Source organism: Vreelandella aquamarina (genome assembly GCF_044805175.1).
Classification (GTDB): domain Bacteria; phylum Pseudomonadota; class Gammaproteobacteria; order Pseudomonadales; family Halomonadaceae; genus Vreelandella; species Vreelandella aquamarina_B.
Genome location: NZ_CP085232.1, coordinates 2,462,573 through 2,520,243, shown reverse-complemented (window position 1 = coordinate 2,520,243; position 57,671 = coordinate 2,462,573). Strand labels below are relative to the sequence as shown.

Genomic DNA, 57,671 nt, shown 5'->3' with positions numbered 1-57,671 from the left:
GGCGGAGCAATCTGTTCACGACGCAGAGACCGTTGAATATGAAGCTGACACAGAGGCCTACGTTCTTCAGAAACTCTCCGATAAGGAACTTTTTCAGGCGGGGGTTCCGGAAGCGTTGATTCCGGCAGTTCGTGCGGTGCGTAACGATGACGATTTTGAGCGTCTCTCGGATTACTTGCCCCCTGAGGCTGGGCAGATTCTATTCGGCATTGCCGCCGGAATGACCTTGGACGATGCTCTCAATGAGATGCTCGGCGGCCTGGACGAAATCGAGAAGCCAACTACTCCAGGTGACTTTAGCCATCTGGCTGATATGACTAATATGGATCTGGTGTTGGTCCAGGGCGAGGAGCACCTTCAAGAGATCCTCAGTGAAGACATCGAGGAATGGCGCATATTTCTGCACCCGTATCAGCGCAAATTGGTGGAGTGGAATACCAAAGGGCCCATGAAGATTTTTGGTGCCGCTGGGACAGGCAAGACAGTTGCTTTGATGCATCGGGCAGCGTGGTTGGCAAATCAATGTGTTGATGATGAGAAGGTTCTGATTACCACTTACACCACGAACCTGTCGGTCACCATCAAGGGGCTGATGGAAAAGCTGGCTCCAAGCGTGGTTGAAAAGGTTGAGGTAACAAACCTTCACCAACTGGCTCGGACCATTTGTTTCCGTGCCCAGGGTCAAGCAAAGATTGCAGAACCAGATGAGTTGAAATCTGTGTGGAAGCAGGTGATGACATCTCCGGTCGCTTCGGGCCTGGAGTTTACTCCTGATTTTGTACGAGAAGAGTTCGAACAAGTAATTGACCCGATGGGGATCACCTCTGAAGACGATTACCTCACGATGGTTCGTTCTGGTCGGCCGGTTCTCAAGCGGAAACAGCGCCGCCAGATCTGGAAGCTGTTTGTTGAGGCCAGACGGCAACTGGAGTACCGCCGACTTGTGACGTTTGACGGTTTGATCCATCAGGCGAGATTGGTAGCCGAGAAAGGCGAATTTCCGGGTTATCGCTATGTGCTCGTAGATGAGACCCAGGACTTTGGGCTTGAGGCACTTCGTCTCATCGCCGCTATCAGCCCGTTAAAGGAAGGCTTGAACAACCCCTTATGTGTTGTGGGCGATGGTCACCAGAGAATTTACAACACGGTTCCAGTGCCCATGAGCAGAGCCGGGATTGATGTTCGTGGCCGTTCACGGAGATTAAAGATCAATTACCGTACCAGCGAGGAGATCAGGAACTGGGCACACGGTGTTTTACAGGGCATGTCGATCGATGACCTGGATGGTGACGATGTGGCCACCCAAGGTGATCGCTCCGTTTTCCATGGTCCGAAACCCCAGCTGGTCAAATGCTCAAGCGACGATGAAATGGTCGACGCTGTAGTGACATGGGTTAGGGGCTTGACTGAGTCCGGTGATATCGCGACCCATGAAATCTGCCTGACCCCACCGAACTCCAAGGTGATTAATGCTCTGGAGAGTAATGGCTTAGGCACCGTTGAATTGAAAGCCCGTCAGGCTGATCCTGGCCAGGAAGAGGGTGGTATCCGTTTCGGTACCAAGAAACGGATCAAGGGACTGGAATTTAAGGCTGTGGCCATTCTCGACTTTGGTGATACTGATAGTCTTTTGGAGCGGTTCGAGAATTATGTTGCTGCCACCCGGGCTCGGCAGCAGTTGTTAGTAAGCACTATCAAATCTGCGTCAGAAACGGCTCAGGAGAAAAGAAAAGGAGTTTAAGACCCAAGCGGTCAGTGCAAAGGTTTTGCGGGCTGAGGGCAATTGGTGCGCGTTGGCGCATGCTGTTCACAGTGGTGAAGTGCTTGACGTCTGAAAACCGCTGAGGGTGGAGCAGAGTGCGGGCCATTAGGGCGACGACGGGGCAGTGCCTGGGGCGCTGCGCACCCACCCGTATCTACCCCTCGCCGACAAGAGATGAGGGTAGGGCAGGCCGGTGGTAAACCTGGCAACCGCCACTGACCCGTATCAACAGCTCCGTAGGCGACGCAGTCGAATACAGATGGATGTCACCATGAAGGTGGCTGAAAGCAACCCAAAAAGTAGCGTGCCCAGCTTAGCGCTTGCACTGCCAGCGAAAAGCAGGTCGGCCATCAGGAAAGTGGCGATGGAAAATACCAAGGTCAGTATCAGGCAGATCACTTCACAGTGAGCTCCAGACTCAGTTAGGGCTTTCTGATCCATCACCAGCGTACCCGTATCTTCACACCAGCGCAGGGGAGTCAGCTTAGAGAGGACTGCTTCTGCAAGGGAATAGTGTCTCATTTGGACTTCTCCGGTGACCACGTCTCGGTAACCTTTTCCGCATCAAGCTCAGGCTCCTTTCGACTCAGATCCCTGAGGTGTCGACAGGGATCACGATTAAATTCCGGCTCCGTTATTCCTGAGGCAGTAAACCCTAAGGTTCTATAGGCCTTGCTCAGCAAGGCCTGGAGATTAAGGTCGGAGGATTTCGGATTACTCATAGTCACCTGAGAGATGGGTCTCACAACTGACTAGAGGGTAACTCAATTTCAGGGAGTTCCAAGCGCAACAAGATTAGACGTTTCGGTTTGCACGGATGATCTTTTCAAATCCCTGGATTGAGTTCGCGACCGTCTTCAGGTGTTCACAGCAGCGCCGGATCTTCTCAAACTCATCTTCCGCAGCTGAGATGGCCGCAAGCTCCCAGTTCTTGGCTTTAGTGAATTCCCCCTTCGACAACCGATACTGGTTTGGCCCAGGGCTTTTGATCAAAATGCGCGTCAAACCTCGGCCTTTTAGGCCGAGGCAGGATAGCGCGAGGCGCGCAGCGCCTCTTAGTTGACATGCTACATTTACCACGTTAACTTTTAACCATGACGACCGTACACCGTGCCTACCGTTATCGGTTCTATCCCACGCCCGAGCAAGCTGACCAGCTTGCCCGGACGTTTGGCTGTGTGCGCTATGTCTACAACCACTTCCTGCGCCAGCGCACCGATGCCTGGTTCGAGCGTCAAGAGCGCATGGGCTACAACGCCACCGCCAAAGCGCTCACCACCCTCAAGAAACAGCCGGACACGGCGTTTCTGGCCGAGGTGTCCAATGTCTGCTTGCAACAGTCGCTCCGGCATCTCGACCGCGCCTTCTCAAACTTCTTCAAAGGTCAGGCGCGGTATCCCACCTTCAAAAAGAAGCAGCGCAAGCAGTCGGCCACCTACATGGCCAATGGTTTTCGCTGGCGCGACGGCAAGCTGTGGCTGGCTAAGCACAAAGACCCACTCGATATCCGTTGGAGTCGGTATTTTTCCGGCACACCGAGCAGTATCACGGTGAGCTGCGATACCGCTGGCCGTTACCATGTCAGTTTTTTGGTGGAAGAAGCGGCCACACCGCTGCCCGTGACACCGAAGATGGTCGGTATCGACCTGGGGCTGACGCATCGCGTCATCACCAGTGACGGCGACAAAATCCCCAACCCGCGTTTTCTACGTCGTACCGAGCGCAAGCTGGCGCGGGCACAGCGCCAGCTATCACGCAAACAGAAAGGCTCGAATAACCGCGCCAAGGCGCGGCATCGGGTCGCCAAGGTGCATGCCAAGCTGGCCGATCAGCGTCGTGACGCCACCCATAAACTCTCCACGCAGCTTATTTACGAGAACCAAGTCATTGCTGCCGAGAGTTTGCAGGTCAAGAACCTGCTGAAAAACCGCTCACTGGCCAAGGCCATTAGCGACGTGGGCTGGCACCAGCTTACCCAACAACTGGCGTACAAAGCCGAACGGTACGGGCGCGATTTCGTTCAGATCGACAAGGGGTATCCCAGCTCGAAGCGCTGTTTTCACTGTGGCCATATCACTGAGAAGATGCCGCTCAACGTCCGTACCTGGGATTGCCCACGCTGTGGCACCCAAGGCATCGACCGCGATGTGAACGCTGCCCGCAACATTCTGCAATCGGGCAAAGCCATTCTGGCTGGTGCTGACAAGCTCCGGCAGCATGAAAAGACGACTACCGTGGGGCTCACGGGAGGTTAAGCCTGTGGAGCTTGTGTAAGACCCGAGGTGTTACCACCAAGGGCAACGGGCTACGAAGCAGGAACCTGGAAGGCGACAACCAGGGAATCCCCTTCCTTTCCGCCGCAGGCGGCAGCTTCCTAAGAAGCTGAGGAAGGGGAGGAGGTCAACGTTAGGATGGTGCAGCACCTCATCTAGGCGCGCGATAGGCACCAGGCTCACCGCCTGGCTTTCCCAGCCCATGGCGGCCGGGCTACCGCCGATCCGCCGGGCCAGGAAATACCGGCATACGCTGCTCGAACGCGGCACGTCGATCAGCCAGCGGGTTAGCGCGATGACCAGCCCGGCTTCCTCGAAGGTCTCTTTGATGGCGGTTTGTTCCAGGCTCAGCCCCGGCTCCTGCTTGCCCTTGGGAAAGGTCGCCCGGTAGCCACCAAAAGCGTTGCTGGGGTGGATCACCCACACCCGGCCGTCGGGTTCGAGTACCACGGCGCCAGCCGCTGCGCGCTTACCTGGCGATAGGGTCAGCGGTGGGGCTTCCAGGCCGCGCGACAGGGAACCGCCGCCATGGTGAGGCGCTTGCGCTTGCGTGGCGTTAGCGGCCTCCCAGGGCGCGGCCTCACCTGAATGGAAAGGCACTAGCGCCAACCCGTTCAAGCGCTCGGGCATTGGCCCATCTGGCACCACCCGAGCGATCGCCTCGGAGTCATCCCAGCAGGCCAGAGGCGTCGGGGTTGAGGGCTTCGTCAAGATAACCGACTGGCCGGCATCGTCACGGTGAGGATGAAAGACAGGCATGGTGTGGTCTCGGTAATGTTAAGCCACCAGACTAGCTTGAGGTGGCTTTCTTCGCCATTAAATCAGTAGGTTAGCGTTTTTAAGTTTTATGGGTAAACCGCGCTGTGGTTCCGCTATGGTAAAGTGCCTGGATTGCATGAGGAGTGGCCCATGAGCGAATTACTCGACCCTACTAACGACTACGTTTTCAAGCGGGCTGTTTGCCGAAGCGCCGGATCTGCTGGTCGATCTGATCAACGATCTGCGCCCGGATTTGCCTGATATTACATCCGTTGAAATCATCAATCCCAACATTGAGCCAACTGAACTCACCGGCAAGTACATCATCCTCGACGTACTCGCCCGTGATGGCAAAGGGAACTGCTATAATGTGGAGGTGCAGGTACGCCGGTATGGCGCGTGGCATAAGCGGGGGTTGTTCTACCTGACCCGCACGCTGGGAAGCCAGTTGAGCGCCGGGGAAGACTACGAGGAGCTGCGTGCCTCGGTGGGCCTCCACCTGCTGGACTTCGACCTGTTTACAGAAACAGCCGCCGAGCGCGAGCAAGCGATCTGGCGGTTCGAGATGCGTGATGAACGCCAGCCGAATATTTCGCTGGGGAACGTTTTGCAGATGAACCTGATCGAATTGAACAAGGCGGATCGCCTGGGCTTGCCAGAGGGCCCGTTGCGCGCCTGGATCACCTTCTTCAAGCACTGGCAGGAGGAACTCACGATGGCGAATGTTGCCCACGAACCGGTTAAACGTGCGATGAGCCGCATCCGCGAGCTCAGTGCCGACGAGGAAACTCGCCGCTTGGCTTTTGTGCGTGAACGGGCTCTGCGGGATGAGGTATCGTTGCTGAACGATGCAAAGCGAGAAGGTGAAATGACAGGAGAGCGTCGCGTTTTGCAGCGTCTGCTGAGAAAACGCTTTGGTGAGTTACCCGCGTGGGTAGGTGAAAAGTTGGAGCGGGCTGATACTGGGCAGCTAGAAACCTGGACGGATGAAATACTGACTGTCGATAGCCTTGATGAACTTTTCAAACACTAAGTCTTCACAAAAAACGACGAGCCGCATTCGCAGCGCCGATGAAGAAACCCGGCGCTTGGCCTTTGTGCGTGAGCGGGCGCTTAGGGATGAAGTTTCATTGCTGAATGATGCTCGGCGTGAAGGTCGAGAAGAAGTGGCACGCGGCATGATTCTCAAAACAGAAATGGACGATTCGTCTATTGCTGATATTGCTCAGCTCTCTGTGGATGAAGTAGCCCACCTTCGTGCTGAAACTCAACGCTGGGATTCGTGATTATGCACGAACCGGTTAAACGTGCGATGAGCCGCATTCGCGAACTCAGCGCCGATGAAGAGACGCGCCGCTTGGCCTTCGTGCGAGAGCGGGCACTGCGGGATGAGGTATCGCTTCTGAATGATGCTAGAAGGGAAGGTCGTGAAGAAGGCCGCCTGGCGGAAGCGCGTGAGGTCTTGCGAACCCAACTCACCTTCAAATTCGGTGATATGCCCGACTGGGTAGAGGCACGGCTCGCCCAGGCTGACCATGATCAGTTGAAAGGCTGGATGCGCGATGTGCTGTTCGTCGATAGCCTGGAAGCGATGTTCAAGCACTGACTCCCCGGCGGATCACGGCTCGATCCGCCATGCTCCACCCTTGGCGATCAGCTCACCCTCCAGCAAGCGCTCTGCCGCCAGGAGCGCGAGCGTCACCACCTCTTGTCGCGTCTTACCATGAGCCTCGCCCAGCCGTCGAAGCCTTGCTTGGCTGCTCGTATCCAAACTCACGGTCACTTCCTTGAATCCCTGCGCCTGGCGGCGCTGGCGATAGCGTTGCTGGTGGCGGGCGGCCATGGTGATCCCCTCACGACGTGATGAATAAGGGCTTTAGTGTGTCGTCACGACGTGATAGCGGAGCGCTCATAAACGAGCGGTGGGGAGGCTCATTTATGAGCGAGCTAAGGCGGGGTATCGCTTATTTGTGAGCGATGGTGATAAAGCACAAAACGGCGGCAACGCCAGACGACAAAAAGCCGCCCCAAGGAGCGGCCCGTGTGTCGGTCAGTAGGCTAAATACGCCAGCCCTCAGCCCGTCAGGGGCTGGGTGGCGGTAATGGGCACGGCGATGGGCGTCTGATGCAGGGTCATCGCCGCCGGCGTCATCTGCTGGCTGAGCAGGGCGCCCACCTCGTTGCTGGCGTGCAGCAGCGTGGCATTAGATAAGTGAGCATAGCGCTGCGTGGTCTTGACCTGAGTGTGGCCCAGCAGCTTTTGTGATCCTGCCCAGTAACAGTGGACACCTTAAGAACGTCATACGTTACGATGAGGTGAACCATGGCAAGATCGACAACATCAATGAAGAAAAAATCCTATACCCGTTACTCAGATGGCTACCGGCAAGAAGCATTAGCGCTTGCTGATCGTATTGGCGTTGCAGCAGCGGCGCGTGAACTGGGAATACACGCGAGTCAGCTCTATCAGTGGCGATCTAAAGCACAGCTGCAGCAAGACACATCCGAGCGAGAGCGGTCGTTGGCAGAAGAAAACGCCCGCTTGAAGCGCCAACTAGCCGAGGCAAATGAAGAGCTGGCCATCACAAAAAAGGCCGCGGTGTACTTTGCGAAAAGCCTGAAGTGAAGTACGCCTTTATCCACCGTCATCGTCAGGCGTTCAGTATTCAGCGTATGTGCCATGTTGTCGGGGTCGCTCGGAGTGGCTACTACGCTTGGCGGCAACGCGAAGGCGCATCGTCCCCAAAACGCAGCCAGCAAGCCATTATCGATCAGCATGTGGCCAAGGCTTATCACCAACGCAAGGGCCGCTCAGGCGCCCCGAGACTAACGCTAGACCTGCGAGATGATGGGATGCCGATCAACCGTAAGACGGTGGCTGCCAGCTTACAGCGTCAGGGCCTGCGCGCTAAAGCAGCCCGTAAGTTCAAGGCCACCACGAACTCACGGCATTCGTTGCCAGTCGCACCGAATCTACTAGAGCAAAACTTCACGGCCTCAGCTTCTAATCAAAAGTGGGTGGGTGACATTACCTACTTGGCGACGGGCGAAGGCTGGCTTTACCGGGCAGTGCTCATTGATCTTTACTCTCGTAAAGTGGTCGGTTGGGCAATGAGTGAGCGTATGACGGCCGTCTTGTCTGTGACGCGCTACAGATGGCGCTATGGAAACGCAAAATGCCCAAAGGCGTGATAGTCCATTCGGATCCGAGGTAGTCAGTACTGTTCCACGCGTTACCAGTCGCTGCTTACCCGGCATAAGCTTACGTGCAGCATGAGCGCCAAAGGCAACTGCTATGATAATGCCTGTGCAGAAAGCTTCTTCCACAGTCTCAAGGTTGAAGCGATCCATGGGGAGCAATTTACAACACGAAACGATATGAGGCGCCAGGTGTTTCAGTATGCTTATGTAGCTGATGATTTGTGGGTAATTGCAAGTTCATAAACTCCATCTACTCAAGCTAATTTCGTCTATTAACACTAGTGATCTCTCGTTGGCTTTGGAGATCATCATGACCTGTGAACTCAATTCCACCCGCGTCTTTTGGCTTGGGCATCTCGGCCGCTAGGTCACATGTTGTTGTGGTTATAGTGACGACAAAAGTGAGCGATCAACAGGTAGCGATTTGTTAAAAAATGAATTCAAGCAGCAAAACCATGACGGAGTCGCTCAAGAAGCGTAACAACGGCGTTGTAACCTGGTGTGGTAGCTGTAGCCTGCAAGGCATTTTGCCCACCGAGTGCTTTTCGCGGTTTGAGAAGCCAAATATATGATTTATGTGGGTTGCCGAATATTGTTTCTGCAAATAGTGTTGCCAAGATAGCTCGGTAAAGCTTGTCACCCTCGCATAGGGTAAGAGTTTTTCCCTGGCTCAATCTACGCTTGAGAGCAGCTTTACTGATGATACCGAGCTCTACAGCGTTTACGCCGTAGGCAGCGACTCTGTCGATAGCCGACAGATGAATACCCTGACGAATGAGTGCATCTAAGCTTGCGCTTTCACTCGCACCGAGAAGCGCAGCTGCTTGTGCCTTAATGTCACGTTCGAAGCCGACCTGGATCGCTGGTTCCATGTGCATTTCCTTGTGGATGTATAGTCATGCCCCCATGATCGGGGATTAGGGAGGCTAGCAAGATTTAGCATGAGTTAAAGGAGTTCAAGGCTTGTCAGACTCAAGTTCTAAGTTGAGCTGATTGCTTTCTACAGGTCCATCTTTTTGAAATTCGTCATAGACCTTCGTGTTGAAAAGGTGAGCAGACTGTACATCTAAGAATCCGAAAACTAGTTCAAAGTTGGCTTCATCCAAGTTCATTAAAATAGATGACTTCTGATCTTGCGACTTCCGAGAGCACTTCCGCCATTTCCGCCTGTTTTCCGCCATGCCCAGCGCCAGCTGCTACATGCGTCCCGCCACTTCCGCCAAATCCCCGCCTTGTTGCGCTATATGCTGAACTCATGGCACGACGGTTGATGTAAAAGAGGAGATTCGATCGCGCCCCTTATGGTTTCTTCTGGCTGGGCAGGATCAAACATATCGTAAGTCTGAGAAGCTGCAAGCAGCCGCTAAGGACTGATTCGCGTGGGCAGCCGGTCGTCACCAGTCCTTCTGTGCTGAGCTCCTATGTGCATAGGGGGCTCGTACTCAGTGGGCAAGGACAGGCAGAAGACATGAGGGAAAGGAAGAAAAGATGGGGGCACGTATGGGGGCATATTTATTATTCAAATTGAATATTATTATTTATTTTCAGCATCTTGAATTATATTTTTCGAGTGATACTGGGCCCACCATTTCTAAGTCTCTCCCCCTAGATTGCCTTCTTCTTAAGCCGCTGACCAACGTCAGTAAACGGCTCCTTTGCCATATTCACAGTTTCTCAAAACCTCGTCTGTCTCTATTGGTTCTTCCACCGATGTCCGCTTCGAACACCCCGTTCCTCCCCAAACCCCTTACCCCACCAGAGTTATTGTGGTTGTGAATAAAAATCCGTATCATTCGTCTTACTATAACGAACTCCTCATACCCGTTGAGACTCACTCATGCTCCGTAAAACCATGCCGTTTTCCGTCGCGCCGTTGCCTGCCGCTATTCGCCGTTCACTGGTGGTGTCGCTCGGTGGAATGCTGAGCGTTGCGCCGTTGGCCGCGCTTGCCCAAGAAGAAACCATTAACACTGGTACCACCGTGGTCACTGCTACTGCGTTGAAGGTTGACACCCCCGAGGTAGAAACGCCCCGCGCGATCTCTACCGTGAGCGCGGAAGAGCTGGAAACCCGTGGTGTTAATAAGTACGACGAAACGTTCCAGTATCGTTCTGGCGTTGTTTCCCAGCCTTACGGCGATGACAACAACACGGATTGGTTCTTTTTACGTGGCTTCAGCGCGGAAAGCGCGACCTACCAAGACGGCCTGCGTTTATTCCGCACCGGCGGCTACTTTTGGTGGATGAACGAAACGTTTGGCCTGGAGCGGGTAGATTTACTGAAAGGCCCGGCCTCTATTTTGTACGGTGAAGCGCCTCCCGGCGGTGTGATTAACGCTATCAGCAAGCGCCCGACCAGCGAACCTCAGGGCACGCTGGAAATTGAGGCGGGCAACCAGCAGCATCGCCAGGTGGGCATTGATGTCTCTGGCCCGGTGGCCGAGCGCGACGATATGCGTTACCGCATGGTCGGGCTTTATCGCGATGGGGAAGGAGAACTTAACGGTAGCGAGAAAGAGCGCTACTACTTCGCGCCTAGCCTGGCGGTTGATTTTTCCGATGATACTACTGTGACGTTTCTCGCAAGCGTACAAAGAGAAGAGGGCGTGCCGACGGCAGGCTTTTTCCCAGCCTATGGAACTCTTTATGATACGCCGTTTGGGAAGATCGACCGCAATACCAATTTTGGTGAGCCGGGTTATGACAAGATCGATCAGCAACAAGCTTCACTGGGTTATGAACTCGAACACCGTATCAACGATACTTGGGAGATCCAGCAGAACTTACGTTACAGCTATCTAGATCTATATCTTCGCAGTGTTTATGCGTTTCCCTCGAATGACTCCCGCTCCTTAGGTAGAGGTATTGTCTTACAAGATGGAGAGTACGATGCCTACACTGTCGATAATCGCTTGGTGGCCCGCCAATACGGTGAGAACTTTGAAAACACCTTCTTAATGGGTGTCGACTACCAAAAATTGGATCTAGAGTATGCTAATGGTGACAGCTTCAGTTTTGGGGGCATTGACGCATTCGAGCCTAGTTATGGCAACTACACGCCCGTCAGCAGTACCTCATTAACCGACCACAATGTCGATAAGAGACAAATTGGGATTTATGTTCAGGACCAATTCCGCCTGAATGACCGATGGATATTCCTGACTGGCGCGCGGCATGATTCTGTAGAGAGTAGTGATGAAACCGCGACTACGCAGCAAAGCGTAGACGATGAACAGCTTTCTCTTTCGGCGGGGGTAATGTATCTCGGAGACAACGGGCTTTCACCTTATGTCAGCTATAGTGAGTCGTTTACACCGCTGGCGAGTTCCGATGCCAGTGGCGACGCTTACGAGCCATTGGAAGGTGAGCAACTCGAAGTCGGTGTAAAATATACTCCTGTCGGATTTGATGGGTATTTGACAGTAGCCGCCTTCGATTTGAAGGAGAGTAACTCTCTGATTACCACGGATTCTGGTCCACAGCGACAGATTGGTGAACGTACATCGTCCGGACTTGAAGTTGAAGGGGTGGGGTATCTGACTGATAATCTCCAACTGACCGCCTCTTATACATATACCGATACCCGCATTGATGTCAGCGAGAGTCAGCAGGATGAGCGTGTACCGCTGGTGCCTTTCCATATGGCCTCAGCGTGGCTGGATTACGATATGAGCAGCAGCTTGCCTGGGCTTTCCGTTGGGGCGGGCGTGCGTTATATCGGTGAAACGTCTCCGAGCCCTGGTAGCGGTATTAACCGCGATGTGCCTTCCACCACGCTTTACGATGCCATGGCCAGCTACGATATTAACGACAACTGGACCGCGCAGGTGAACGTGAACAACATCACCGATGAAGAGTACGTGAGCGGCTGCGATTACTACTGCTACTACGGTGCTTCTCGCAGCGTGATCGGCAGCGTGAAGTACCGCTGGTAAGTGATCAGTAAGCGTCAACCAACAACGCCCGGCTTAAAGCCGGGCGTTGTCGTTTTGGTAACGTTGTTTTAAAGGCTGTTGAGCAGAGCTGATCGATACTGCCGTTAGGGCGTGGCCATGGCGTTGGCGTACAGGGTGCAATCTTGGGCATAACATTGGCAGGCGGCAGCAATTAAACCGCTACGGTTTAGGATGATAATTTCACCACGGTGATAGCGAATCAATCCGCGTTGTTGCAGGGCTATGGTGGCCAGGGTAATGCCCGCCCGCCGTACGCCTAGCATCATGGCGAGAAATTCATGGGTGAGCTGTAAATAGTCGCTTTGGGCGCGGTCGTGCGTCATCAGTAGCCAGCGGGCGAGCCGCTCTTCAATGCGGTGAAAATGGATGCAGGCCGCTGAGTTGGCTAATTGGTTCATCAGAATATAGAGGTAGCGCATTAGCCGTTGATGTAACACGGGGCTGTGCAGCAACAGCGTTTGAAAATGCGCCGCATTGATGCGCAGGGCATCGCCTGCGCCTTGCACTACCGACAGCATTGGCGCTGCATTAAAGCCAAGCATCAATGAAATGCCGAGCATACCCTCACTGCCAGCCATGGAGACTTCGAGGCGGCTGTCGGCGTTAAGAATCACAATATTGGAGACGAAACTATCGATGGGAAAATAGGCGTAGGTCACTGTGTCGGTAGGCTGGTAGAGCACCTCGCCAAAGGCCAGCGGTACCACTTCACAGCAGGCTACCAGAGCGGCCTGTTCTGCACTGGGCAGATCGGCCAGCAGTCGATTGGTATTTATCGCCTGGGAAATAGAGATCATGTGCCTCTCCGGTTAAATGAACCTGGCAAACGGCACAATGATGGTGGGTCTCATTTTGATGTCGGCTGCAGATGAGCATCCGGTTATGGATAACCCATCGGCATATTACCATTCGGTCAATCATCCGTCGGCACGGTAGCGTACACAACTCGCCCTATCTAGGAAAATATCGAGCGTTGGCTTAGCACGCGATCATGACATCCGGGTGTTTGAGCAGTCGGTCGTACTCGTTTTTGACCATGGCATAACATTCACACACCCGCGCTTCTAACCCTAGCCTATCCAAGACAGTGATATGACCACGGTTGTAGGAGATCAAGCCTGCTCTTTGCAGTTTTCCTGCAGATTCTGTCACTCCTTCGCGGCGGACGCCCAGCATATTGGCAATTAGCTCTTGCGTCATAATCAGCTTATTGCCGGGCAGCCGGTCTAGGCTGAGCAGCAGCCAGCGGCACAGTTGCTGGTCAACGCTATGGTGGCGGTTACACACTGCCGTTTGAGCCATCTGTGTGAGTAACGCTTGGGTGTAGCGCAACAACAAGCGCTGCATGGTGCCCGCCCGGTCAAACTCACGCTTTAGCAGGTGGCTCTTTAGGCGATAAGCTTGCCCAGCGCTTTGCACAATGGCTCTGCTTAGCGTGGTTTCTCCCCCCATAAACAGAGAAACACCCACCAAGCCTTCGTGGCCTACCACGGCAATTTCTGTCGAGTCGCCATTCTCCATGACACAAAGTAACGACACGATGGCGTCTAAAGGGAAGTAGACGTGGCTCATATGTCGCCCTGATTCGCAGAGAGACTGGCCAAGGGTCAGCGATACTTTTTCAAGATGTGGCAACAGGTGTTCGAGTTCTTTTTCAGGCAGTAGGCCAAGCAAGGCATTTTGCTGAAAATGACGCGTTTGAAGCATTGAATATCTCCCTTATTCCTAGCTTTCGCGCAGCGTCTGGTGCAGTTGGACGATATTCGTTACTTTTAGGTGTTTTTATGTGCCACTTCGACCAGACGTACCCCGTTTCAGTATAGGTTGAACGGGGAAAAACTCTGTGCGCTATCGCACATAGAGCAGGGGGAACGTCGCACCAAGGGGCAGGAGTCCACGAGACATCACCAGCGTTGTGCCTAATTTTATAGCCACGCCCCTGTCCAGCGCAGTTGGCCTACCTGTCGTTCAAACAGCATCAAATATAGGCCGCCACTTCCACCACACCAAATACCGCCACTCCCGCCGCCACCGGCCAGCCCAGTGAGCGCAGGCGAAGCCACACCAGCAGGGTGACGCTCAGGCCAATCGCGGTGGCCAACCAAGAGATAGCGCTGGGGTTGACGGGCACCATCGAGACGCCCAACACGGCGGCAATCATCATGGGGCCCAAAATCACCAGCCATTGGGGCATGGCGTTCATTCCCGTTGCGCTGCCAAGACGGCGCTGCATCCATAAAAAGGGCACCACCCGCATAAGCAGCGTGCCGAGTGCGCAGATAATGACGGCGATCCACATAGCGCTGCTCATGGGCGGCTCCTCCGTGGTTGGAACGTGGCCGTGTAGAAGCACAGCGCGCCGCAGGCGGCTGCGAGAGGAATGGCCACGTTGCTCCATCCGGCCAAGTTCAGCCCCAGCGCGGCAAGAATGGTACACAGCATGGCGGCGGCCCAGCGCTTGTCGGTAAAGCGCGGTGCCACCATGGTGAGAAACAGCGCGGGGAGGGCGAAGGGCATAATCTCCCCCAGCAGCGGCCAGCGGGCGGTGACCGCTTCGCCCCCGGTCGCGCCCACTGCCGTTCCGATAATCCACACCCCCCACGCCAGCAGCGAGGCACCCACAAACCAGCTAAACCGCTTCACTTCCGGTAGCTGGGGTAGGCGGGTGAGTGCCAAGGCAAAGACTTGATCGGTCAGGCCGTGCATCAGCCAAGGCCAGTGGCGGCTGCGGGGCAGCAGCGCGGCCAAATTGGGGCCATACACCACATGGCGCACGTTGATAAGCAGCGTCATGGCTACTACCAGCCACAGCGGTGCGCCTGCAGCAATCATACCCACAAACAGAAACTGCGACGCCCCCGCGTAGATCAGCGCTGAAATGGCGGCCGCTTCCCAAGTGGTAAAACCGGCCTGGGTCGCTACCAAACCAAACGAGAGCGCGACCGGAATGTAGCCCCCCAACAGCGGAATGGCTTCTCGCACGCCTTGAAGCGCCGAGCGCAGCGGTGAGTGGCTGGCGTGAACCGTGTGATCGGCTGGCTGGCTCATAGTGGGGTGCCTTCTTGCCCGTAGGTGACGGTAAGTAGCAGGGTGGCTTCATCGGTGTGAGTGCGGTACAGGTGTGGTTGGTCGGCCTTAAAGGTCACGCTTTCGCCAGGCGCGAGCGGGGTAGTGGCACCCTCTGGGCCGGCTTCCAGCCATCCACTGATCAGTGTCAGCGTTTCTCGTGTGCCCGGCGTATGGGCTTCGGCATGGCGTAGCGTATTGGGCGCGCAGCGCATCCAGTAGGCATCCACCTGTGGCACGCCCTTGCCCTGGTCAATCAGCTGAACCTGCACGCCATCCTCACCGAGCGGTACGCTAATCGGCGCCACGAGCGTGCCAAACGGGACGTTGAGCTGTACCGCCAGCCGCCAAATCGTGTCGAGCGTTGGGTTACCGTTGCCCTGTTCTAACCGGCAGAGGTTGGATTTCGCAATGCCCGCCGCACTGGCGAGCTGCGAAAGTGAGAAGCCCTGCGCTTTGCGAAGCGTTTGAAGATGTTGACCTAACGTAACAAGAGAGTGCTCGTCCATGGTGATTGCTCGTTGTTCCTTTTATAGAACGTTCTATATAAGGAACAGCGGGCTGTCAATCAACAAGCATTAAAGAAGTGATTAGGTAGGCTTGCGCGCCCGGTAGGCAGCGGGAAAGAACTACAGGAGGTGGTGTAAAAAATGCAGCACGCTATCTCTGGTTTAAGCACCAGATTATACTTCGCTTGCTGCCCAAGCTAATCGCAGCACGGCGCTTGCGCCTTAAACACTCGTTTGCCCTCCAAAAAAAGAAAAAGGAATGCTCCATGCGTATTAAGGTGTTGTTGGCTGCACTGCTGATGCTGTGTAGCTCATCGCTGGTGATGGCTGCCGATTACTACGTGGATATCACCAACCGTACCGGCTATACCATTTACTACATGTACGTGAGTCCCGCTGACTCAAAAAGCTGGGAGGAGGATGTGCTAGGTAGCGACGTGCTGCAGAATGGGGATACCCAGCGCGTCACGCTGACGGGCTACAAAAGCCCCTTCTTCGATATTCGCTTGGTGGATGAAGACGAAGACAGTTATACCTTCTGGAATGTCGATGTCTCTACCCAGGATATCGTGGTAACGCTGGATAATCTGGATTAGTAATGTAAAAACGGCTTGCTACCCATCAGGAAGCAAGCCGTTTTACTAACAAATTAAACGCTAAGCGACCGCACTTGGCTGAGAATAAGTAGCGGAGTACTGGGCAGGGGGCGGAGGTACTTGGGCGGCATTGGCGGCACTTAACGCGGCCATATCAGCGTAGGCTTGCTCAGTTAGGGCAACCACATCGGGGGAAGCGCCCCATTTCAGCAGCATCTCGTCAATGTGGCGCTCGGCTGCTTCAAACTGGCCGCAATGGCTTAACAATTTGGCGATAGTGTAGTCGCACTGGGGAGTATCGAACATCTCTTCCTTGATCTCTTGAATCGCCAGTTGAAGGCCCGCTTGGGAAATATCGACCAGTTGGTTGGTTTGCATACCACGGCTCCTTGTGAATGCTAACAGCTGCTCAGTAAGAGCAAACGTAAGTGTTGGTACTTACGCGCTTTTTGTACGCGCCTTGTACTCTTCGAGGGTAATACAGGGGGATGGTGAGAATCAATCACCATTTTTCCGGGCCGCAAAGAATTCACATGAATCAAAAAGCATAAAAAAATCCCCACGACAAACGCGGGGATTACGTGATAAAGATAGCGAGGGTCGGCTGGGTGCTAAAACGTAAATGTTGCGAGTAACGTCATCAGGCTACCAGCAAAAAACGCTACGGTTGCTATGGTGAGTACATTATTTTCTCTCGATTTTGTGCGAATATGTTTTTGTTCCATAAGATATTTTTCTAGGTGTTCGCGGCTTCCGGGCTGCGTGCCTTTGTAAAGATGCTGTCGAATCATCTTAACTTCCCCAAAGGTGGGTAATATGTGAACCTCTCTCACAAAGCGCTCTTACGCGTGTTTGAGACGGATGGCGTCACCGTTAGCTCACACTAAAAGAGTAGATGAATCAGAGCAAAAAAAAATACATAAAAGCTCTACAAAATGTTAACAAAGGTGTCACGCAGTAGGGCACTCACGGCTGGGCTGCGGCAGGTGCACCTCAAGCTGATGATGTTTGCCATCCAGCGGTACGCGTAGGCGCTGGCCTGAAGGCACCGTAAGTGCAGTACCATCAAGTGTTGCAGAAATAGTTGCGTTTGGCGCTTCCTGGGCTGTCTTGAAATGGCTCACCTTAATGCGGTAACAGGTGTTTTCCAGGTTTACGGTGGCACTAAACGAGGGCCACGCGCTGGGTAAACAGGGTGCTATTACCAACCAATTACCCTCGCGGCGTATGCCGAGAATGCCTTCCATACCCGCCTGGTACATCCATCCTGCGGCACCGGTATACCATGTCCAGCCACCACGGCCTTCGTGGGGTGGCACCGAGTAAACGTCTGCCGCCACTACGTAAGGCTCCACCCGATAGCGCGCAGCGCCCACGGCGGTCAGTGCGTGGTTAATAGGGTTGAGCAGTGAGAAGAGTTGGTAAGCGCTGTCTCCCTCTCCTAGTTTGGCAAAGGCCAGGGTGGCCCACATAGCAGCGTGGCTATACTGCCCGCCGTTTTCACGCATGCCGGGCGGGTAGCCACTAATATAGCCGGGGTCGCGCTGGGGCTGGTCAAACGGCGGCCAAAAGAGCAGTGCTAACTGCTGGTCGTGACGAATTAGTTGGCGCTCTAAAGACGCCATGGCCAGCGCTGCCCGCTTGGGGTTGGCCGCTTCGGAAAGTACCGCCCAAGACTGGGCAATAGAGTCAATCTGGCAGGCGTCGCTTTGCTGGCTGCCAAGCCAAGTGCCATCGTCGTAGGTGGCCCTGCGGTACCACTGGCCATCCCAGGCGTGCTGCTCTAACGCGGCGCGTAGCATGCTGGACTGCTGCTGCCAGCGGGCGGCCCGGCGTTCGCTGTTGGGTAGCTGGGGGTGCATCGCTTCACGTTGCTGAGCGTAGGGGATGAACAGATCCAGCGCTTTTATCAGCAGCCACCCAAGCCAAACGCTTTCCCCGCGACCCTTGGCGCCTACGCGATTCATACCGTCGTTCCAATCGCCGCTGCCCATCAGCGGTAAGCCGTGTTCGCCCAGCTGAGCCAGAGAGATATCCAAGCCCCGTGCGCAGTGCTCATAGAGCGTGGCGGTTTCCTGCGACACGCTAGGTAGGAAGAAGTGCTCCTGCTCCTGGGGTTCCAGTAATGCGCCGCTGAGAAAGCTCACCGGCTCATTCAGCACATCGCGGTCGTGGGAGGTCTCAATGTAGCGAGCGCAGGCATAGGCTAACCACACGCGGTCGTCGGAGATTCGTGTACGCACCCCTTGCCCCGAGTGGGGCAGCCACCAGTGCTGCACATCGCCTTCGGGGAACTGACGCGAAGCGGCGCGCAGCAAGTGCTGGCGCGTAGTGGCAGGTTGGCTGAAGGTTAACGCCATGCCGTCCTGCAACTGGTCGCGGAAGCCGTAGGCACCGCTGGCCTGGTAGAAGGCTGAGCGGGCGGTCAAGCGGCAGGCGATGGTTTGGTACAGCAGCCAGCCGTTGAGCATGATATCCATCGCGCGGTCGGGGGTGGTGACCTGAATAGCACTCAACTGGTTGGCCCAATGGCGTTGGAGGGCAGCTAGCTCGTCATCGATGTTAACGTCACGATAGCGTGCAATCAGGGTTTGAACGTGGTCGATGGAGTCGCCTTGGCCTAGCAGCACCACGATATCGGCGGTTTCTCCAGGGGCTAAAGCGCACTTTCGCTGTAGCGCCGCACAGGGGTCAAAGCCTGCGCCTATCGCGCCGGAAAGGGGGCGTTTACTGCGTAGCCCTGCTGGGTCTGCAAGGCCTTTACCGTAACCGATAAATTCGCTGCGGTTGGCTGTCCAGCTAGTCGGGGGCCCGCCAATATCCAAAAAGGCGACCCTATCGGGAAAGGCGGCGTTCCACGGGTTGGTAGCTAATAGCGCGCCGCTGCCTGCCGCCTGAGCAGTGATCAGAAACGGAGCCGATGCGCTGCGCGATGTGCCAAGCACCCATTCGGCATAGGCGGTGACGGATAGCTTGCGTACCCGGTTGGTGTGGTTGGTGATGCTTAGCCGCGAGATGCGTAGTGGATCTTCCCGAGGCACTAAGTGCAGCAACGTCATCGCTAACCCATCCACACGGTGCTCAAACTGGCTGTAGCCGAAGCCATGCCTGGCCACATAGCGTCCGCTATCGCGTCGTGGGCTGGCGGTTGCGGTGTACAGGGCTAGGCTCTCTTCATCCCGGATATAAATAGCATCCCCGCTGGGGTCTACCACCGGGTCATTGGACCACGGCGTTAACTGGTTCTCTTTGCTGCTGTCTGCCCATAGGTAGCCAGCGCCCTCTGCCGACACTTGGCAACCAAACCGCTGATTCGCCATGACGTTAATCCAGGGCGCAGGAGTGGTACGGTAGCCATCAAGTAGCGTGACATACTCTTTCCCCTGCTTGGCGAACCCGCCCAGCCCATTAAAAAACTCCAGTTCCGAAGGACTTATAGCAGGCCGTAGCTCTTTGCGGGGGCGCGGTTGGGGCAGTGAGCGTTTTGTCGATGCGGCTAAGGTAGGCGCTTTTTGTTCCTGAAGCACCAGCAATAGCTGGTCGGCGATAGCGCCTCGACTGGCGATCAGGTCGATACGCGCTATCGACTGGAGCTGTGTGCGAGAACCCTGGCTGGTTAAATCGGCGCGTAGGGCAAACACAGCGCCTTGGGTTTGGCCCTCATGCAGCCTCGGCCTAGCTTGGCTACTCAGTATGGTTGCCTCGATGGCTTGCTGCAGGTCTTGCACATAGGAGGATGACCGTTCATTCATCACCACAATATCGACTTCTAAGCGTTTCATGCGCCAATACTCATGGGCGCGCAGCAGTTGATGCAGCTGCGCGATATCCATCAGCGAGTCGATGTGCAGCAAAACGATCGGCAAGTCGCCGGAGATGCCGTGCTGCCAAAGCAGCGACTGTGGCCCCGCGCCACGCGTAATGGCCGAGGGTGGCGCCCTAAAACGGGCATCTGGGTAAAGCAGCGGGGCCGCCAGGCGCTGAAAGTCGGCAGCCTCGTCGGGCTGTATGCCTAAGTGGCGCAGTTGAACCTGTGCCTGGGTCCAGGCCAGTAGTTTGGCGCGCTCGAAGGCGCTGCGATCATGGTGTTGGTCGATGAGATCCATCAGCGCCTCCCGTGAGGCGGCTACCACCGTCCAGAAGGCGATACGGGCGCTGCTGCCTGGGGTTACCCGCAGGCGGTAGCGCAGGGCCAGAATGGGATCAATCACGCTGCCCACGGAGCCGGTTAAGCGCTGGCCCTCTGCCAGTGCCGCCGCGTTAAGCAGGCTGCGCCCCCGGCCAATAAACGTGTCGCGGCTTGTTTCATACTGCACGTCTCCTACGGTATCGCCTTCCACCACGGCAAAGTGGGCGACCCATACGGGAGCTTCGCTTGGGTCGCGCTGGCGCCGTGTGGCGATCAGCACGTTGAGTTCAGATAAGTACTCGGTCACCACAAACATTTTTGCAAAGCACGGGTGAGCGTTATCGGCAGCGGGCGTGGTAAGCACGAGCTCCGCGTAGGAGGTCACATCGATATCGCCGGTATGGCGTCCGTTGTTGGTCAGGGAGAGCAGGCGAACCTCGCTGTCATCTTCACCGGACACCAGCACGTCCAAGTGGCTGGATATATCGTCGTGCCGGTGGGTATAGCGTGCGTAATCTTCGGCAAACAGTGCGTGATTGGCGGCATCGTTAGCACTGCTGTGGTGTTCGGCGGTTTGCCCAGTGGCGGCCCAAATGCCAGGGTGACGGGTATCACGAAGAAAGATAGCGCTGCCCCAGGGGTTACAGGTGGTATCCGGCTGCCAGCGGGTGATCGCAATGTGATGCCAGCGGCTGTAGCCCCCACCCGTGGCCGTCAACATAACGGAGTAGTGGCCGTTGGAGAGCAGATGCGTGACCGGCGGCCCGTTAAGCGCAGTAGGCACCCGGCGCACTGCTTGGGCGTCATTAGTTACCTGGCTGGCGGTAGATTTCACCTCTTCGGCCCGTGGGTAGGCAATCGCCACATCTCTGGGGATGCGCTCTTGCAGCAGCAGCTCGGTGGCCTGAATCATTGGCTCACGGTGAAAGCGGGCGCGCATTATTCCCTGCTGAAGCGTATTGGCAATCGCCACGATGGTCATGCCCTGGTGATGAGCCATATAGCTGCGTACCACGACTCCCTCTTTACCGGCGGGAAGCCGTGAGCGGGTTAGGTCGATGGCTTCATAAAAGCCATAGCACCCCCGAGCGCCCATCTCGGCCAAACGGCGGTAGTTTTGGTAGGCGCTTTCAGGATCAACCATGGTAGCTAACCCCGTGGCATAGGGGGCTACTACCAAATCCGCTGACAAGCCGCGTTTCAGCCCTAACCCCGGCACGCCAAAATTGGAGTACTGGTAGGTGTGCTCGATATCCCGAGCGTTATACCCGGATTCTGAAATGCCCCACGGTGCTGAAAACTGCGCGGCGTAGGCTTGTTGGCGCTTCACGACCAAGCGATTGGTTTGTTCCAGCAGGCTCCCTGCAGGAGCGCGCATCACCAACGACGGCATCAAATACTCAAACATGGAGCCTGACCAGGAGATCAGCGCCGCGCCGCGTGCAAGCGGGGTGGCGGCACGGCCCAAGCGCAGCCAGTGGCGGGTGGGCACATCGCCCTTGGCAATGGCAAACAGGCTGGCTAGCCGCGCTTCGGATGCCAGCAGGTCATAGCAGCTGCTATCTAGGCAGTAGTCATCCAGCGAATAGCCGATGGAGAGCAGCTGCCGCTCACTATTAAGCAGAAACGCGAAATCCATCGAGGTTGCCAGCCGTCTTGCTTGATGGGCCAGCCGATGCAGCTGAACGGGGCGAGCGCTGGCGGAACAAGCGCTGACCGATAGAGTGGCTTTGTTTTGATCATCGCTATGTTGAGCGACCACTTTGTGGACGGCGCGGATCCAAAATAGTGCCGTTTCCCTATCGGCGTCTGTTGCGGGCGACAGCAACGCCTGTGCTGACGCCACGGCCGCGCTGGTGAGCGGTAATAAAACATTGACGGGGAGAGGTGCGGAGGTGTCCTCGTTTAACAGCGCCTCTATGTGTGTCAGCTGCTTTTCAAGTGGCTGAATAGCCGATAGTTCATGCCCTGCTGTTGCAGGCGCAAGGCGCGCTAGTGCCTCAATGGCGAGCATGAGCGCATCGGCCACACCTTGATGCGGCTTGGGTGGCTCTGCTTCCTGCCACGTCTCGCAGGCATTAGCCAGCGTAATAAGGTGGCCAGCCAGGTTGCCGCTATCCACCGTGGAGACATAGCGCGGGTCGAGCGGGCGCAGGTCAGCGGTGGCGTACCAGTTATAGAAGTGGCCACGAAAGCGCGGCAGCGTCTGCATGACGGCTAGGGTGGTGGTTAAACGGCGCAGCGCTTCTTGGCTGCCTATCCAGCCGAAGTCCCGGGCGGCGACGATGGCCAGCAAATACAGCCCCATATTGGTGGGCGAGGTGCGTTGGGCAACCACCGGTTGGGGCGTTTCTTGGAAGTTATCGGGCGGCAGGTAGTGGTTATCGCTACTAACGAAGGTTTCAAAGTAGCGCCACGTTTGGCGGGCGATCAGCCGCAGCGATTGGGCGGTCTCTTCTGCCGGTAGCGGGTGGTTGGCGGCACTGGTCGCGCTGCTTAGCCAAGCGGCAACCCTAGGCGCCGCCAGCCACAGCAAAGTAATCGGCAGCACGATGCCCCAAACGCTGCCGTTGACCCCTAGGGCGGCTAGTGCAACAGCCGCCCCCAGTGCCGTACCAGGAGCCATGTGCTGATAAAACCCCAGTGTACTGAGGTGGGGGCGCTTCATGGTTTGCGCCGCCGAGGTCCACTCCAGCAAATGGCGGTGGGTCACAAACAGACGCATGAGGGTGCAGCCGATGGCACTGAGCATGCGCCACGCCTGATCAGGCAGGAAAATAAGCTGAACCAGCGTTTGCTTCGCGCCTAGCTGCAGCTCCGCCAGCCACTGCTGAAAATGGTGGCGCAGGTTGACGCCCGGCTGGAGGGGGATAAAGGTCGCCCATAGCGATAACAGTACCGGCGCGCCGATGAACAGGATAACCATCAGTGTGCTAGCAGCGGCCATTAGCAGCGGTAGCTGCCAGCTAACCGCCAAGCAAGCAAGTAGCAGCGGCGGCAGCAGCGAGCGGCGCAGGTTGCCCAGCGCTTTGAGGCGGCCGATGGGAGGTAAGGCACCGTTAAGTAACCACGGCAGAAGCTGCCAATCACCACGTACCCAGCGGTGTTGGCGCTTGGCGACCACATCGTAACGGTTGGGGAAGTCCTCAATGACTTCGATATCCGAGGCCAGGCCCGCACGGGCATAGATCCCTTCAAACATATCGTGGCTGAGTAGGCTGTTATCAGGAATACGGCCTGCCAGTGACGCTTCAAAGGCGTCGATATGGTAAATCCCCTTACCCGCATAGGAGCCTTCGCCCACCAAATCTTGGTAAAGGTCGGAAATAGCCGCAGCATACGGCTCTATGCCACCGGGGGCAGAGCACAGCCGCTGATAGGTGGAACCACTGCCCGACATAGGCAGCGATTGGGTCACGCGGGGCTGCAAAATGGCATAGCCTTCCACCACCCGCTGTTGGCGCGGGTCTAGGCGCGGTTGGTTTAAGGGATGGGCGAGCTTGCCGATCAGTTTGCTTGCGGTGCCTCTGGGCAGGCGGGTGTCGGCATCCAGAGTGATGACATAGTGCACCCCGCTAGGCAGTAAAGGTGGGTTGATAAAGGTGGTGTCGGTCGCGCCGCGTAACAGCCGATTAAGCTCGTGCAGCTTGCCACGCTTGCGCTCCCACCCCATCCAGCACTGCTCGCGTGGATTAAACACACGCCTGCGGTGTAGCCAAAAAAAGCGCTGCTCGCTGCCAGGGGGGCAGTAGCGGTCGTTGAGCTGCTGTATGCGTTGTTCTGCGATGCTAAATAGCGCAGCTTCCTGGGCTAACGTTTCGCACTGGGCGTCAACCCCATCCGATAGCAGGGCGTAGCTGATAGCGCCATCACCGCTGCTTAAATAGTGCACCTCAAGGCGATTCAGCTGCTCCTGTAAATCGGCCTCGCTGGTGAACAGCGTCGGCACGGCGACCAGCGTTCGCAGCGCAGCGGGTACGCCTTTGGAAAGGTCCAGGCTGGGTAGAGGCTCCGCGCCAATGCTATGGATCACAAACCGGTTGACGATCAGCGTGGCGACCTCAATCAGCGGCAATAGGCTTAAACCGCCCAACAGCACCAGCCACCATATAGGCACTGCCTGGGAGGAGGCGGTTAGCCAGAGTAGCCATCCAGCCAGCACGGCGAGCGCAGTGGTGGTGATTGCCAGCAGCGCGACATAGCCGGGGATGCCGTTGTTGATCAGCCGTTGGCGAAATCGACGGCGTAAGGAGGGGCGAAAGCCCAGACGCTTTTCCAAGGCCGCGCGCCCACCCGCCACCAATACGTAGCCGGGGTCGCTCACGCGGGCCGTTTCAATCTCGCCTTTAGCGGTTGCCAAGGCGTCATGGCAGGCGTTCAGCGCGTGATCAGTCACCTCAAGCTCGCTGTAGGCCGAGCCACGGGCCAGCTCCTCTACGGCGCTGCGGTATTGATTGCGGGTGGCAAAATCGTACTGGGCAAAGTCGCTATGCTGGCTCAGCTTGGCGTCCACCAAACTGACGCTTTCGAGCAGGTCAGCCCAGTCGGTGCTGGCGATAAACCGCATGCTGGTGATGATATTACGCATGGTGACGCTCGCCGCGCCTTGGCGATGCTGGGCGTTTTGTACTACGCCATCAATGGATTCGCCCTGGCTATGCAACTGCTCGGAAAGCCAGCAGGCCAGCGCGCTGGTTCTTGGGTTAATGCCCCGTAAGCGTTTGGCCAGTTGGGCGGTAAAAGAGGCGGAAAGAGGCGCTTTTTGCAGCGTAAAGGAGGGGAAATCGTGGGAGTCTTGCTGCGCCAGACACTGGGTAGCAAGGGCATCGGCTGCGTCTCGTGCGCTCTGCTCTTCGGTAATTTGGTCGGCTAGCCGGCGTAGGTTCTCCACCAAGACAATGCGTAGCGTAATGGCAACCGCCCACAGCTCGCCAATGGTTAACGGCTGTTCGCGCTGGTAGGCGCTGATAAAGGCGCGCAGATTGGTCAGTTCCAGGTGGCTGTCGGTGTGCGCCACAAACGCCCAGGCGATGCCGAATACCCGTGGGTAGCCGGCAAACGGCCCATCGGCCAGTTTGGGGAGCTGGCGGTAATAGCCGGGGGGCAAGTTGCCGCGAATTTCGCGTATTTGCGCCTCGATCAAATGGTAGTTGTCGAGTAACCAGGCGGCGGCAGGGACAATATCCCGCCCCTCCGCCAGGGTGGCCGCACAGGCCCGATAGGCGGAGAGCAGCACCCTGGCGTTTTCGTTAAGCCGACGGGATAAGGAGACGACTTTTGCAGGTGCTTCGGTAACCACTTGGGCTTGCGCTAGGCTGCAAGCATGCTGTTCCAGCCGTTCGGCGCTGAACAGTTCTTCACGCACGGGGGCGGTGGAGTTCCAAGGCGCCATAGTGGCGGTGTTTCGGCGCACACGCTGGAAAAAGAGCGATTGGAACAAACGGGTCACGGCTTCCATCCTGGTTACGCTGCAAATAGCACACCCAAAAGCGGTGCTGCTTCATCAGGACGATGTGCTCAATGCTCTTTGCTGTCGGTGCGCTAGCGTACATTGCGGAGACAAACAAAAACGCGGTGGCCTAACACGATGATATGCCAAATAAAGGGTAGCGGAGCAAGGTGGAGCTGGTCGGGAGGCGTAACAGAAAGCGCTAATGTTTTAGACTAAAGTTGTTAGACTTTGGTTGTAATTGCCGCCAATTTACTGGACTAATGGCCTATTGCAGTGAATAAAGGGCACCCTAAAAGCCAGCGGCGCTGGCGAAAAATGCCATAGGGCCAACAACTTCCTGAGCCCTTTCGTTCACCCTGACTGCGAGCGGTACTTCCATAATGCGCAGAACTGCCACGATGATGCTGTGGGATCAGCTTTGGCACTCCCACGACCAAGTCAAAAATCTCCTGATGTGTGCGTTACCGACCTCAAGCGCCGGTGGCTCCTCATCCCGAAATGACGCTATAACCGAGGGCGGTGGCGGCCATTCGCCCCGTCCGCCCGCATACAGCACGGCACAAAAAGTCGGCTTGGTGTTGGGGCCTTTGCTGTTTGCTTTGGTAGTGATGTTTTTCCACCCCGCCGACTTGAGCTTCGAAGGGCGCATGGTGCTAGCCACCACCCTATGGGTGGCGGTGTGGTGGATTACCGAGGCCATTCCTATTCCGGTAACATCACTGCTACCCATTATTCTGCTACCGATTACCGGTGCGCTGGAGAGTGGCGCTGTAACGGCGGCATACGGCAACCCGATTATTTTCCTGTTCCTGGGCGGCTTTATGATCGCCTTGGCGATGGAGAAGTGGGACCTTCATAAGCGCATCGCGCTGTCGATTATCTCCGTGCTAGGCACCAGTATTAACAGCATCGTGTTTGGCTTTATGGCCGCCACGGGCTTCTTGTCGATGTGGGTATCCAATACCGCTGCCGTCATGATGATGCTGCCCATTGGCACCGCGATTGTCTACCAAATGACCCAGGAGCTGAACAAAACCGAAGGGGATCACAGCGACGAGATTGATAAGTTCAGTAAGTCGCTGATTTTTGGCGTGGGCTACGGGGGCACCATTGGCGGTTTGGGCACGCTCATTGGCACGCCGCCGAACATTATCCTGGCTGCGATTGTGAACGAGCTGTTTGGGATTGAGATCTCTTTCGCTAGCTGGATGATGTTTGCTTTCCCGGTGGTTGTCTCGCTGCTGGTGATTGGCTGGGTGATGCTCACGCGCTTTATTTATCCGATTAAGCTCGCCAAGCTGCCGGGTGGCCGTGCGCTGATCCGCAAAGAGAAAGAGGCGCTGGGTAAGATCACCTTCGAAGAGCAGGCGGTGCTCGGTGTTTTCCTGTTCGCCGCGTTTTTCTGGATTACCCGCTCGTTCCTTTGGCAGGGGCAGATCCTCGCGATCCCCGGCATTAACGATACCATGATTGCGATTACCGCCGCCGTGGCGCTGTTTCTCATTCCTTCCCCCAATAAAGGCGGCTGCCTGCTGGGATGGGATGTGGCCAAAGACGTACCGTGGGGCATCTTGCTGCTGTTCGGCGGCGGTTTGGCGATTGCTGCGGGCTTTGGTTCGTCGGGTCTGGCTTCCTGGATTGGCGGCCAAATGAGCGTGTTGGAAGGCGTCAACTTCCTGCTGGTGATTCTGCTGGCGACTGGCATGGTGCTGTACCTGACCGAAATCACCTCCAACACAGCCACGGCCACCATGATCCTGCCGGTATTGGCGTCGCTGGCGCTGGCGCTGAATATTCACCCGTTCGTGCTGATGGTGCCTGCGGCGATGGCAGCTAACTGTGCCTTTATGCTGCCGGTGGGCACGCCGCCCAACGCGATTATCTTCGCCACCGGCAAAATCAAAATCATCGAGATGGTGCGTAACGGTTTCTGGCTAAACATCATTGCAATGTTCCTGATTGTGGCGGCGGTCTACTTTCTGTTACCGGTGCTTTGGGGCGTTGATCTCACCACTTACCCGGACGCATTTAGGGACTAACCTAGATTAAATTTACGTGGTTAGCATTAAGCCCCCGTCCTGCGATGGGGGCTTTTTGTATGCGGCTTACAGCGCGAAACGGTGTGCTGGGGTGGGTTGGCGGGCTTTCGACAAACGGCGGGGATTACCTATAGTGGCTTGAGGGACTTCAACACGCAGACGCAACCCCAAAGGAGACCGGCAATGGAACTGCTTGAAAACGTCCGCGATTACCTGCAAGAGCACGCCTTAACACTCGCCACTGCTGAGTCCTGCACGGCAGGGATGATTGTTTCGGAACTGGCGCGGGTGCCCGGCAGCGGCCAATCAATAGATTGCGGCCTGGCCGTATACTCCCCGGACGCGAAGCAGCGCTACCTATCGGTCAGTGCCCATACCATTGAGCAGTGTGGATTAACCAGCGAAGCCACCTCTAAAGAGATGGCGCTGGGGGCGCTGACCAACAACGATGCCGACGTGGCCCTGGCTAATACCGGCATTGCCGGGCCTGAACCCCACGATGGCATTCCGGTAGGTACAGTATGTTTTGCCTGGGCGTTTCGCCACGAGCAGCAGTACTACCTGATATCCGAGACGCGGCACTTTTCCGGTGACCGCAACGAGGTGCGTTTGGCCGCCGCCCACTACGCGTTAATGCGCCTGCCGGAGCACTACGCCGCCGTGGTAGAGGGGCAGGTGAGTGCCATCGCACATCAAGCCAATCAGGCCCATATCCAGACAGCGCTGCAGGTGTCGCCCACCCTTGACCCGCAGCAGGAAGTGGAGCGTCGCGTGGCATTTTTATATCGCCAGCTAGTGAGCACTGGGCAGAAGAGCCTAGTGCTGGGCATTAGCGGCGGTGTCGATTCCACCGTGGCCGGGCGGCTGGCGCAACTGGCGGTAGAAAAAGCCCGCCAAGAGGGAGTCGAGGCGCACTTCTACGCCATGCGCTTGCCCTACGACACCCAGCAGGATGAAGAAGACGCCCAGCAGGCGCTGGCGTTTATCCAGCCAGATAGCGTACTGACGGTCAACATCCAAGCGGCCAGCGATGCACTGTTGGCCTCGCTTGAAGCCGGTGGGCTGGGCTTTACCGACGCCCATCAGCGGGATTTCGTGCTGGGCAATATTAAAGCGCGCCAGCGGATGGTGGCCCAGTACGCCGTAGCGGGGGCCAACGCAGGGTTAGTGGTAGGCACCGACCAAGCGGCCGAAGCGTTAATGGGCTTTTTTACCAAGTATGGCGACGGTGCCTGCGATATTGCGCCGCTCACTGGGTTGACCAAAGCCCAGGTGCGGCAGCTTGGCGCTGTGCTGGGCGCGCCGGAAGCGCTGGTGGAAAAACAGCCTACCGCCGACCTGGAAACTCTCAAACCACAGCTCGCCGACGAAGAAGCGCTGGGGGTTAGCTATGCGGATATCGATGCCTTTCTGACCGGCGAGCAGATCAGCGAGGGCGCCCGTGCCACTATTATCCAAACCTACCAGCGCTCGGCGCATAAGCGTCAGCTGCCTATCACCCCTTAAACGCTAGCGTCGCGGTGTCAGGTTGTTATGATGCAGCTAATTTTCCTGTATCGAGCCTGTCATGCGATTACTTCATACCGCCGATTGGCATTTGGGGCGGCTGTTCCACAACCTTTCCCTGCTGGAAGACCAGCGCCATGTGTTGCAGCAGCTGCTAGAGATTATCGACCGCGAGCAGGTGGATGCCGTGCTGGTGGCGGGCGATATTTACGACCGCTCTGTGCCTCCAGCAGCGGCGGTTACATTATTGGATGAGATCTTAGGCGAGCTGTGCGAGAAGCGTGGCCTGCCGGTCGTGATGATTTCCGGTAACCACGACGGTGCCGAGCGGCTGGGGTTTGGCGCACGCCACTTGCGCCAGGCCGGGCTGCATATTCTCACCGACCTAGCCACCTGCGACCAGCCGGTCACCCTCACGATTGGCGATGACACGGTGGATATCTTCGGCATCCCCTACGCCGATCCAGAATATGTACGCAGTGAATTTGGCGAAGACGTGCGCGACTTCGACAGCGCCCACCGCTATCTGCTGGAGCGTATTGAGGCGCAGCGACAGCCGGGCCGCCCGACGCTACTGATGAGCCACTGCTTTGTAGATGGCGGCACTGCCAGCGACTCCGAACGCCCGCTCACTCTAGGCGGAGCGGAAAGCGTGGCTTGGGAACCCATGCAGGGTTTCGACTACGTGGCGCTGGGCCATCTTCACGGCCCCCAAATTCGCGGCGGCGAGCATATTCGCTATAGCGGCTCGCTGCTGAAGTACAGCTTTTCCGAAGCCACCCAGCGCAAAGGTGTCACCCTTGTCGAGATGGGCAGCGAAGGCGTCACCCAAATAACCCACCGCCCGCTGCAACCGCGCCGAAACGTGCGCGTGTTGGAGGGCGAATTGGCGCAGCTGCTGGCCCAAGGGGCCGCTGACCCCCACGCCGATGACTACCTGCTGGTGCGCCTCACCGACCGCCACGCCATTCTCGACCCCATGGGCAAACTGCGGGAGGTCTACCCCAACGTGCTGCACCTGGAAAAGCCCGGCATGCTGGAAGCGAAAGGCCGCCAGCAGCTAGACCGCGAGCGGCTAACGTTCAGCGCGCTGGATATGTTTAGTGACTTCTTCACCCAAACCAGCGGCGAGCCGATGAGCGACGCGCAGGCCCGTGCCATGGGCGAGTTGATCACCACCCTGAGTCGCGAGCAGGAGGGCCAGGCATGACGCCATTAACGCTCACCATGCAGGCCTTTGGCCCCTTTGCCGGTAGCGAAACCATCGACTTCACCGCGCTGGGCAGAAGCCCGCTGTTTCTGATTAACGGCCCCACTGGCGCGGGCAAAAGCTCAATCCTCGATGCCATCTGCTTTGCGCTGTACGGCCAAACCACCGGCAACGAGCGAGACGCAGGCCAGATGCGCTGCGACCAAGCGGAAGCCACCCTGCTTACCGAAGTGACCCTGGATTTCCGCCTGCGGGATGCCACCTATCGGGTGCGCCGAGTGCCCCAACAGGAGCGACCCAAAGCGCGGGGCGAAGGCACGACCACCCAAAACGCCGAAGCCCAGCTCTGGCGGCTAACCCCCCAAGGCATGGAAGAAGAGTGCCTGGTGGCCCGCAGCGTGACCGATGCCACCAGCCAGCTGCAGAGCCTGCTGGGGGTCGATGCTCGCCAGTTCCGCCAGGTCATGGTGCTCCCCCAGGGGAAATTCCGCGAGCTGCTGCTGGCTGGCTCAAAAGAGCGCGAGGAGATTTTTGCCCAGCTGTTTCAAACCCAGATTTTTCAGCGTATCGAACAGCGTTTGCTGGAGCAGGCCAAGCATATTGTCCGCGAGGTGAACGACCACCGCCAGCGGGTGCAAGGGATGCTCTCGGCCAGCGATGTCGAGAGCGAGACCGCCCTTAATGAAGCACTCGCGGCGCTCGCCCCCGACTATCAAGCCGCCAAGCAGGATCTCGCTACGGCCAGCGAACGGCGTGAGCAGGCTGTGGCAGCTGCCCAGGCGGGCACAACATTGGCCCGCCAGTTCGAGCAGCACGCCGCGCTGGTCAGCGCAAAATCTACCTTGCTGGAGCAGCAGCCAGCGGTGCAACACGCCCAGCAGCAGCTTCGCCAGCACGAACAAACCCAAACCCTGGCAACGCCGTTTTACGCGCTGCAAAGCGCCCAGAAAAACGCCACCGCCGCCCAACGGGAATGCCACGCCGCCGAACAGGCCATCGCCCCTCGACAGGCAGCCCACCAGCAGGCCCAGACGGCGCTGGAGGAGGCCAATGCCCAGCATGAACGGCTGCCTGAACTGCAGCGCCAGGCCTATGCTCTGGAGCAATCCCTCGCCAAGTGCCAGGAGCTGACCACGCTGGAAGGGCAGTACCAAACGCTCGCCCAGCAGGCGGCCCAAGCGCTTGAAACGGCAGAGCAGAAGCAGCGCGCTGCCGCACAGCAAGAGCAGCATACCATCGAGCAGGAGATGCGCTGGCACCAGGGCCAAGCGGCGCTGTTCGCCCAGCGGTTGGAAAGCGGCCAGCCCTGCCCGGTGTGTGGCAGCCGCGAGCATCCAACGCCTGCCGTACCCGCTCAGGCGCTGGTGACGCAAGAGGAGGTGAAGCAGGCGCGGGATGCTTACGAGCGTGCCCGCCAAACCTGGGTGAGCGCCCAGCAAGACGCCCAGCGCCTAGAGCAGCAGGCAAACCACCTCAACGAGCAGTGCCAGCAACTGCGCGGGCAGTTAGGGGAAGCCACCTCGCTGGAAGCACTGAACGCCTCGCTAGACAGCATAAAGCGCGAGATAGGCACCTACGAACAAACGTGGAAAGCCGCCCATACTCAGGCCCAAGCTGCCCACACGGCGTTCACCCAAGCGCAAACCACGCTGACAGAGGCTACCCAGCGCCAAGCAGAGGCGCAGCGCACTTTGGAAACCGCCCAAGCTGAATGGCAAGCAGCGCTGCAGGCCAGCCCCTTTAGCGATGAGCAGGCGTTTACCGCTGCCCGCCTAGAAGCGCCGGAGCAGCAGCGCCTAAGTGACAACGTCGCGCGCTTTCAACGGGAGCTGGCGAAGCTGGAAGGTCAAATTGAGGCCAGCGAGCCGCTGCTGAAGGGCAAGACGCCCCCCGACGTTGCCGCCCTCAACGCCAACGCTGACGCGGCCAAGACCCACGAAGAAGCCTGCCGCCAAACGTATCAGCGCTTGGCTGCACGCGTCGACCAACTTACTAGCACCCAGCAGCGCTTGGTGGATGCCCGCCGCGCAGAGGCAGCGCTGGAGGAGCAGTACAAGCTGTGGGGTACGCTGAGCGACGTCGCCAATGGCCGCACCGGCAACCGCATCAGCCTGCAGCGTTTTGTGCTGGGCGTGCTGCTGGACGATGTGTTGATTCAAGCCTCCGAGCGCCTGGTACGCATGAGCCGCGGGCGCTACCAGCTAGTGCGTCGGGAAGACCCTTCCAAGGGCAATAAAGCTTCCGGCTTAGAGCTAGACGTGGCTGATACCTACACTGGAAAAAATCGCCCGGTGGCCACGCTCTCTGGTGGGGAGTCGTTTATGGCGGCACTGTCGCTGGCGCTGGGGCTTTCCGATGTGGTGCAGGCCTACGCGGGCGGTATTCAGTTGGATACGCTATTTATTGATGAAGGTTTTGGCAGCCTGGACCAGGATGCCCTGGATCAAGCCATTGCCATGCTGAGCGAGCTGCAAATGAGCGGGCGGATGATAGGGATCATTTCCCACGTCAGCGAACTCAAAGAGCAGATGCCGGTTCGTATCGAGGTGAACGCTAGCCGCCACGGCAGCTCGGTCACGGTGAAAGGGGCGCTGAGCTAGGCGTGAGCGCGGAGTTAATTCATGCTGCATGCATGTAGCATGCGTTATAACAATGGTTAAAGTGCTAGCGTGCGACCCACTCACGGGAGTAACTACCCAAGCGAATATCCACTGAGGAGCACAAGGATGAACGCAAGCAAAATTCTACAGCAGCTGATGAGCCAGGCCAGCGGCAGCAAAGGCGGCAGCGGCATGGATGTTAAAGGCGTGATTGATGGCCTCTCGCGCCATTTGGGCGGTAACAACAGCCAAAGCACGCGGCAAAGCAGCGGCTCCAGCGGCTTCGATATGAAAAGCCTGCTGGGCGGCGGCGCCATAGGTATGTTAGTGGGCTCGAAGCGTGGCCGTAGCATGGGCGGTAAAGCGTTGAAGTATGGCGCCATTGCCGGAGTTGGCGTGCTGGCCTGGAAAGCGTGGCAAAGCGCCCAGGAAAAGAAAGGAGCGACCACCCAATCCTCCTCAGAAGGCGAGCGCGTCGAGGTGCTGAGCGGCGAGTATCAAGAGCGCCGTAGCCTGGAACTGCTGCAAGCGATGATCATGGCCGCCCGGGCGGATGGCCATATCAATGAGCAGGAGCAGGCGCTGATTACCGAGCAGATCGACGCCCTGGGCGCGGATGAGGAGATGCACCGTTGGGTAGAACAGCAGCTAAAAGCGCCGCTGGATGCCCAGGCACTGGCCCACGAAGCGGACTCCCCCCAGGCGGCTCGCGAGATGTACCTGATCAGCGTGGCGGTAATTGACGATCAAAACCCCATGGAGCGGGCTTGGCTGGACCAACTCGCCAGCGCGCTAAACCTAACGCCCGAGATGGCGGCAGAGCTTGAGCGCCAGGCGCAGCAGGCTGGCTAATGCTCGATACGTTCAATTTTTGGCTAGCCACCGGCTTTGGGCTAGGTCTTGCGCCCATCGCGCCGGGCACCTTTGGTTCACTGATTGGCCTGCCGCTTGCCTGGTGGCTGGTAAGCCGCCCGACCGGCCAGCAGGCTGGCATCATTGCGCTGTTGCTAGTAGCCGCGGTGCCGGTCTGCCATATCGCAGCGTGGCATTACGATGGCTTGGACCATAGCAGTATTGTGGCCGATGAGTACGTCGCCTTCCCGCTGGTGGTACTGGGCTTAAAAGCCGCCCGCCACCCTTTGATACTGGTGTTGGCGTTTGGCGTCTACCGCTTCTTCGATGGCTTGAAACCGCCGCCCATTCATTTGGCGGAATATGCCACCGGCGGGGTGGGGATCGTGCTCGATGATGTGATTGCCGCGCTGGTGAGCTGGCTGGTGGTCGCGCTGATTGTTGCGCTGGGGCAGCGTCGCCAGCTGTCGGGTTGGAGGGGTTAGCTCCTCCAACCCGGTCATGTGGTTAAGAAGGTACGGACGTGTAGCGCTCACTCTTGTGGCGCTCACTCTCTTCTAGCACGAAAGTCCCAATCAGGCTTCTCAGCTGCTCTGCTTGATGGCGCATATTGGCAGCGGTTGAGGAAGAGCGTTCCACCATAGTGACGTTCTGTTGGGTCATGGAGTCCATGTCACCTACGGCCTGATTGACCTCATCAATACCGCTACTCTGCTCTTGAGCACCCGCGCTAATTTCAGCGATGACATCGGCGACCTTCATCACACTATCGACGATATGGCGCATGGTGTCGCCAGCTTCGCCGACAATGGTTTTGCCGTGGCGTGAACGCTCTACTGAGGCGTCAATCAGGGTGCGGATCTCTTTTGCGGCATCGCTGGAGCGAGAGGCGAGGGTTCGTACCTCTTGAGCAACAACAGCAAACCCGCGTCCATGTTCGCCCGCCCGTGCTGCCTCTACCGACGCGTTGAGCGCTAAGATATTGGTCTGGAAGGCAATCGCGTCAATCATGCTGACAATATCGACAATTTGTGCAGAGGAGGAGTCAATCTCCTCCATTGTTTTTTCGACTTGGCGCATGGTTTCATCGCCTTGGCGTGCCACGTCGGCAGTTGCGGAGGCAAGCTGATTAGCCTGTTGAGCGTGTTCAGCGCTTTGGCTAACAGTGGCAGTAATTTGTTCCATTGCCGAAGAGGTCTGCTGTAAGTTGGCGGCAGACTGATCCGTTCGTGCGGCTAGCTCTTCGCTGCTCTGGGCAATTTCATGCGAGGCTTGGTAAACACTGTCGGCGCTTTGTCGAACGCTGAGCAGCGTTTCACGAATGCGGGTCATAAACGCATTAAATTCATCGGCTAGATGGCCAATTTCGTCATCACTGGTGACGGCCAACTGCCGGGTTAAATCGCCCTGGCCAGCGGCCACTTCGGCGGCAATCTCTTGCATTGCGGTGGCAGTTTGCTGAATTTTCCCAACAATGCGCCGGGTTACCCATACGGTAATACTGGCAATGGCGCAGAAAAGCAGTAGCGATGCGCCAATAATTTTGGTCAGCGTTTGGCGCAGATCTGCCGCAGCGGCGGCTTCGATACTGGCCATATCTGCGTTGATATCTGTCATATATACGCCAGCACCAATGACCCAATCCCATTCAGGAATGAGCATCGTGTAGGAGTATTTGGCTTCGGTTTCGCCGGTGGTTGGGTTGGGCCAGTGGTACTGATAGATGCCGCCGCCACTTTGTGCGGTCTCAATTAAACGACGTACAAACGGGCGGCCTTCAGTATCGGTGGCATCCATCATCGACTGCCCCTCTTGCTCGGGCACTGCCGACTGCACCAGCATGGTGCCATCGGTATCGAAGACAAAAATGTAATTGTCGTCCTCAAAGCGCAGTTCCCGCAGGCGATCACGGGCTTCGGCTTGGCGTTGGTCTTGGCTGCCGCTGCTGGTGACGAGTGACTCAATGGAGGAGGCTGCCATGCCAACGATGTTGGCGACACTCTCGGTGCGGGATTCAATCAGCATCTCCCGCTGTTGAGCGAGCTGTGCACGAGTATCTTTAGCGCGTTCAAACGCTTCTGCACCAACTAATCCAACGCAGGCGATTAACAGGGGCGTGAGTACGAGCAGCAAAATCTTGGTTTGCAGGCTCAGTCGCTGCAATAGCGTAAAGTAAGGAGGCGAGTCGGTAGATTGAACGGGCACACGATCTCGTTCACCAGTTGGCGAAAGGGATAAAAGCTGCGACATAGTGAGGTTCTCTTAGCGTTGTCGTTTTTGTTGCTAGAAGTTGAACCTTAATCTAAACGTGAATAGCCTTACAGCGCGTTGATATAAATCAAGAAGGTATGGTTCATGCCATACGTGGTGGCCATACCTCGCCTAAAGTGCTGAGTGCCGCATGAAGCGCTGGTTCATCCTCTCGTCCGCGCTGCCAAATAAAGCTCAGGGCACAAGGAAGTCGAACATTATCCGCCACAGTCAGCCCACTTTCCTGGCGCTCGGTCATAGCCAGTGCATCTCGTGCCAGGCTAAGTCCTACGCCTGCTCGCACTAAATCCAGCATACACGCCTCTTGGTCTACCTGGGCAACGCGGTTCGGCGTGGCGCCGCTGTCGGCTAGCGCCTTATTCAGCAGCCGGTAGTGCACGGATACCTTGGGAGTCACGATCCAGGGCAGCGCCGCCAGAGATTCCCAGCGGGTATCGGTTAACCGTGATTCCCAGCCTGCTGGAGCGACGACATGGTAGTGAAAGTGGGTGAGTTCACGAAATGCGAGTGCAGGGTGCTGCGTGCCTGGGCCTTCACCGGGCGGGGCGAGATAAAACCCGACATCCAGTTCGCCTTGCTCTACGCGCTCACCCACACTGCCGCTCATGCCATGCTGTAGTTCGGTTTCCAGCTGGGGCGCACGGGCCATTAAGCGGCTGAGAAAGGCGCCTAGGCGAATAAATTCCGGGTCGACAATCGTACCAATACGCAGCTTGCCCCGTAGCGTGCTGTGTAAAGCGCTGGCGCTCTGTTCAAAGGCCAGCGCGCTGGCCAGGGCGTTTTCAGCCGCAGGCAGCAGGGCGTAACCATCGGCAGTGAGGGTTAGCCCCTGCGGGCGGCGGGTAAATAGCATTAGGCCCAGGTGCTGCTGCAGCTGCTTCAACTTTAGGCTCACAGCGGGCTGGGTAAGGTGGAGCTGCTCGGCCGCGCGCGAAACGCTGCCGGTATGGGCAACAGCCACAAATGCCCGTAGCGTGGCGTACTCCTGCATAACGGGTAACCTTTATTCGTTGTGTTATTAGTAGAGCTTATATCCGGGTTAAAAAATACTCAATTGATTGGCCTGTTGAGCGGGGTAGTCTAGTGATCACCCACTGATCACTTAAGCAATCGTTATAAAGGTAGCGACAATGACAACCAACGCCATCCATCACTTTATTAACGGACAACCCAGCGAAGGCACCTCCGGTAGCGCCCAGGATGTGTTCAACCCCGCCACCGGCCAGGTAACCGGCCGTGTGGCCCTGGCTTCGGCCGCCGATGTGGACAGCGCCGTGCAGGCTGCCCAAGCGGCATTTCCCGCCTGGGCCGATACGCCGCCCATTCGCCGCGCCCGTGTGATGTTTAAGTTTCTGGAGCTGCTTAACGCCAACAAAGACGCCCTGGCCGAAGCGATCACCAAAGAGCACGGTAAGGTATTTACCGATGCCCAGGGCGAGGTAGCACGCGGTATTGATATTGTGGAGTTTGCCTGCGGTATCCCCCAACTGCTGAAGGGCGACTACACCGAGCAGGTCAGTACCGGCATCGATAACTGGACCGTGCGCCAGCCGCTGGGCGTGGTGGCCGGTATTACGCCGTTTAACTTTCCGGCGATGGTGCCGATGTGGATGTTCCCCATCGCCATTGCCGCTGGTAATACCTTTATTCTCAAGCCCAGCCCGCTGGACCCCAGCGCCTCGCTGATGATTGCGGATTTGTTGAAGCAAGCGGGTCTGCCCGATGGCGTGTTCAACGTGGTGCAAGGCGATAAAGACTCCGTTGAAGCGCTGATCGACCACCCTGATGTGAAGGCGCTGTCGTTCGTCGGCTCCACGCCGATTGCCAACCTGATTTACGAGCGCGGTGCGAAGCACGGTAAGCGCGTGCAGGCGCTAGGCGGAGCGAAGAACCATATGGTGGTGATGCCTGATGCCAATCTGGATAAAGCCGTCGATGCGCTGATTGGTGCGGCCTACGGCAGTGCCGGTGAACGCTGCATGGCGATTAGCGTGGCTGTGCTGGTGGGCGATGTGGCCGATAAAGTCGTGCCGATGCTCACCGAGCGCGCCAAGGCGTTGAAAGTCAAAGATGGTATGCAGCTGGATGCGGAGATGGGACCGATTGTGACCCGGCAAGCGCATCAGCGTATTACCGGTTACATTGACAAGGGCGTGGAAGAGGGGGCCAAACTCATCGTCGATGGCCGCGAGTTTGATAGTACTCAGGCGGGCGAGGGCTGTGCAGACGGCTTCTGGATGGGTGGCACGCTGTTTGACCACGTCACGCCGGAGATGACCATCTATAAAGAGGAGATCTTTGGCCCGGTGCTGGTATGCGTGCGCGTGCCGGATGTCGCCACCGCCATCCAATTAATCAATGACCACGAGTTTGGTAACGGGGTGAGCTGCTTTACCGAAAGTGGCAGCGTCGCCCGTGAATTTGGCCGCCGTATCCAGGTGGGCATGGTCGGCATCAACGTACCGATTCCGGTGCCTATGGCGTGGCACGGTTTTGGCGGCTGGAAGCGCTCGCTGTTTGGCGACACCCATGCCTATGGGGAAGAGGGCGTGCGCTTCTATACCAAACAGAAGTCGATCATGCAGCGCTGGTCGGACTCCATCGACGCAGGTGCCGAGTTTGTGATGCCGACGGCGAAGTAACGCCTGACCGTTACGGGAGCCAAACCCATGCCAAAAAATACAATGACAAACTCCAACGCTGAGCAGTTTGATTATATTGTGGTTGGTGCAGGCACCGCAGGGTGCCTGATGGCCAACCGGCTGAGCGCTGACCCCAACAACAAGGTACTGCTGATTGAAGCAGGAGGGCGGGATAACTACCACTGGATTCATATTCCGGTAGGCTACCTTTATTGCATTAATAACCCACGCACCGACTGGCTGTTCCGCACAGAGCCGGACCAGGGTTTGAATGGCCGCTCGCTGATCTACCCCCGGGGGAAAACCCTGGGGGGCTGCTCAAGTATCAACGGTATGATCTATATGCGCGGCCAGGCACGGGATTACGACCACTGGGCGGAGGTTACCGGCAGCGAGGAGTGGCGCTGGGAGAATTGTCTGCCGGACTTTATGAAGCACGAAAACCACTACCGGCTGGATGAAGGTGGTGACGGCGATGACACCCATCGTGCGTTTCACGGCCATGGCGGCGAATGGCGAGTGGAGAAACAGCGCCTAAAGTGGCAAGTGCTGGATGACTTTGCTGAAGCAGCGGTTCAGGCGGGCATTCCCCGCACGGATGATTTCAACCGTGGCAGCAACGAAGGTGTGGATTACTTTGAAGTGAACCAGCGCGACGGCTGGCGCTGGAACACCGCCAAAGCGTTCTTACGCAACGCCTTGAAGCGAGATAACCTGACGCTGTGGCACTCCACCCAGGTGAATCGGCTCTGCTTCGATGGCACCCAGCAAGCGCTTCATTGTACCGGGGTAGAGGTAGAGCGCAGCGGTAAAAATCAGCATGTGCAGGCGCGAAAAGAAGTGGTGCTGTGTGCGGGGGCGATTGGTTCGCCACATCTGCTTCAACTATCGGGCATCGGACCTGCCGACCATCTGAACGAACACGGTATTGAGGTGGTGCACGATCTGCCGGGCGTAGGCGAAAACCTGCAGGATCACCTCCAGATCCGCTCAGTGTATCGTGTCAGCAATGCCAAAACGCTTAATGCTATTGCCAGCACCCTATGGGGCAAAGCGGGCATTGGCTGGGAGTACCTCACCAAACGCACGGGGCCGATGAGCATGGCACCTTCGCAGCTGGGTGCCTTTACCCGCAGCTCTGAGGATCAGCCGTACCCTAATATCCAGTACCACGTACAGCCGCTGAGCCTTGAAGCGTTTGGGCAACCGCTGCATCCCTATCCGGCCATCACGGCGAGCGTTTGCAACTTAAACCCTACCAGCCGAGGAACCGTGCGCTTAAAAATCGCCGATCCCCGCCAGCCGCCAGCCATTGCGCCGAACTACCTCAGCACGCCGGAAGACCGTAAAGTGGCGGCGGATTCTTTAAGGGTGACACGGCGCATTGCCGAGCAGCCTGCCTTCGCTAAGTATGCTCCCGAAGAGGTGAAGCCGGGGGTGGAGTACCAAAGCGATGACGAGCTGGCGCGGTTAGCAGGGGATATTGGCACGACGATTTTTCATCCGGTGGGCACCACGCGTATGGGAAGACGCGACGATCCTATGGCGGTAGTGGATGAGAGATTGCGGGTGCGCGGGGTGGCTGGGCTACGCATTGCAGATGCGGGAGTGATGCCTACTATTACTAGTGGCAACACCAATTCGCCGACGTTAATGATCGCCGAAAAGGCCGCTGGATGGATTTTGGAAGAAAATTCATTGCACTGAAATTTTTTTCTATCATAGTGTTGACGTGCGGCGTCGTTAAGCGCATGCTGCATGCAGTTGGTTAGCAAGTCGAACGTTGTCAGCAGTATCGAAACGCTCTAGCGTTGAGTCTGGTGAAAGTTTCTTGTTCTACCCACTGCAACTCGGGTATTACCCGGCTCTACATCAAGCTAAATCGAGGATTTCGATCATGGCAACTGGTACCGTTAAGTGGTTTAACGACACTAAAGGCTTCGGCTTCATTTCTCCGGACGACAACGGCGACGATCTGTTCGCTCACTTCTCCGAAATTCAAGCTGACGGCTTCAAAACTCTGCAAGACGGTCAGAAGGTTTCCTTCGACGTCACCCAGGGTAAAAAAGGCCTTCAGGCTTCCAACATCAAAGTTCTGGGTTAATTCCAGCTTGATGTTTGCCGCTAGCCATTAAGGTTAGCGTGCTGAAAAACCCCGCCTAGGCGGGGTTTTTTGTTTCTGTGCAATTCATCCGCTATCCGCCTATATTCTTTTTTCTTCTTACTGTGTTTCTAAAAATAACTTTTTAGAATATCTCGCAGGCGGCACAATGCCCTCGATACTTTCTTATTAAGACGATTTAAAAGACTCGTTACGAAGGACGTGGGGCTATGTCGCTGGATGCTTGGATTGCAGTAGGAGTAGTGCTGACTATTTTCCCGCTTATGGCGCTGTCACGCCTGGGACCGGATATGATCCTGATGGGAGCGGTGGTGGTACTGATGACGCTTGGCGTGATTAACCCACAGCAGGCGCTTGGCGGCTTCTCCAACAGCGGCTTGTTTACCGTGGCGTTTATGTACGTACTGGTGGCCAGTATCCGTGAAACTGGCGGCATCGACCTGATTATTCGCTATGTGCTGGGGCGGCCCACCAGCGAACGTGGTGCGCTAACCCGCTTGTTGCTGCCGGTAGCATCGCTGAGCGGCTTTCTCAATAACACCCCCGTCGTTGCCACCTATATTCCGGCGGTGATGAGCTGGAGCCGCCGTCTGCGGCTTTCGCCGCAGCGTTTGCTGATGCCGCTAAGTTTCGCGTCTATTTTAGGCGGTACTATTACGCTATTTGGTACGAGCACTAACCTAGTGGTGCATGGACTGCTGATCGAGCGCTACCCAGCATTGGCCATGGGGCTATTCGACTTGGCATGGGTGGGTATTCCGGTGGCGATGGCGGGGCTGGCTTACCTGATTTTTATTAGCCCACGCTTATTGCCTGCCCGTGAGGGAATTTCACAAGCGTTTGCTAACCCTCGGGAATTTACCATCGAAATGGAGGTAGACCCAGCAGGAGTGTTGGTTGATCGCACGGTAGAGGAAGCGGGGCTGCGACACCTTCAGGAATTGTTCCTGGTAGAGATTGAGCGTGCTGGCAACGTGGTGAGCGTGGTAGGGCCTGGCGAACAGCTCAAGGCCAGTGACCGCCTTGTGTTTGTGGGCACCTCTGATGCCGCCGTGGAGCTACAGCAGATTCGTGGGCTGATTCCCTCCCGGGATGGGGCTTCCAGCCTGGAAAAAGAGTTTAAAGAGAGGCGCTTAGTGGAGGCGGTGGTCTCCAACCAGTGCCAGTTTATCGGACAGCGGATTCGTGATGGGCGGTTTAGAACGCTGTATGGGGCGGCGGTGCTGGCGATTTGCCGTGGTGGCGAACGGGTTACCGGTAATCTCGGCCAAGTCCGTTTGCAGCCCGCCGATGTCTTACTGTTAGAGGCACGCCCACCGTTTATCGAGCGCCATCGGCAGTCGAAAGACTTTCTGCTGATCAGCGAGCTAAACGGCTCGGCGCGGCCCATTCACGAAAAAGCCCCGCTGGCTTGGGGGATTTTGCTCGGTGCGGTACTGCTGGCCGCCTTTGGCGTTTTGAGCATGTTAAATGCCGCCATGCTGGGTGCGGCAATGGCACTGCTCACTGGCTGCTGCACAGTGGGTGCCGCTAAGCGGGGGCTGGATACCCAGGTGCTATTAACCATTGCCGCCTCGTTTGGGGTAGGGGCAGCGCTGCAGTCGTCAGGCGCAGCAGATGCCATGGCGGGTGGTGTGCTTTCGCTCGTGGCAGGTAACCCGTGGTTACTATTAATCGGCACCTACTGCGTGGTGGCGCTGCTTACCGAATTGGTAACCAACAATGCGGCGGCGGTGATTATTTTTCCGATTGTGATGGCGGCCGCTGAGAGCTTGGAGATTAGCCCTATGCCGTTTGTGGTGGCTGTGATGTTTGCTGCCTCAGCAAGTTTTCTCACCCCGATTGGCTATCAAACCAACTTGATGGTGCATGGCCCTGGCGGCTATCGGATCAGTGACTTTCTCCGTGTTGGCGGCGGATTGAATCTGCTAACCGGCTTTATTGCCATCACGCTGATTCCGTTAATATGGCCGTTTTAAGCGGGTAATGACTCGCCCCAAGCGCTGCTTTACGCTAGGGTGGCAGCTTTTAATATCAGCAAGGAAATAGCCCATGACAGCCCCAGGCGAACTGATTATTGAACCGAAAAATGGTCAACCCGCCGATGCGTGTGTGTTTATTCTTCATGGCCTAGGTGCCGATGGGCATGATTTTGAGCCCCTGGTGCCCGCACTAGCGCTGCCAGAAAGCGCCCACGTGCGTTTTATTATGCCTCATGCGCCGCGTCTGCCGGTCACCATCAACGGCGGCATGGTAATGCCTGCGTGGTACGACATTTTGGCAATGGATCTGGGGCGCCGGGTTGATGAAATTCAGCTGAAAAAATCTGCCGAGCGTATCCAGGCGCTGATCCAAGAACAGATTGATCAAGGTATCGATAGCCAACGTATTATCGTGGCGGGCTTCTCCCAAGGCGGTGCGGTGGCGTATCAGGCCGCGCTATCGTTCCCGCAGCCGCTGGGCGGGCTGCTGGCAATGTCGACCTACTTTGCCACCGCCGACAGCATTGAACCTGCCGAGGCCAACCGTCAGCTGCCGATTGAAGTGCATCACGGTAACTTCGACCCTATTGTGCCTGAAACCCTGGGCCGCAGCGGCGTTGAGCGCTTAAAAGCCATGGGTTACAACGTCAACTATCGCCAGTACCCGATGGCCCATGCGCTGTGCCCGCAGCAGGTCAACGATATCGGCAAGTGGCTGGGCGAGCGGTTAGGCTAAATGGATAGCCAACGCCGAGGCCGTCGGGCGGGCGTGCCAAGGGAAATCCCTCGGCGGGGTTGGCACGATATTGTCTGGCGGGTGGTGCGCGCTGCCCGCCGTGACCGCATTACGATGTTTGCGGCGGGAGTGGCATTTTATGCTCTGCTAGCGCTGTTCCCGACCATTGCCGCGGTGATCTCCCTGTGGGGGTTGCTCTTTGATCCTGTCGAGGCTGGCCGGCAGCTCTACGAGATTAGCCGCTTTATGCCGCCGGATGCCGCCAAGTTGATCGACCAGCAGGCCCAGGAAGTGGTGGAGAGTACCGAGTCGGGCAATGTGATGACAGCGCTGGCGGGGCTGTTGATTGCTATGTTTATCGCCTCAAAAGGTGTATCGGTGCTTGTCGTAGGCTTGAATGTTGTTTATGGCGAGGAGGAGAAGCGCCCGCTGCTGCTACGTGGAGCCGTGTTGGTGTCGCTCACCTTTGGCTTGATTTGCATGACCCTGATATCGCTGGGCTTTATTGCCATTGTACCGGTGTTGGTGGAGAGGCTGATGATTGATCCGCCGCTTGACCGAATACTGCAGTGGCTGCGCTGGCCTGCACTGCTGGTGTTGATGAGCGTATTGATTGCCTTGCTGTACCGCTTTGCACCCTACCGGCGCTCACCGCAGTGGCGCTGGCTAAGCTACGGCACGCTGTTTGCCACCACGATGTGGCTGCTGGGTTCCGGTGGTCTTTCGCTCTATGTGCGCTACTTTTCGACCTTTAGCGAGCTGTATGGCTCATTAGGGGCGGTGGTGGCGCTGATGCTGTGGTTCTGGCTCTCCGCGTTTGTGGTGCTATTTGGCGCAGAGCTTAACTGCGAAATGGAGCGCCAAACCTGTTATGACACCACCGTGGGCAAGGCGCGCCCGTTAGGCGAGCGCGAGGCCTTTGCTGCCGATACTGTCGGTGTTGAAAATCCTTGGAATAGCGAGCGGCCAGATAATCAGCGTCGCCCTTGCGATTAGTCTATCGCTGAGTATGGCACCGCCCAGCAGAGCCGGGCGGTGCAGGCTGAAGCCGCGATGTTTACCAAGGTTCTTTTACTAATGTACTTGAACCAAGATGCTGCTATAGCAGCTCCTCGGCGGCCAGTGCTAAACGGGAGCGTTCAACGCTTTTCAGGGTGATGTGCCCGGCGTGGGGCCAGTCCCTAAACCGTTCTACTACGGCAGCCATGCCGCAGGTGTTGGCGGTGAGGTAGGGGGTGTCGATCTGCCCTACGTTGCCCAGGCAGACAATCTTGGTATTGCGCCCTGCACGGGTGACCAGCGATTTCAGCTGTTTAGGGGTGAAGTTTTGCGCCTCGTCGATAATCAAAAAGGTGTCGTTCAGGGTGCGCCCGCGCATAAAGCTGGGTGAACGGATTTGCACCCGCGAGCCAATCAGCTGCCGTGTGGCACCGTTATCCCAGCTCGACTCCCCCTCTTCGTTACGCAGCAGGTTATCCATATTGTCGTGGAAGGCCCCCATCCACGGCGACATTTTCTCCTCCTCGGTGCCCGGTAAGAAGCCAATATCCTCCCCCATGGGGATCGGCGCGCGGGTGAAAACAATACGCTCAAAGCGTTTGGCGTCCAGGGTTTGCTGGAAGGCCGCCGCCAGGGTCATAAAGGTTTTACCGGTGCCCGCGTTACCGGCAATGGTGACGAGGTCAATCTCTGGGTCCATCAACAGGTTGAGGGTAAAGTTTTGGCGGCTATCGTGGGCGTGGACGCCCCAAACGCCAGCGTGGTGACGGTAGTTGGTGAGTAGCTGTAGCCTGGCCGAAGAGGGCGAAAGCTCGCGCACGATGGCCTCGAACTCGGCGCCGTTTTCGCTATCGGAGACCAGCATGCCGACGTGCCAGTGGCGGGGCATACTGCCACTGAGCTGGTAGAAAGTGTGGTGGCCCACGCGCTCGACGCTGACCTCAACATTCAGTGCTTCCCATAGCGAAGCGCCATCCTGGCCGGCGGGCGCGTATACCTGCGCGCCTTCAATCATCGCGTCGCTATCGGAGAAGGCGCGGTCGTTTAGGTAGTCCTCCACCGGTACTTTCAGCGCGGCGGCTTTTACCCGCAGGTTGATATCCTTAGTGATCAGAATGACCGAGGCATCCGGGCGCTCGTCGCGCAGGCGGCAGGTTTCTGCCAGTATCCGGTTGTCGGGGCTATCATCCAGCGAGTCGAAGGGTTTTAGGTCGTTGTAGCATAGAAAGTGCAGGCGACCCGACTCTCCGCTAATGCGGGGAATGGGGATGCCTTTCTGAATCTCGTCGAAGGTGACCTGGCTGGTAAGGTCGGAAAGCGTGCGGCTGACCTGCCGCGCCGTGCGGGCGATTTCGCGGATGCCGTTTTTGTGCTTGTCCAGCTCTTCAAGCACCGTCATGGGGATCACCACGTCATGCTCATCAAAATGATAGAGCGCGGTGGGGTCGTGGATCAGGACATTCGTGTCTAGGACATACAGCCTAGTTGCTTTCTTATCGAGTCGTACCATCGCGGAAACTACTCCTTAGTTGACGGCAACATCGACACTGGCAGACGCACTTTACGCTTAGATGACACTTGCCTGTGTCGGTTCTCTAGCGTGTCCTTGAGTCTCCTTTATTCCGTTTTTCTTAGGTCAGCGATTTCTAATAGCGTGGAATGCATTTGTGATTTTCGCCACTCCTTAATTTCAACGTTGCTATGGAATGCAGGCCTATTAGCGGGTCGTCCCTAAAAAGCGCGTAACGTTCGTTAGCAGTGCCGTGGCGACCACTCCCAGGCTTTCTCCTTCAACATAGCGGTAGTAGTGGCTTTCCAGCAGCAGGTCGTGGTTCAAAGCACACAGGGTTTGAGTGGTTAGTGCGTCTTTGACCAACGGGTAGGGCAGCAGTGCCCAGCCGGTGCCGTTAATCACCGCATCGCGAATCACTTCAAACATGGTCAGGCCCAGGTAGTTGGTCGAGAACAGCGCCTCGCTCACCAGCCTGTCGCCCTGGTCGAAGGTTAGGCATACCTGGGTGTATTGAGCCAAATCATCCTTAGTGACATTGGGCAGGCGGCTAAGCGGGTGGTCGGGTGCGGCTACCAGGCACATGCTGACAGGAGCGAGATTGCTGGCGTTTACCGCGGCCCCTTCGGCGGTGTACAACCCGAAAGCAATATCCACCGTTTGGCGCAGTACAAACTGGGCATGCTCTTGGGGCGGCAGTAGGTACACCGAAATAGCGGTCAGCGGGTAACGCTGTTTTAAATCGTGCATCACCTGGCGCCAGAACGCCTCGGGCAGAGCGTCATCCCGGGCGATGCAGAGCTGGCTCTCCACGCCCTGCAGGTGCTGCTGGCAGTGTTTATTGATGCGGCTGGCGCTAGTAAGCAGGCGGTAGCAGTCGGGCAGCACGCTTTCACCCACCGCCGTGAGCTGCAGGCTATTGCCCGTGCGCTCGAATAGCGCGACGCCCAGGCTATCCTCCAGGGCATTCACCGCGGCGCTTAGCGTACTGCGCTTTATTCCGGTATGCCGGGCGGCGGCGGCAAACGAACCGTGCTCTGTGACATCAATAAACGCCTGTACCTGTTCTGCGCGCATGCAAGCCTCTTGATCAACGTACCTAAGTGCCAAAATAGTTGGCGCTGAGCGATTGGTGAAGCGCTAGTGTACTCATTATGATGGCCTGCGTTTACCATCCTCTATTGGAGCAATCCGCGTGACCCCCTTTGTCGCCGAGCGCCGTGCGCTTAGATTTTCCGCCATTTCCGCCAGCCTATTTGCCTTTACCGGGCTTGCCTTAGGCCTTGCCAGTGGCTCGATTACAATACTCTTCGATAGTGGCTATTCGCTATTAAGTTTAGTGCTGGCATCGCTGTCGCTGTTTGCACTTCAACAGGCCCGCAAACCCGCGGATGATCACTACCCCTTTGGGCGGCTAACGGTCGAGCCGCTAGCCGTGCTGCTCAAAGGCGTAGTGATTGCGCTGGTGTGTCTGTTTTCGCTGGTCTCGGCGCTATGGAGCCTTGCCCAGGGAGGGCGCGTCGTTACCCTGGACCTGGCGCTGATGTTCGGCGTGGTCAACGTGACCGGCTGTTTGCTCACTTGGTGGTGGCTAAGTCGCTACGCCAAAATAGCGCAGTCGTCGCTGCTGGCGGCAGAGCTTCGCCAGTGGCAGATGGATACCTGGCTCAGTGCCGCCGTGATGCTGGGCTTTGCCCTCACCCTGGGGCTAACCCTATCGCCCTGGGCGCACCTGGCGCGTTTTGCTGACCCGGTGATGGTACTGATCATCGCTGGTTACTTCCTGCCCATGCCAATTCGCATGGTGAAAGGGGCGCTGCGCGAGCTGATGTTTGGTGAACCCGTGGGCAGCGTCCGCCAGGAGGTGGTACAGGAAGTGGCGGATTTCGATATCGCTGACGACGATGTGCGCCTTGCCCAGGTGGGTAGCTTTTTGATGGTCGATATTCAGCTGGATAAACAGCAGATTGACGACGCCGAAGAGATCGTCGAAAGCGTTGAGCAGCACTGCAAGCTGCGTAATCTGCGCCCGGTCACCAGTATTACGCTGGTCACTTAACGGCCGGATTAAAAATTATTGACGCTGTTGTGGGCAGGGTGGTATTTAGCGCTACCGACAATGGGTGTCGGCTTAACACTGCTTTGTTGAGGGTTGCAAAAACATGCCACTGCGCCGCTGTTTGCCCGTGTTGCTGGTCACCGCTTTGGTGGCTGGCTGCGCTAGTTCTACCATTGCCCCACGCTACACCACTGAAAATCCTGACGTCATGCGGATCGGCGGAGAGCGCCCCGCCAATGCCGACCCGCGTACCGAAAATGCCGGTTCGTTCTGCTTAGAAACCACCGAGCGCTGGAATGAACATGGCCGCACGCCAGACGGCCAAACGCTGTGGGCGAAGGATACGCTGCGCCGCGTGGTGCCTTGCCAGTAGCAGGCCCGCCCAACCGGCAAACGTTCGCTGCGCCAGCGTGATTCGCTGGCGCAACTGTGATCAATCTTCCTCTTTCTTTTGCGGTTTGCCCTTACGCTGGGTGCCCGCCATTTCTTCCAGCTCCTCTTCGCTCATTGAGTCGTACATCTCTTTGGAGGCGTCGTAAAGTTCGCTGGCCTTGGTCTCGCCGCGCTTGGCCGAAAGGGCGGCCCCGGCGGCTTTCTGCTGCGCTTTCGAGGTGGCTTTCATTTTGCGACTCCTGTCAGTTGACTTCCGTTACTTGCACACGTTATTAAGCCTAGCAGTGGGTAGTGATGTTTCCAGACTGGCGGACGCGTTTAACTTAAGAGAGCTCCATGACACCGGCGATTAACAACGCAAGGCACGCAGGTATTGCATTTCAAATCCATGAGTATCAGCACGATGCTGCCGCTCCCTCCTACGGGCTGGAAGCGGCTGAAAAACTCGGCGTCACGGCCGAGCAAGTCTTCAAAACCTTGGTGGTAAGCCTGGATGGCAAGCAGCTGGCCGTGGGGATCGTACCGGTGAACAGCCAGCTTGGGCTAAAGCAGATCGCCAAAGCGGCCGGGGCGAAAAAGGCGGTGATGGCCGCGCCGGACATTGTCGAGCGCACTACCGGCTATGTACTGGGTGGCGTTAGCCCGCTGGGCCAGAAAAAGCGCCTGCCTACCTTTATCGATGCCTCGGCACAGGCGTGGTCTACCCTCTACGTAAGCGCCGGACGGCGCGGGCTGGAAATCGAACTCTCTCCTGATGATTTAGCGGCATTAAGCCAAGGGCAGTTTGCGGCGCTCTCCTCGTAAACCGTGTTTGGCAGAGTAAGCCCGCGAGCGACAAGGCAGGGGGTGGCACTTTCTGGTATGGTGCTTCACATTATCGGATCGTTGGGCACTACGCCCCCTTCAGGAATTTTTTGTGTCAGATACCTCTTTTGCATCCCTTGCGCTCTCTCCCGCGCTGCTGGGCACGCTAGACTCCCTTGGCTATCACGAAATGACGCCTGTTCAGGCACAAAGCCTGCCGCCCATGCTGGCGGGGCGCGATGTCATGGCCCAGGCCAAAACAGGGTCGGGCAAAACCGCCGCCTTTGGCTTGGCGCTACTCTCCCAACTACGGGTTGAGGCATTTAGCGTACAGGGCTTGGTGCTGTGCCCTACCCGCGAACTGGCGGATCAAGTGGCGGAAGAGCTGCGCCGTTTAGCCCGTGGTATGCCCAACGTTAAAGTACTCACGCTCTGCGGCGGCGCGCCTTTTGGCCCGCAGCTCGCATCGCTGGAGCACGGCGCGCATATTGTGGTGGGCACACCGGGCCGGATTGATGAACATCTGCGGAAAGGCTCGCTCACGCTCGGCTCGCTCACCACGCTAGTGTTGGATGAAGCTGACCGCATGCTGGATATGGGCTTTCAGGCCACCATTGACGATATCATTGCCGACACTCCTGCCGACCGACAAACCTTACTGTTCAGCGCCACCTTTCCTGATGAGGAAGCCTCAGGTGGGTTGGCAGTGATGACACGTGGCGTAATGCGCGATCCGGTCAGCGTTAAAGTTGAAGAGACCCACGACGCGACGACCATTGAGCAACACTTTTACGATGTGACCAACGACGACGCCCGCTTTGCTGCGCTAAAGCAGCTGTTGCTGGCAATGCGGCCTACCACCAGCGTGGTGTTCTGTAACACCAAGCGGGAAACTCAGGCCGTGGCCGATAGCTTGGTCGATGCTGGCTTTAGCGCTGTCGCCCTGCACGGCGATTTAGAGCAGAAAGACCGCGACCGGCTGCTGGTGCTGTTTGCCAACCAGAGCGCGTCGATTTTGGTCGCGACCGATGTTGCCGCCCGTGGGCTGGACATTGCCCAACTGGATGCCGTCTTCAACTACCAAATCGCCCGTGAGCTTGACGTGCACGTCCATCGGGTAGGGCGCACGGGGCGTGCCGGGGCCAGCGGTATTGCCTGCACGCTGGTAACACCGCAAGAAAATTACCGGCTTGAACGTCTCTCTGAGCTATTAGGCGAGCCGCTCACTACTGAGCCGCTGCCGAAAGCGGCCAACGGCATACCGTTCGAGCCGCCCATGGCCACGCTACAGTTGGCGGGCGGTAAGAAGGATAAACTACGCCCTGGCGATATTCTGGGCGCGTTGACCAGCGAAGGCGGCCTGCGCGGGGATCAGGTGGGCAAAATCAAAGTGCTGGCCCGTAGCGCTTACGTCGCGGTAGAGCGCAGCGTTGTCCAGAAAGCCCAGGCCAAGCTGGAGCGGGATAAACTCAAAGGGCGCGCTTTCCGCGTGCGACGCATTCGCCATTAACGATCCCCATGAAACGGTCGTTATCAGAAGGAGCCTTCGCATCAAGCTATGAAAACACCCAAACGATTACAGCCCTTGGTCGATGATGGCCTGGTCGATGAGGTGCTGATGCAGTTGATGAGCGGCAAGGAAGCGCAGGTGTATGTGGTGCGCTGCGGCGACGACACGCGCTGCGCCAAAGTCTTCAAAGAAGCCAAACAGCGTAGCTTTAAGCAGGCGGTGCAGTACCAGGAGGGGCGCAAAGAGCGCAACAGCCGCCGCGCCCGTGCCATGGCGAAGAAGACCCGCTATGGCCAGAAAGAGCAGGAGCAGGCGTGGCTCACCGCCGAGGTGGATGCGCTGTACCGCCTCGCCTCAGCCGGTGTGCGCGTACCCAAGCCCTACGGCTTTGTGGACGGCGTGCTGCTGATGGAGATGATTACCGATGCCGAGGGCGACGTAGCACCGCGTTTGGGCGATGTCACCCTGACTGAAGAGCAAGCACTACGCTATCACGCCAAAGTGATTCAAGACGTGGTGCGTATGCTCTGTGCCGGGCTGATTCACGGCGACCTCTCCGAGTTTAACGTCTTGGTCGATGCTGATGGGCCAGTCATTATCGATTTACCCCAGGCGGTGGACGCCGCTGGCAATAACAGCGCCGCCGCCATGCTGGAGCGGGATGTGAACAACATGCGTGCCTATTTCGGCCGCTTCGCTCCCGAACTGCTCACCACCCACTACGGCAAAGAGATGTGGGCGCTGTATGAAGCGGGGGAGCTGCATCCCGATAGCAAACTCACTGGCCACTTCGAGTTCGATAGCCACATTGCCAACGTGGACGAGCTGATGGAAGTGATCGACGACGCCAAAGAAGAAGAGGCCGAGCGCCAGGCGCGAATGCGCGATGATGACGACGAGGATTACCCCTAGCAGTGGTAAACTCAGGCAACGCTTAGCAGAGTAAGTAATTATATGAAAAGACTCTGCCATATCGTATAGCCAGAGAGACCGTGGGAGGGGAGTGTGAAGGGCAGCCGTTTCAGTTCGGGGAGTGCAAAGGCGCTTGTTTTATCGCTGAGTGTTGGCGCTGCAGGCGGTGCGCTGTTTCACATTACCGGGCTGCCGCTGGCCTGGATGCTTGGCCCTCTGGTCGCTAACCTGTTGGTCTCGGCTAAGGGCGTGAAAGTCGCGGTGCCTGAGTCGCTGCGTAGCGTGTTTTTAGCGGTGATGGGCATGGTGCTGGGTAGCCAAGTCACTCCTGAGCTTGCCCACCGCGTATTGGATTGGCCAATCTCGGCCGTACTGTTGCTAACGGGTGTGGCGGCGTCCACTGCCGTGGCGTCTGCCTGGTACCGCCGTTGTGGCTTCGACCCCGTAAGCGCCTGGTTTGGTGCCTCCCCAGGGGCAATGACCGCCATGATTATGCTGGGTGACCGGTGTGGCGGCGACCCCCAACGGATTGCGATTGCCCAGTCGCTGCGTATTGTGCTGGTTGTTCTATTCCTGCCGCCGCTATTTTGGGCCTTTGAAGGCGGTGAAGGTACCTTGGGGCCGGCGGATGCCGCATTAACCGATGGCTGGCTGCTGCTTGCTATTCCGCTGTTGCTGCCGCTGGGGAAATGGCTGCGCCTGCCAAGCCCCGCGCTGCTCGCTCCCTTGTTAGCCACCGCGCTACTCTCCGGGCTGGATATTGCTAGCCTCGCCTTGCCAAGCTGGGGTATGAACCTGATGCTCTGGGTGCTGGGCAGTGCCATTGGCTCGCGTTTTCAAGGCATGACACGGCGGTTGTTGGGGCGCTATCTGTGGCAATCGGGCGTGGCAACGCTGCTAGCGCTGGTGGTGCTGGCGCTGTTTGCCGAGCTTATCCACCAAACCGTTGGCGTCGGGCGCGATGTGGCGCTCTTGGCGCTGGCCCCTGGTGGCATTGGTGAAATGGCGATTCTCGCCGTCGCGCTCAACATTGACCCAGTGTTTGTGGCTTTTCACCACTTATTGCGGATGGTCACCCTGATGATTGTCGCTCCCTTCTGGGCCCGCTGGCTAATGCGTCATCATCCTGACGGCTGACGTCGCGATCATTACGCTAACGTTCCTACGCTGTACTTCCTTTTATCGCGTCATGTAAGGACTTTTCATGCTGTCACGTCTGCTCTCGCCGCTGTTCCGTTTTTTTGAGGAGCGCGTCAACCCCTATCCAGAGGGCGAGGTCACTACACCGCCCAAAGGGCTGTTGCCGTTTATCTGGCACTTTTCCCGCCCGGTGTGGCCGTGGCTGCTAGTGATGTCGCTGATTACGGCGGTGGTATCCGCCGCAGAGGTGGTGTTCTTTAGCTACATGGGCGATTTGGTGGATTGGCTGGGCGGCGTCGAGCGTACCGACTTCTGGGCCAACCACGGGCTGTGGTTGGCGGGCCTTGGTTTGTTAGTGGTAGTGGGCCTGCCGCTACTGGTGCTGCTGCAGTCGCTGGTCACTCACCAGAGCATTTTTGGCAACTACCCGATGATTGGCCGCTGGCTCTCCCACCGCCATATGCTCAGCCAGAGCCTAGCGTTCTATCAGGATGAGTTTGCCGGGCGGGTATCGCAAAAAGTGATGCAAACCGCGCTGGCGGTGCGTGAAACCGTCACGAAAGTGATGGACCTGATGGTGTACGCCATCGTCTATTTTACCGGGGCGGCCATTTTGTTGGGCCGCGCTGATCCTTGGCTGCTGCTGCCGCTAGGGCTTTGGCTGATCGGCTATTTGGGCATCATGCGCTTTTTCGTGCCGCGCCTGCGGGATGTCTCCATGGCCCAGGCGGATGCGCGCGCGCAAATGACCGGCCGCGTGGTGGATAGCTACAGCAATATCCAAACCATCAAGCTGTTTGCCGACACCCACCGCGAAGAGCGTTACGCCAAAGACGCCATGGAGGGCTTCATGGTCACCGTGCATCGCCAGATGCGCCTGGTCACGGTGATGAGCGTCTGCTTGACGCTGCTCAACACCCTGCTGCTGGTCGGCACGGCAGGTATGGCGATTGCGGCGTGGTATATGGAGGCGATCTCCCTGGGTGTGCTGGCTATCGCCATTGCGTTGGTGATGCGGATCCGCTTTATGTCCGACTGGATCTTGTGGGAAGTGGCTGGGCTGTTCGAAAACATCGGCACGGTGCAGGATGGCATGAACACCATCGCCCAGGAGCCGACGGTGAAAGACGTGCCCAACGCTAAAGCGCTCACCGTGCCCCACGGCGAGATCGTCTTCGATACGCTGCGCTTCCAGTATGCCCAGGCAAAAGGGGAGAGCAAAAACGTGTTCGATGGGCTGAGCCTGACCATCAAGCCCGGCGAGAAAATCGGCCTGATTGGCCGCTCCGGGGCGGGTAAATCAACCTTGGCGAACCTGCTGCTGCGCTTTTACGACCTGCAGGGCGGGCGCATTCTGATCGACGGCCAAAACATCGCCGAGGTTACCCAGACCTCGCTGCGCCACCAGATTGGTATGGTGACCCAAGACACCTCGCTGCTGCACCGTTCGCTGCGGGACAACATCCGCTACGGCAGCCCGAACGCCAGCGATGAGGATGTCTGGCAAGCGGTGTGCCGCGCCCATGCTGACACTTTCATCAATGACTTGGTCGACCCCAAAGGGCGTCGCGGCCTGGATGCTCACGTAGGGGAGCGGGGCGTGAAGCTATCTGGCGGCCAGCGCCAGCGCATTGCCATTGCCCGCGTGCTGCTCAAAGATGCCCCCATTCTGGTGCTGGATGAAGCCACCTCAGCGCTGGATTCCGAAGTCGAAGCGGCGATTCAGGAGCAGTTGGATGCCTTGATGGAGGGCAAAACGGTCATCGCCATTGCCCACCGGCTCTCCACCATCGCCATGCTGGACCGTTTGATTGTGGTGGATGAAGGGCGCATGGTAGAGAGCGGCACCCACCAGGAATTGCTGGCCCGAAACGGCATTTATGCAGGCCTGTGGCAGCGCCAGTCGGGAGGCTTTTTGGGTAACGACCTTGATCCTGATAACAACGCCCCCATTTGAGACTAGACCGGTCGCCTAGTAAGGGCGCTTTAACAGGAGGTACTGATGCAAGCTATCCAGCTTCAACAACCCGGCGGTTTAGATAAATTGAACATCGTTGACTTGGCAGCCCCAGGGGAGCCAGGCCCCGGCGAGATCAAAGTGCGTCTGCACGCCAGCTCGCTAAACTTTCACGACTACGCCGTGGTGGCGGGGATGATTCCCACCGACGACAAGCGCATCCCGATGTCGGATGGCGCGGGCGTGGTGGAAGCCGTTGGTGAAGGCGTGGAAGAGTTTGCCGTGGGCGACGCGGTCGTCTCGACCTTTTTCCCCTACTGGCTGGAAGGCCCGGCGCGGGTGGGCGACTTCACCACCACCCCCGGCGATGGCGTCGATGGCTATGCCCGCGAGCAGGTGATTCGCCCGGCCACGTGGTTTACTCGCCAGCCGCAAGGCTACAGCCATGCGGAATCCGCCACGCTGACCACCGCTGGCTTGACCGCTTGGCGCGCGTTAGTGGTCGATGGCGGACTAAAAGCGGGGGATACCGTACTGGTACTGGGTACCGGCGGGGTATCTATCTTCGCGCTACAGTTTGCCAAGATGATGGGCGCTCGCGTGATCGCAACGTCGTCTTCCAATGAGAAGTTGGCGCGTTTGCGCGAGCTAGGTGCTGAACACACCATCAACTACCGCGAAACGCCAGAGTGGGGGAAAGCTGTCAAAGCGCTTACCAACGGCGAAGGCGTGGATCACGTTGTGGAAGTGGGCGGCCCAGGCACATTGCCACAATCCATCGACGCGGTGAAAATTGGCGGGCATATCTCGCTGATTGGTGTGCTCACCGGGCGTGAAGGTGAGATCCCGACGGCTAAGCTAATGGCGAAGCAGGCCAAACTGCAGGGGCTGATTGTCGGTAGCCGCCGCCATCAAATCGAGATGATCAACGCGATCGAAGCGGCGAACCTAAAACCGGTCATCGATCGTGAATTCCCGCTTAGCGAGATTGCTGAGGCGTTCCGCTATCAAGAGTCGGGCAAGCACTTTGGTAAAATTTGCCTAACGTTCTGATCAAAAGCGCTAATGCTCCAATGCGCGCCTGCTAATTAGGCAGGCGTGCAGCGAAAGTTCATAGTGACTATTCTCCTAGCCGACTAAATACCACACCTTTGACTTCAAGCTCCCAGATGTCGTCATAAGGCACGGTCACACCGTCCATATCGCCAGGGTCGCCGGTGCTGTTTTTAATCACGGTTTCGGGAATCACCTTCACCCCCATCACCCCAACGTGCTGAATCCGTCCGCTGAAACGATTGCCTTCCTGATCAACGAGCACCCGCTCGCCAGCAATGCACTTTGCAAGCTTCTCGTGTAGTTCGGCCATGGTGACGTTAACCACGCTCATCGTTGCCTCCTGTGCATCACTCAAAAGGTGAGTTGCTTGGGTATAGCGACTTTATTGTAGTCGATAAGTTCGGCTAGCCCCGGGGGGATGGCATAAGGCATGCTAACCTTAATCTAGTTGACTAAAACGAGGCGGAAGATGGCGCAAGGCTCAACCCCCGCGGCTTTATCGCCATGGAACGTGGTGGCACTAGACACCTTTCAAACCCCAGAGCATACCCAGGCCAGCCAGTGGCGGCGTAGCTGGCGGGCAGCCACTACCTGGATGATAGGCAAAGAAGCTTCCGAGCGCCAAGCAAAGCGGGAGAGCGAGCTGCGCGCACTGCCTGAAGTAACCTTGGCCCATGTGGCGCCGCCCATTGACTGGACGCCGGCTGCCAGCGGTCTTGAACAGGCGCTAAAGGCATACCGGGAAGCGCCAGTTGTGCTGTTTATTTCACCGCCCCACGGTGGGCACAATGCTGTGGTGAGCCACTGGGCCGCGCAGCAGGAGGTGCACTGCCTTGCTGTGCCCACGCTGAAAGAGCTGGTGGATGGCAGCCTGTCCTGGGTTGAAAACGCCGCTCAGGCAAAGCGCTGGGCTATTCCTGCTCTGGAACGTCACTTTTTGCGCCATACCAACGGCTTGCAAGGCGTACGCGAGTTGCTTGAGCGCGCCCTGGGCGGCCGTTTAGGGCAGAGCGTGATAGGGTGCGATAGCTGGACCTACGCTTACTTACAGCACGCGGTGGGGCTAGAAGGCGTGCCTGTATTGACCCTCCAAGGGCTCGAAGGCGAACAGCTGGCCCACTACTTTTCCCAAGCAGCGGGGGGGTGCCCGACGGTGTACAGCACGCGCACGGGGAAGTCGATTCTCACCAGCGACAGTGACCAAAAAGTAGTTTACAAAGAGCTACAGCGCCTAGCGGCACACTGCCGTGGGCACCTGGGGATTGCCTGGCACTACTGGCGCGAGCGGCTGCGCGAGCCTGCGGAAGAGAACTCTACGAACGATGCTGAAGAGACGCGCAGCGGCGCGCAAGAGCTGTGGCTACTCGATGCCCTGGCTGATGCCGAGCTGCCGGCAGATACCGGTGACTTGGCCACGCTACTGCTGCATACCCTGCTGATTCACGGCGGGCTGGAGGACCAGGCGCTAGAGCATGTTTTACCCTTCTCCGCTCATGAAACGCTCAATGCGCGGTTTGCCCTGGCGCGGCGCAATATCCTCAGCTGTAAGCAAGGGCGCTGGCAGGTGGCACCGATGAGCTATGCGAGCGTGCGGCAGCTGCTTGAGTCGCGCAACTATCTGGTTGACCCGCTTTAGGAGCCCCCATGGATGACCAAGGGCAATACGCCA

At 57.5% G+C, this 57,671-nt stretch carries 47 protein-coding genes and 1 pseudogene (2 of these 48 running past the window's edge); 30 read left to right on the top strand and 18 right to left on the bottom strand.

Going from position 1 to position 57,671, the window contains the following annotated elements:
* Positions 1-1,741, top strand: partial view of a UvrD-helicase domain-containing protein gene (locus LG300_RS11780; RefSeq protein WP_404375504.1) — the 3' portion only. Its footprint begins 335 nt before the window's first position; the window shows 1,741 of its 2,076 coding nt (coding positions 336-2,076); its start codon lies off the left edge, out of view; the stop codon is at positions 1,739-1,741.
* A gap of 246 nt (positions 1,742-1,987) precedes the next feature.
* Here the strand turns inward: LG300_RS11780 and LG300_RS11775 are convergent, their stop codons facing one another.
* Together LG300_RS11775 and mobI are read right to left on the bottom strand one after the other, a co-directional pair.
* Positions 1,988-2,284, bottom strand: a complete 297-nt coding sequence (locus LG300_RS11775) for a hypothetical protein (RefSeq protein WP_404375503.1) — start codon at positions 2,282-2,284, stop codon at positions 1,988-1,990.
* A gap of 273 nt (positions 2,285-2,557) precedes the next feature.
* Positions 2,558-2,842: a conjugative transfer protein MobI(A/C) gene (gene mobI / locus LG300_RS11770; protein ID WP_404375502.1), complete on the bottom strand. Its 285-nt coding sequence runs from the start codon at positions 2,840-2,842 to the stop codon at positions 2,558-2,560.
* Between the two features lie 14 nt (positions 2,843-2,856).
* On the opposite strand from mobI, the gene LG300_RS11765 reads away from it, so the two are divergent.
* Entirely contained in the window at positions 2,857-4,017 is a 1,161-nt protein-coding gene (locus tag LG300_RS11765; RefSeq protein WP_404375501.1) for an RNA-guided endonuclease InsQ/TnpB family protein, read from the top strand.
* A 30-nt stretch (positions 4,018-4,047) separates the two neighbouring features.
* Here LG300_RS11765 and LG300_RS11760 read toward each other — a convergent pair whose 3' ends face one another.
* Positions 4,048-4,794, bottom strand: coding sequence for an NUDIX hydrolase (locus LG300_RS11760; RefSeq protein ID WP_404375500.1), 747 nt, complete (start codon positions 4,792-4,794; stop codon positions 4,048-4,050).
* Between the two features lie 253 nt (positions 4,795-5,047).
* Between LG300_RS11760 and LG300_RS11755 the strand changes: the two genes are divergently transcribed.
* The 3 genes from LG300_RS11755 to LG300_RS11745 are packed head-to-tail and all read left to right on the top strand — an operon-like array spanning position 5,048 to position 6,400.
* Positions 5,048-5,827 (top strand): Rpn family recombination-promoting nuclease/putative transposase, encoded by a 780-nt coding sequence (locus LG300_RS11755; RefSeq protein ID WP_404375499.1) that lies wholly within the window; start codon positions 5,048-5,050, stop codon positions 5,825-5,827.
* Complete coding sequence (locus tag LG300_RS11750; RefSeq protein WP_404375498.1) at positions 5,808-6,080, top strand: hypothetical protein; 273 nt, start codon at positions 5,808-5,810, stop codon at positions 6,078-6,080. Before LG300_RS11755 ends, LG300_RS11750 begins: the two co-directional genes overlap by 20 nt.
* A gap of 2 nt (positions 6,081-6,082) precedes the next feature.
* Positions 6,083-6,400: a hypothetical protein gene (locus tag LG300_RS11745; protein WP_404375497.1), complete on the top strand. Its 318-nt coding sequence runs from the start codon at positions 6,083-6,085 to the stop codon at positions 6,398-6,400.
* A gap of 12 nt (positions 6,401-6,412) precedes the next feature.
* Here the strand turns inward: LG300_RS11745 and LG300_RS11740 are convergent, their stop codons facing one another.
* On the bottom strand, positions 6,413-6,637 hold the full coding sequence (locus LG300_RS11740; protein WP_404375496.1) for a hypothetical protein: 225 nt from the start codon (positions 6,635-6,637) through the stop codon (positions 6,413-6,415).
* A 480-nt stretch (positions 6,638-7,117) separates the two neighbouring features.
* On the opposite strand from LG300_RS11740, the pseudogene LG300_RS11735 reads away from it, so the two are divergent.
* Positions 7,118-8,238 (top strand): annotated as a pseudogene (locus LG300_RS11735) (IS3 family transposase).
* A gap of 197 nt (positions 8,239-8,435) precedes the next feature.
* On the opposite strand, the gene LG300_RS11730 reads toward LG300_RS11735, so the two are convergent.
* Positions 8,436-8,867 carry an antitoxin Xre/MbcA/ParS toxin-binding domain-containing protein gene (locus LG300_RS11730; protein WP_404375495.1) on the bottom strand — a complete coding sequence of 144 codons (432 nt, stop codon included), beginning with the start codon at positions 8,865-8,867 and terminating at the stop codon, positions 8,436-8,438.
* Positions 8,868-9,832: 965 nt separating this feature from the next.
* Here LG300_RS11730 and LG300_RS11725 point away from each other — a divergent pair.
* A complete protein-coding gene (locus LG300_RS11725; RefSeq protein ID WP_404375494.1) occupies positions 9,833-11,929 on the top strand; it encodes a TonB-dependent siderophore receptor in 2,097 nt (698 codons plus the stop codon).
* Between the two features lie 104 nt (positions 11,930-12,033).
* Here the strand turns inward: LG300_RS11725 and LG300_RS11720 are convergent, their stop codons facing one another.
* The 5 genes from LG300_RS11720 to LG300_RS11700 all read right to left on the bottom strand — a co-directional run bounded on the left by LG300_RS11720 (position 12,034) and on the right by LG300_RS11700 (position 15,525).
* Positions 12,034-12,747, bottom strand: coding sequence for a Crp/Fnr family transcriptional regulator (locus LG300_RS11720; RefSeq protein WP_404375493.1), 714 nt, complete (start codon positions 12,745-12,747; stop codon positions 12,034-12,036).
* Between the two features lie 181 nt (positions 12,748-12,928).
* Positions 12,929-13,657, bottom strand: coding sequence for a Crp/Fnr family transcriptional regulator (locus LG300_RS11715; protein WP_404375492.1), 729 nt, complete (start codon positions 13,655-13,657; stop codon positions 12,929-12,931).
* Between the two features lie 271 nt (positions 13,658-13,928).
* Entirely contained in the window at positions 13,929-14,261 is a 333-nt protein-coding gene (locus tag LG300_RS11710; RefSeq protein ID WP_404375491.1) for an AzlD domain-containing protein, read from the bottom strand.
* On the bottom strand, positions 14,258-14,998 hold the full coding sequence (locus LG300_RS11705) for an AzlC family ABC transporter permease (RefSeq protein WP_404375490.1): 741 nt from the start codon (positions 14,996-14,998) through the stop codon (positions 14,258-14,260). Before LG300_RS11705 ends, LG300_RS11710 begins: the two co-directional genes overlap by 4 nt.
* Positions 14,995-15,525 (bottom strand): helix-turn-helix domain-containing protein, encoded by a 531-nt coding sequence (locus LG300_RS11700; RefSeq protein ID WP_404375489.1) that lies wholly within the window; start codon positions 15,523-15,525, stop codon positions 14,995-14,997. The genes LG300_RS11705 and LG300_RS11700 overlap by 4 nt, the downstream gene beginning before the upstream one ends.
* Positions 15,526-15,791: 266 nt before the next feature.
* Here LG300_RS11700 and LG300_RS11695 point away from each other — a divergent pair, with 266 nt between their 5' ends.
* Positions 15,792-16,121, top strand: a complete 330-nt coding sequence (locus tag LG300_RS11695) for a hypothetical protein (RefSeq protein ID WP_404375488.1) — start codon at positions 15,792-15,794, stop codon at positions 16,119-16,121.
* A gap of 60 nt (positions 16,122-16,181) precedes the next feature.
* Here the strand turns inward: LG300_RS11695 and LG300_RS11690 are convergent, their stop codons facing one another.
* Both LG300_RS11690 and LG300_RS11685 read right to left on the bottom strand, forming a co-directional pair.
* Positions 16,182-16,499 (bottom strand): hypothetical protein, encoded by a 318-nt coding sequence (locus LG300_RS11690; protein ID WP_404375487.1) that lies wholly within the window; start codon positions 16,497-16,499, stop codon positions 16,182-16,184.
* 572 nt (positions 16,500-17,071) lie between these two features.
* Entirely contained in the window at positions 17,072-25,708 is an 8,637-nt protein-coding gene (locus LG300_RS11685; RefSeq protein ID WP_404375486.1) for a GH36-type glycosyl hydrolase domain-containing protein, read from the bottom strand.
* Between the two features lie 392 nt (positions 25,709-26,100).
* On the opposite strand from LG300_RS11685, the gene LG300_RS11680 reads away from it, so the two are divergent.
* The 6 genes from LG300_RS11680 to LG300_RS11655 all read left to right on the top strand — a co-directional run bounded on the left by LG300_RS11680 (position 26,101) and on the right by LG300_RS11655 (position 34,394).
* Positions 26,101-27,741, top strand: coding sequence for an SLC13 family permease (locus LG300_RS11680; protein WP_404378032.1), 1,641 nt, complete (start codon positions 26,101-26,103; stop codon positions 27,739-27,741).
* A gap of 183 nt (positions 27,742-27,924) precedes the next feature.
* Positions 27,925-29,247, top strand: coding sequence for an ammonia-dependent NAD(+) synthetase (gene nadE, locus LG300_RS11675; RefSeq protein WP_404375485.1), 1,323 nt, complete (start codon positions 27,925-27,927; stop codon positions 29,245-29,247).
* Between the two features lie 61 nt (positions 29,248-29,308).
* Positions 29,309-30,457, top strand: a complete 1,149-nt coding sequence (locus LG300_RS11670; protein WP_404375484.1) for an exonuclease SbcCD subunit D — start codon at positions 29,309-29,311, stop codon at positions 30,455-30,457.
* Positions 30,454-33,057 (top strand): AAA family ATPase, encoded by a 2,604-nt coding sequence (locus LG300_RS11665; protein ID WP_404375483.1) that lies wholly within the window; start codon positions 30,454-30,456, stop codon positions 33,055-33,057. Before LG300_RS11670 ends, LG300_RS11665 begins: the two co-directional genes overlap by 4 nt.
* Before the next feature lie 126 nt (positions 33,058-33,183).
* Complete coding sequence (locus tag LG300_RS11660; RefSeq protein WP_404375482.1) at positions 33,184-33,909, top strand: tellurite resistance TerB family protein; 726 nt, start codon at positions 33,184-33,186, stop codon at positions 33,907-33,909.
* On the top strand, positions 33,909-34,394 hold the full coding sequence (locus LG300_RS11655) for a phosphatidylglycerophosphatase A (protein ID WP_404375481.1): 486 nt from the start codon (positions 33,909-33,911) through the stop codon (positions 34,392-34,394). The genes LG300_RS11660 and LG300_RS11655 overlap by 1 nt, the downstream gene beginning before the upstream one ends.
* Before the next feature lie 22 nt (positions 34,395-34,416).
* Here LG300_RS11655 and LG300_RS11650 read toward each other — a convergent pair whose 3' ends face one another.
* Both LG300_RS11650 and LG300_RS11645 read right to left on the bottom strand, forming a co-directional pair.
* The gene (locus tag LG300_RS11650; RefSeq protein ID WP_404375480.1) at positions 34,417-36,114 is read right to left on the bottom strand and encodes a methyl-accepting chemotaxis protein; all 1,698 of its coding nucleotides are present in this window, start codon (positions 36,112-36,114) and stop codon (positions 34,417-34,419) included.
* 148 nt (positions 36,115-36,262) lie between these two features.
* On the bottom strand, positions 36,263-37,171 hold the full coding sequence (locus tag LG300_RS11645) for a LysR family transcriptional regulator (RefSeq protein ID WP_404375479.1): 909 nt from the start codon (positions 37,169-37,171) through the stop codon (positions 36,263-36,265).
* Between the two features lie 139 nt (positions 37,172-37,310).
* On the opposite strand from LG300_RS11645, the gene LG300_RS11640 reads away from it, so the two are divergent.
* The 6 genes from LG300_RS11640 to LG300_RS11615 all read left to right on the top strand — a co-directional run bounded on the left by LG300_RS11640 (position 37,311) and on the right by LG300_RS11615 (position 44,658).
* Entirely contained in the window at positions 37,311-38,822 is a 1,512-nt protein-coding gene (locus tag LG300_RS11640) for a CoA-acylating methylmalonate-semialdehyde dehydrogenase (protein ID WP_404375478.1), read from the top strand.
* A 27-nt stretch (positions 38,823-38,849) separates the two neighbouring features.
* Positions 38,850-40,529, top strand: a complete 1,680-nt coding sequence (locus tag LG300_RS11635) for a GMC family oxidoreductase (protein WP_404375477.1) — start codon at positions 38,850-38,852, stop codon at positions 40,527-40,529.
* 190 nt (positions 40,530-40,719) lie between these two features.
* Positions 40,720-40,926 (top strand): cold-shock protein, encoded by a 207-nt coding sequence (locus LG300_RS11630; protein WP_054641278.1) that lies wholly within the window; start codon positions 40,720-40,722, stop codon positions 40,924-40,926.
* A gap of 227 nt (positions 40,927-41,153) precedes the next feature.
* Entirely contained in the window at positions 41,154-42,923 is a 1,770-nt protein-coding gene (locus LG300_RS11625; protein WP_404375476.1) for an SLC13 family permease, read from the top strand.
* A gap of 73 nt (positions 42,924-42,996) precedes the next feature.
* Positions 42,997-43,662 (top strand): alpha/beta hydrolase, encoded by a 666-nt coding sequence (locus tag LG300_RS11620; RefSeq protein WP_404375475.1) that lies wholly within the window; start codon positions 42,997-42,999, stop codon positions 43,660-43,662.
* Entirely contained in the window at positions 43,663-44,658 is a 996-nt protein-coding gene (locus LG300_RS11615) for a YihY/virulence factor BrkB family protein (RefSeq protein ID WP_404375474.1), read from the top strand. It abuts the gene before it with no gap.
* Between the two features lie 103 nt (positions 44,659-44,761).
* Here LG300_RS11615 and LG300_RS11610 read toward each other — a convergent pair whose 3' ends face one another.
* A complete protein-coding gene (locus tag LG300_RS11610) occupies positions 44,762-46,171 on the bottom strand; it encodes a PhoH family protein (protein WP_404375473.1) in 1,410 nt (469 codons plus the stop codon).
* 207 nt (positions 46,172-46,378) lie between these two features.
* Positions 46,379-47,248 (bottom strand): LysR family transcriptional regulator, encoded by an 870-nt coding sequence (locus LG300_RS11605; RefSeq protein ID WP_404375472.1) that lies wholly within the window; start codon positions 47,246-47,248, stop codon positions 46,379-46,381.
* A 118-nt stretch (positions 47,249-47,366) separates the two neighbouring features.
* Between LG300_RS11605 and LG300_RS11600 the strand changes: the two genes are divergently transcribed.
* The gene (locus LG300_RS11600; protein ID WP_404375471.1) at positions 47,367-48,230 is read left to right on the top strand and encodes a cation diffusion facilitator family transporter; all 864 of its coding nucleotides are present in this window, start codon (positions 47,367-47,369) and stop codon (positions 48,228-48,230) included.
* A gap of 103 nt (positions 48,231-48,333) precedes the next feature.
* On the top strand, positions 48,334-48,603 hold the full coding sequence (locus LG300_RS11595; RefSeq protein WP_404375470.1) for a hypothetical protein: 270 nt from the start codon (positions 48,334-48,336) through the stop codon (positions 48,601-48,603).
* 60 nt (positions 48,604-48,663) lie between these two features.
* Here LG300_RS11595 and LG300_RS11590 read toward each other — a convergent pair whose 3' ends face one another.
* A complete protein-coding gene (locus LG300_RS11590; protein ID WP_404375468.1) occupies positions 48,664-48,852 on the bottom strand; it encodes a DUF3008 family protein in 189 nt (62 codons plus the stop codon).
* A 107-nt stretch (positions 48,853-48,959) separates the two neighbouring features.
* Here LG300_RS11590 and ybaK point away from each other — a divergent pair, with 107 nt between their 5' ends.
* The 6 genes from ybaK (at position 48,960) to LG300_RS11560 (ending at position 55,999) form a co-directional block, all read left to right on the top strand.
* The gene (ybaK, locus tag LG300_RS11585; protein WP_404375467.1) at positions 48,960-49,427 is read left to right on the top strand and encodes a Cys-tRNA(Pro) deacylase; all 468 of its coding nucleotides are present in this window, start codon (positions 48,960-48,962) and stop codon (positions 49,425-49,427) included.
* 112 nt (positions 49,428-49,539) lie between these two features.
* On the top strand, positions 49,540-50,937 hold the full coding sequence (dbpA, locus tag LG300_RS11580) for an ATP-dependent RNA helicase DbpA (RefSeq protein ID WP_404375466.1): 1,398 nt from the start codon (positions 49,540-49,542) through the stop codon (positions 50,935-50,937).
* Positions 50,938-50,985: 48 nt separating this feature from the next.
* Positions 50,986-51,849, top strand: coding sequence for a PA4780 family RIO1-like protein kinase (locus LG300_RS11575; protein WP_404375465.1), 864 nt, complete (start codon positions 50,986-50,988; stop codon positions 51,847-51,849).
* A gap of 93 nt (positions 51,850-51,942) precedes the next feature.
* Positions 51,943-52,986 carry an AbrB family transcriptional regulator gene (locus LG300_RS11570; protein WP_404375464.1) on the top strand — a complete coding sequence of 348 codons (1,044 nt, stop codon included), beginning with the start codon at positions 51,943-51,945 and terminating at the stop codon, positions 52,984-52,986.
* 67 nt (positions 52,987-53,053) lie between these two features.
* On the top strand, positions 53,054-54,946 hold the full coding sequence (locus tag LG300_RS11565; RefSeq protein ID WP_404375463.1) for an ABC transporter ATP-binding protein: 1,893 nt from the start codon (positions 53,054-53,056) through the stop codon (positions 54,944-54,946).
* A 45-nt stretch (positions 54,947-54,991) separates the two neighbouring features.
* Complete coding sequence (locus LG300_RS11560; RefSeq protein ID WP_404375462.1) at positions 54,992-55,999, top strand: NAD(P)-dependent alcohol dehydrogenase; 1,008 nt, start codon at positions 54,992-54,994, stop codon at positions 55,997-55,999.
* 67 nt (positions 56,000-56,066) lie between these two features.
* Here the strand turns inward: LG300_RS11560 and LG300_RS11555 are convergent, their stop codons facing one another.
* Positions 56,067-56,333, bottom strand: a complete 267-nt coding sequence (locus tag LG300_RS11555; protein WP_083024823.1) for a hypothetical protein — start codon at positions 56,331-56,333, stop codon at positions 56,067-56,069.
* 138 nt (positions 56,334-56,471) lie between these two features.
* Between LG300_RS11555 and LG300_RS11550 the strand changes: the two genes are divergently transcribed.
* Together LG300_RS11550 and LG300_RS11545 are read left to right on the top strand one after the other, a co-directional pair.
* Positions 56,472-57,638 carry a hypothetical protein gene (locus LG300_RS11550; RefSeq protein WP_404375461.1) on the top strand — a complete coding sequence of 389 codons (1,167 nt, stop codon included), beginning with the start codon at positions 56,472-56,474 and terminating at the stop codon, positions 57,636-57,638.
* A gap of 8 nt (positions 57,639-57,646) precedes the next feature.
* Positions 57,647-57,671, top strand: the 5' end (the start) of a protein-coding gene (locus LG300_RS11545; protein WP_404375460.1) for a mechanosensitive ion channel family protein. Its footprint extends 788 nt past the window's final position; 25 of the gene's 813 nt are visible here — the first part of the coding sequence; the start codon lies at positions 57,647-57,649; its stop codon lies off the right edge, out of view.

Excerpts from the sequence above, each read along its gene's own strand:
- LG300_RS11645 (WP_404375479.1), bottom strand. The coding sequence starts at position 37,171 with ATGCAGGAGTACGCCACGCTACGGGCATTTGTGGCTGTTGCCCATACC.
- LG300_RS11720 (WP_404375493.1), bottom strand. The coding sequence starts at position 12,747 with ATGATCTCTATTTCCCAGGCGATAAATACCAATCGACTGCTGGCCGAT.
- LG300_RS11700 (WP_404375489.1), bottom strand. The coding sequence starts at position 15,525 with ATGGACGAGCACTCTCTTGTTACGTTAGGTCAACATCTTCAAACGCTT.
- LG300_RS11710 (WP_404375491.1), bottom strand. The coding sequence starts at position 14,261 with ATGAGCAGCGCTATGTGGATCGCCGTCATTATCTGCGCACTCGGCACG.
- nadE (WP_404375485.1), top strand. The coding sequence starts at position 27,925 with ATGGAACTGCTTGAAAACGTCCGCGATTACCTGCAAGAGCACGCCTTA.
- LG300_RS11695 (WP_404375488.1), top strand. The coding sequence starts at position 15,792 with ATGCGTATTAAGGTGTTGTTGGCTGCACTGCTGATGCTGTGTAGCTCA.
- LG300_RS11665 (WP_404375483.1), top strand. The coding sequence starts at position 30,454 with ATGACGCCATTAACGCTCACCATGCAGGCCTTTGGCCCCTTTGCCGGT.
- LG300_RS11760 (WP_404375500.1), bottom strand. The coding sequence starts at position 4,794 with ATGCCTGTCTTTCATCCTCACCGTGACGATGCCGGCCAGTCGGTTATC.
- LG300_RS11750 (WP_404375498.1), top strand. The coding sequence starts at position 5,808 with ATGAACTTTTCAAACACTAAGTCTTCACAAAAAACGACGAGCCGCATT.
- LG300_RS11560 (WP_404375462.1), top strand. The coding sequence starts at position 54,992 with ATGCAAGCTATCCAGCTTCAACAACCCGGCGGTTTAGATAAATTGAAC.
- LG300_RS11590 (WP_404375468.1), bottom strand. The coding sequence starts at position 48,852 with ATGAAAGCCACCTCGAAAGCGCAGCAGAAAGCCGCCGGGGCCGCCCTT.
- LG300_RS11575 (WP_404375465.1), top strand. The coding sequence starts at position 50,986 with ATGAAAACACCCAAACGATTACAGCCCTTGGTCGATGATGGCCTGGTC.
- LG300_RS11685 (WP_404375486.1), bottom strand. The coding sequence starts at position 25,708 with ATGGAAGCCGTGACCCGTTTGTTCCAATCGCTCTTTTTCCAGCGTGTG.
- LG300_RS11745 (WP_404375497.1), top strand. The coding sequence starts at position 6,083 with ATGCACGAACCGGTTAAACGTGCGATGAGCCGCATTCGCGAACTCAGC.
- LG300_RS11630 (WP_054641278.1), top strand. The coding sequence starts at position 40,720 with ATGGCAACTGGTACCGTTAAGTGGTTTAACGACACTAAAGGCTTCGGC.
- LG300_RS11740 (WP_404375496.1), bottom strand. The coding sequence starts at position 6,637 with ATGGCCGCCCGCCACCAGCAACGCTATCGCCAGCGCCGCCAGGCGCAG.
- LG300_RS11635 (WP_404375477.1), top strand. The coding sequence starts at position 38,850 with ATGCCAAAAAATACAATGACAAACTCCAACGCTGAGCAGTTTGATTAT.
- LG300_RS11775 (WP_404375503.1), bottom strand. The coding sequence starts at position 2,284 with ATGAGACACTATTCCCTTGCAGAAGCAGTCCTCTCTAAGCTGACTCCC.
- LG300_RS11715 (WP_404375492.1), bottom strand. The coding sequence starts at position 13,657 with ATGCTTCAAACGCGTCATTTTCAGCAAAATGCCTTGCTTGGCCTACTG.
- LG300_RS11610 (WP_404375473.1), bottom strand. The coding sequence starts at position 46,171 with ATGGTACGACTCGATAAGAAAGCAACTAGGCTGTATGTCCTAGACACG.
- LG300_RS11565 (WP_404375463.1), top strand. The coding sequence starts at position 53,054 with ATGCTGTCACGTCTGCTCTCGCCGCTGTTCCGTTTTTTTGAGGAGCGC.
- LG300_RS11730 (WP_404375495.1), bottom strand. The coding sequence starts at position 8,867 with ATGGAACCAGCGATCCAGGTCGGCTTCGAACGTGACATTAAGGCACAA.
- LG300_RS11705 (WP_404375490.1), bottom strand. The coding sequence starts at position 14,998 with ATGAGCCAGCCAGCCGATCACACGGTTCACGCCAGCCACTCACCGCTG.
- LG300_RS11620 (WP_404375475.1), top strand. The coding sequence starts at position 42,997 with ATGACAGCCCCAGGCGAACTGATTATTGAACCGAAAAATGGTCAACCC.
- LG300_RS11595 (WP_404375470.1), top strand. The coding sequence starts at position 48,334 with ATGCCACTGCGCCGCTGTTTGCCCGTGTTGCTGGTCACCGCTTTGGTG.
- LG300_RS11660 (WP_404375482.1), top strand. The coding sequence starts at position 33,184 with ATGAACGCAAGCAAAATTCTACAGCAGCTGATGAGCCAGGCCAGCGGC.
- LG300_RS11605 (WP_404375472.1), bottom strand. The coding sequence starts at position 47,248 with ATGCGCGCAGAACAGGTACAGGCGTTTATTGATGTCACAGAGCACGGT.
- LG300_RS11680 (WP_404378032.1), top strand. The coding sequence starts at position 26,101 with ATGATGCTGTGGGATCAGCTTTGGCACTCCCACGACCAAGTCAAAAAT.
- LG300_RS11550 (WP_404375461.1), top strand. The coding sequence starts at position 56,472 with ATGGCGCAAGGCTCAACCCCCGCGGCTTTATCGCCATGGAACGTGGTG.
- LG300_RS11615 (WP_404375474.1), top strand. The coding sequence starts at position 43,663 with ATGGATAGCCAACGCCGAGGCCGTCGGGCGGGCGTGCCAAGGGAAATC.
- LG300_RS11725 (WP_404375494.1), top strand. The coding sequence starts at position 9,833 with ATGCTCCGTAAAACCATGCCGTTTTCCGTCGCGCCGTTGCCTGCCGCT.
- LG300_RS11555 (WP_083024823.1), bottom strand. The coding sequence starts at position 56,333 with ATGAGCGTGGTTAACGTCACCATGGCCGAACTACACGAGAAGCTTGCA.
- LG300_RS11690 (WP_404375487.1), bottom strand. The coding sequence starts at position 16,499 with ATGCAAACCAACCAACTGGTCGATATTTCCCAAGCGGGCCTTCAACTG.
- LG300_RS11625 (WP_404375476.1), top strand. The coding sequence starts at position 41,154 with ATGTCGCTGGATGCTTGGATTGCAGTAGGAGTAGTGCTGACTATTTTC.
- LG300_RS11655 (WP_404375481.1), top strand. The coding sequence starts at position 33,909 with ATGCTCGATACGTTCAATTTTTGGCTAGCCACCGGCTTTGGGCTAGGT.
- LG300_RS11670 (WP_404375484.1), top strand. The coding sequence starts at position 29,309 with ATGCGATTACTTCATACCGCCGATTGGCATTTGGGGCGGCTGTTCCAC.
- LG300_RS11765 (WP_404375501.1), top strand. The coding sequence starts at position 2,857 with ATGACGACCGTACACCGTGCCTACCGTTATCGGTTCTATCCCACGCCC.
- LG300_RS11640 (WP_404375478.1), top strand. The coding sequence starts at position 37,311 with ATGACAACCAACGCCATCCATCACTTTATTAACGGACAACCCAGCGAA.
- ybaK (WP_404375467.1), top strand. The coding sequence starts at position 48,960 with ATGACACCGGCGATTAACAACGCAAGGCACGCAGGTATTGCATTTCAA.